This window comes from Flavobacterium sp. ZT3R18 (genome assembly GCF_007097385.1).
Classification (GTDB): Bacteria; Bacteroidota; Bacteroidia; order Flavobacteriales; family Flavobacteriaceae; genus Flavobacterium.
This window is the reverse complement of sequence record NZ_VJZS01000002.1, coordinates 327,849-385,519: the sequence shown is the minus strand read 5'-3', so window position 1 is coordinate 385,519 and position 57,671 is coordinate 327,849. Positions and strand designations below refer to the sequence as shown.

The window sequence follows — 57,671 nt, the reverse complement described above, 5'->3', positions numbered from 1 at the left end:
AAGGCGAATCCCTAAATTTGGGTTTTGCTAAATATCCATATACTTGACGTTTTGCATGCTTGATTCTGGTAAAATTGTGTTTTTTTAGTGCTGAGCCAACTTTTTGAGCAATTAATTTATGCCCCATAACCTGTAGTTCTGTTACAATTTCCGATGGCGTCCTGAAATCTGAAAGATTGTCACTGGTCGAATAGTATTTTAAAACAAATTCATTCTCTACTGATTGTATGGTAAAACGTTCATTTCTCAATTCATTGACTTTTATTTCTTCCTGAGTTAAATCTGATTTAAAGTCTTTTTGGTATTTAAAAATATGATAAGCTTGTGACCAAAAATCATCTATATTAAATTCTTTACTATAGGAAAAGTCAATCTTCTCAATGACGCTAAAAATAATCCACCTTACAGAACCTGTATCATCACATAAAAATTCCGCACGATTTGTTGACGCTAAAAATGAACAAGTCCGATAGAGTAAAGTTGATTTATCTGCATATGGTAAACGCTCATTAATAGAAACTTGACTTATAAGTGCTTTAATAGCATTGATATCATATTTTCCCATTACATCTAATTCCTCAATATTAATAATCAAAGACTTAGCCAACTTGATGCGTTCATCCCTTCCTATTCCTAAATGTGTATATAAATATTTTTCAAGTTGGGTTGGACATAGAAAATTTAAAAAATATGATTTACCAAAACTCTGACCTCCTTCTAAAACCAATACATGTTTATTTATAGCCTCCTTCAGAAATACCGTTTTAACAGCACGAACTGCCCATTTAAGAAGATGAAGGCGAAACAATTCGTTATCATCGGTATTTACATAGCCGGCGTACCTTTTGACATGATCTTTACCGTTCCAAGGTGGTAAGCTTTTAAAATATTCTATCAGCGGATTGATACGTTCCACAAAATGCGACTTTAAGTATGTTTTAAAAACTTGGGGACTAACATTTAATTTTTCTCTATGAAGATGTATCAACAGAGAGGATTCGTTAAAATCGATTTTACATGCTGAGTTTGCATCAAAAATTTCATACTCCAATGCAATCTCATTAAACTTGATTTTAAAATACTTAGATAATTCTTCCTGAATTTTGTCATACACAGAATCCTTGCGTGATGACACATCATATACGCTTATTTCTTCCATAGATAATTTGATAAATGAGCATAATGCCTATATTAGCACATACTCTTTTGAGTTACATAAAAAAAATCTAAGCGATCAAAATTCGATTTTTGAACGCTTATTTTTTTAACTGTTTGGAAAATTTAGACAAAACTTCTTCATCTGAATAGACTTTGTGCTTTCTAATCCATTCAACTATCTCAACTCGATCGAAGAATAAAGCTCCGTTGGTTGGCTTGTTATGAGGGATTAATTTTTTAGCAGATAATTTGTGAATCGTACTATCTGAAAAGCCTGTATAGTTCATCAGATCTTTAATGGTAAAAATCTCTTTTTGGAACTGATTACCTTTTGTAATCATCATTTTAATTTCATTTAACTGTTCAATAATTTTTTGTGGGTTCATAATTTATGTTTTAGAATTATGAGGCTAAACTACTGGAATGAAACTAGATGAAACGTGGAATTGCGACTTGGTCGCATAATAATTCAGGGGATTTACATTTTTTGAACACTTTCGTATATCTTTTTTTGAAAAAGGGTAACGGTTATTCTATTTTTATCGGATAATGATTTTTCATTTACAAGAATATATTTCCCTGCTTTCTTATATTGTAGCAGAGAAGCTATACTTTTTTTAGGAATTACACTGTTTGGATCTAATTTTATCAAGAAAGGAATCATAAATTCATTGATAAAACCGTGTGTTTCCTGAGCGCTTATTTCTAATTTAAAAAAATAATTGTTCTTAACTTTTTTTAAGCAATTAGCAATCAAACTTTGAAAGTCAATTAATAATGTGTCATCGTTAAATAGTTCAATCTTTTTAAATTCAACATAATAGTAATTTATTGCCTCTCTATTAGCCTCAATTAAATCAGCTACTTTTTTCTCAGATATATTGTTTGAAGACTTTGATGTATTTTGGAACTGAGATAAATTACTATTTGACTTTTCTCTATTATATCGATTAAAAATATTATCACCTTTTAAAAAATACGTGGATGATACTGTAAGTAAAAATGAATAAATAATTCCTAAAATTAGAAGTATTAAATGGAATAAAATAAAATTACCATTGTATAACTGATAAGCACTGAGAATAACTACCGAAATAGATAATAGCGGGGCGAAAATAAGTGAAACCTTCCTAGAGGTTATTATAGAATTTATCTTTTGTATTTGTTGATGAAGAAAGAAAAAAATTTTTTCAATTATCTTTGCCATATCGCTAATTATTTTTACTTGAAAAGTAAAAATACTAAAAAAACACAGCTAATTGAAACAGAATGAAAAGTTTACTATCTTTGTGAGAACAGCAATTTGTTATACATATATTGTACTGATGAAAACAAAAAAGCCTCTACATTGCTGTAAAGGCTTGATTTTACTAGTGGTCCCACCTGGGCTCGAACCAGGGACCACCTGATTATGAGTCAGGTGCTCTAACCAGCTGAGCTATAGGACCGGTTTAGAAGTTGCAATATTACTACTATTTTTTAATTGTTACAAGTGTTTTTAGAGTAGATTTTGAAATTATTTATGAATTAAGTGCGAACTATTTTAAAAACAACTGATTATGAATTGACTAAAACCTGTTTTTTTTTATTTTATTTCTTGACATAATTCAATTAATACCCCATTCGTACCTTTCGGATGTAAAAAAGCGACTAACTTATTATCGGCTCCTCTTTTTGGGGTTTCGTTTAGAACTATAAAACCTTCTGACTTGAGTCGCTCAATTTCGGAAAGGATGTCTTCTACGTCAAAAGCGATGTGGTGGATTCCTTCCCCTTTTTTTTCTAAGAACTTGGCTATTGGACTTTCGGGATTGGTGGCTTCGAGGAGTTCAATTTTGTTAGGACCATTCATAAAAAAGGCGGTTTTCACCCCTTCGCTGGCGACTTCTTCTTGTTTGTAGGCTGGTGCACCAAAGAGTTTTTCGAAAAGTAAATTGGATACTTCAAGGTTTTTGACTGCGATTCCGATGTGTTCTATTTTTCTCATGGTGTTGTTATGCTGTTGGTGTTTTTTTTTCTTTCTTTTTCTAAAATATTTCCAAAAAAGAACTACTGTCTCTCTTTAGCCCTGATGGAAGGGAAAATCCTTTTTATTTTTTTTTCAAAAATAAAAAGATTGGAATGACAGCAGGAACTTTGCCTCCTGAAAAAGCCTAATTTTCTGCTCCTAAATCATAAAACAAATATAAAAAACTTTATGAGTTTATGACTTTGTAAGGTGGTCTCTTAAAAAAATAGTATTTTTGCACTATGGAAACAAATAGACAGAAAAAAATAGGCGGTGTGATCCAAAAAGATTTGGTTGACATTCTGCAAGGTGAAGTGAGAAAAAATGGAATTACGAATTTGATAATTTCAGTATCCAAGGTTGTTGTAACTACAGATTTATCTGTGGCTACTGTGCATTTAAGTATTTTTCCTCAGGAGAAAGCGAAGGAAACGTTGTTGGCAATCAAGACGAATTCGACTTTGATTAAGCATGATTTATCACAAAGAGTACGTTTGCAATTGCGTAAAGTGCCAAATTTGGTTTTCTTTATTGATGATTCTTTGGATTATATCGAGAAAATTGACAATGCTTTGAAAAACCAGGAAAATCCGATAGAAAATAGAGATTTGTTGGAAAAACGCAGACATAATTAATTGAATTTTCCTCTTTACATAGCCAAGCGGTATATTTTTAGCAAAAGTAAAAATAATGCTATCAATATTATTAACCGTATTGCCAGTATGGGGATTATTGTGGGAGCAATGGCATTGTTTGTCGTGCTCTCGGTTTTTACGGGGTTGAAGGAATTTAGTCTTTCGTTTACGAATGATATTGACCCCGATCTTAAAATAAGCAGTACGCTTGGAAAATCTTTTTTTATTGTACCAAAACAGGAAAAAGAGATTAAACAAATTGAAGGTGTTTCATCTTATTCGAAGATTGTTGAAGAACGGGTGTTGTTTACTTTTAATGGAAAACAAGAGGTTACTTATCTGAAAGGCGTTGATGCTACTTTTAACACCGTTAGCGATTTTAATAAAAAATTGTACAATGGGCAATGGCTGAAACCCAGTACCTACCAAGTGGTGGTGGGATACGGTATTGCTCAAAAGTTCTCGATGGGATTGCTTGATTACAATAATGCATTTGAGGTTTTTGTTCCAAAACCGGGAAAGGGTGCTATTGAAAATCCTGCTCAGGCGTTTAATTCGACGGATGTTTTTCCGGTAGGGATTTATGCGATCAGCGAAGATTTGGACTCTAAATATGTGTTTGCCGATTTGGGTTTGGCACAAGAATTATTGGAATATAAAACCAATCAAATTTCTGGTCTTGAAATCAAATTAAAAAAAGGGGCTGATGAAAGTGTTATTATCGGTAAACTTCAATCGATTTTTAAGAATAAAATTGCCGTAAAAAACAAGGAGCAGTTGAACGAGGCTTTGTATAAAATGCTAAACACCGAGAATATTGCGGTGTATTTGATATTTACATTGGTAATTATTGTGGCACTTTTTAACTTGATTGGTGCGCTTATCATGATGATTTTGGATAAAAAAGGAAACCTAAAAACTCTTTTTAATCTGGGAACCGAAATTAAAGATTTGAGAAATATATTCTTGCTTCAAGGTACTTTATTGAGCGTTTTTGGAGGGATTATCGGCTTGTTGTTGGGGATTGGATTCGTATTGTTGCAACAACAGTATCAATTGATTATGATAACTCCTACGCTGGCTTATCCGGTGGTTTTCACGCTGGAAAATGTACTCATTGTTATGGCAACGATTATTACGCTTGGTTTTATTGCTTCGCTGATTGCAAGTAGTAGAGTGAGTAAGAAGCTTTTGAATTAAGATTTTCGATTTTCGATTGTTGATTAACGATTTTTGATTGAAGATTGCTTCTCTAGTTCGTCTTTTAGTCTTGAATGACGATTTTTGATTAAAAAATAAAGCACGAATTAGCTTGTTGTAAAATATGTGAAATCTTGTTAGGAATATCTTCTTTTGAGTGCCAAAATGCTAAGATAGAAACCTCGTTATTTTCCCAAATATAATACAAACCATAAGGAAATTTATCCAACCAAAACATTCTGACTTTAGAATAACGGCATTGAAAACTTTCGGGGTTTTTTGCAATAGTTTTGAATCCCATTCGGATTTCTTTTTCTATTCGTTTTGCGAGAATGATGTTTTTTGAAGCATAATAGGAAATTACGTTTTCGATTTCAACCGCTGCATTTGTTTTTAAAGTGAGTTTGTTATAACTCATATTTAGACTTTAAGGAATCTAAAAATTCAAATGCATCTACTCCCGATTTAGGATTTTCTTGATGTTCAAATAATCGTTTATCGAGTTCTTTTTTTTGGTTTTCTGATAAAGGAATGGGTTCAATTTCGTGCAACACAAAATTCTTCACTTTCTGAATGATAGAAGCGTCATTGATGTTTTGAAGTAAATCAATTAAAAAAGATTTTTCGGTTTGAACACTCATGATAAAGATTGTTTACAACAAATATAATGAAAATTAGAAAACAATAATTGGAGTTCTTTATTTTTTAAACAACCTCATATCCAGCATAAGCCTCTTCGATCTCATTCAGAACAGCAAATAATTCTTCTGGACGATCTAGGGTTACTAGTTTTTGTTTGAATGGCTTAAAAGAATGAATTCCTTTGAAATAATTAGTGTAATGTGGTCTCGTTTCAACAATACCGAGTCTTTCTCCTTTCCATTCCATGGCCCAAGTGAGGTGATTTCTCACGGCTTCGACTCTGTCGGCAACGGTTGGTTTTGCTAAATGTTCGCCTGTTTTGAAGTAATGTTTGATTTCGTTAAAAATCCATGGATAACCAATGGCGGCACGACCAATCATAATTCCGTCGATACCATATTCATTTTTATATTGTAATGCTTTTTCGGGAGAATCAATATCTCCGTTACCAAAAATAGGCATTGTGATTCTAGGGTTGTTTTTGACACGGGCAATATGTGACCAGTCGGAATGGCCTTTGTACATCTGGGCACGAGTTCTGGCGTGAATGCTCAAAGCGGCTACTCCAATATCTTGCAAACGCTCGGCTACTTCATCTATGTTTATGGAATTGTCGTCCCAACCCAAACGGGTTTTGACAGTGACGGGTAAATGCGTGCTGTCGATAACGGCCTGAGTCAAACGAATCATCAAATCAACATCTTTGAGAACTCCCGCTCCTGCTCCTTTGCAAACGACTTTTTTGACAGGACAACCAAAATTGATGTCTATTAAATCCGGGTTTACGGTAGAAACTATCTTTGAGGAAAGTGCCATTGCTTCTTCGTCTCCGCCAAAAATCTGGATTCCAACGGGTCTTTCGTAATCGAAAATGTCCAATTTCATTCTGCTTTTGATGGCATCACGAATTAAACCTTCGGAAGAAATAAATTCGGAGTACATTAAATCGGCACCGTGTGTTTTGCACAATCTGCGAAATGGAGGGTCACTCACATCTTCCATAGGTGCTAACAGTAGGGGGAATTCGGGTAATATAATGTTGCCAATCTTGATCATCGTCCTTAATTTTTTGCAAAATTACAACTTTTAGATGAATAGATAATAGATGGATAGATAATAGACTGATAGATAAAAGATAAAAGAAGGTTAAATAAACCCATTAGTTTAGGATTTTGAGACTTTGAAACTCCTGAATTTAAACTATATTTGCAGATTAATTGTCGCATTGACGGTTTGCGTGAGGGATAGTAGTGGAAAGCCCACAGTAAAGTGTAGCGATAGCGGAACTTTGCGAGGACTTGTAGCGGATAGCCCGACCCTTGTGGTCACGCCCATACTTCGGCTATGGCTCAGCAGGAAATAAATTTGATATTAGTAGAACATGAAACATATTAGGAATTTTTGCATTATTGCACATATTGATCACGGAAAAAGCACATTGGCAGACCGATTATTGGGAGCAACTCAGACGGTAACAGCCCGTGAAGAAAAGGCTCAATTGCTGGACAATATGGACTTGGAACGTGAACGTGGTATTACGATTAAAAGTCACGCCATACAAATGGAGTACACTTATAAAGGACAAGAATACATCTTGAACTTGATTGATACTCCGGGTCACGTAGATTTCTCTTATGAAGTTTCTCGTTCTATTGCTGCTTGCGAAGGCGCGCTTTTGATTGTAGATGCTGCACAAAGCATACAAGCACAAACGATTTCTAATTTGTATTTGGCTCTAGAAAATGACTTGGAAATCATTCCAGTTTTGAATAAAGTAGATTTACCAAGTGCCAATCCAGAGGAAGTTAGTGACGATATTATTGATTTACTGGGTTGTAAATTGGAGGATATTATTCACGCTTCGGGTAAAACTGGTTTTGGTGTAGAAAATATATTGGCGGCGATTGTCGAAAAAATTCCACCTCCATCTGGAAATATTGATGAGCCGTTACAAGCATTGATTTTTGATTCACATTACAATCCGTTTCGTGGAATTGAAGTTATTTTCCGTGTAAAAAACGGACAGATCAAAAAAGGGCAAAAGATTAAGTTCATGGCGACTGGTAATGAATATTTTGCTGATGAAATTGGTACTTTGAAATTAAATCAAGTTCCGAAACAAGTAATTTCGGCAGGAGATGTTGGGTATTTGATTTCGGGTATAAAGGAAGCCAAAGAAGTAAAAGTAGGAGATACGTTGACGGATGCCAAAACACCTACAACGAATATAATTACTGGTTTTGAAGATGTGAAACCAATGGTTTTTGCTGGAATTTACCCAGTAGATACCGAAGATTATGAGGAGTTGAGGAACTCTATGGAAAAATTGCAGCTGAATGATGCTTCGTTGGTATTTTTACCGGAAAGTTCGGCAGCATTAGGATTTGGTTTCCGTTGTGGATTCTTAGGAATGTTGCACATGGAAATTATCCAAGAGCGTTTGGAGCGTGAATTTAACATGACAGTTATTACTACGGTTCCCAACGTTTCGTATTTGGCTTATACCAAAAAAGATCCTACAACACCACTTGTAGTAAATAACCCTTCGGACTTGCCTGAGCCTTCTCGTTTAGACCATGTTGAAGAGCCTTTTATAAAAGCAACAATCATTACAAAAGCCGATTATGTTGGAAATGTAATGAGTTTGTGTATCGAAAAACGTGGTTTGATTACCAATCAGACGTATTTGACTACGGAACGCGTTGAGTTGACTTTTGATATGCCGTTGGCAGAGATTGTATTTGATTTTTACGACCGTTTGAAAACAGTTTCTAAAGGATATGCTTCATTTGACTATACGCCAATTGGAATGAGAACTTCTAATTTGGTTAAAGTAGATATCTTATTGAATGCTACAATCGTAGATGCTTTGTCTTCTTTGATGCATGCTGATAACGCTTATTCGATTGGTAAAAAGATGTGTGAGAAACTGAAAGAGTTGATTCCACGTCAACAATTTGATATTCCTGTTCAAGCGGCCATTGGTGTAAAGGTAATCTCTCGCGAAACGATTAAAGCCTTACGTAAAGATGTAACTGCCAAATGTTATGGTGGGGATATTTCCCGTAAACGTAAATTACTTGAAAAACAGAAAAAAGGTAAAAAACGTATGAGATTGGTTGGGAATGTTGAAATTCCGCAAGAAGCGTTTATGGCGGTTCTTAAATTGAATGATTAGATTTTTTTTAGAATAAAGAAAATAGAGAATAGAATATAGAGGAAACCTGATGATGTAAAAATTATCAGGTTTTTTTGTTAGCTACAATTGGTTTTTTACTAACTTTGTTTTTATGGAAACTATAAAATTAAACATCAATCTTAGTGTCAATCAATTGATTGAAGCGGTCAAACAATTGTCTCCAAAAGACCGATTAAAAATCAATGATGCTATTTGGAATGACAATGTTGAGATTCCTATTGAGCATCAAAAAATAGTATTAGAGAGAATGGCAAAAGCTAAAGCAAATCCCGAAAGACTTTTAGATTGGGATGAAGTTTCTAAAACCCTTTAAGACTTGCGCTTTCAATTAAAAATAGATGTTGACGCTTTAAATGACATTCAAGAAACTTTTGAGTGGTATGAGATGCAATTGAAAGGTTTGGGCTTACGTTTTAAAACCCAAACGAAAAAGCAAATCAATTCTTTAAAGAAAAACCCATATTTGTTTGCTATCAAATATAATGAAGTCAGATGTCGTAAGATTGAAAAATTTCCTTTCCTAATTCATTATACAATTGAAGAGGAGCTAAACATAATAACTGTTTTCGCCGTTTTTCATACTTCAAGAAGCCCAGAAATTTGGAAAAAACGAACTAAATAACTCCATTCTTATACGGTTAGAAGTATCGATTTTTTTGTGTTTTCCTTTTTTAAAACTTAGAGCCGTTACGTCTCTGAATTTAAACATCTACAAAAACACTATCTTTGAAAGAAAAGTTTCCCTATTATGCATGATGAATCCCCAAAGCGTTTTGACCGAATCGTAGCAATTCTCATTCAATTGCAATCCAAAAAAATAGTAAAAGCACAGGAATTAGCAGATCGTTTTGAAGTCAGTTTACGAACCATTTATCGTGATATCCGCACCTTAGAAGCTTCGGGAGTTCCTATTTACAGTGAGGCAGGAGTTGGTTATGCCATAATGGATGGTTACCGATTACCGCCTGTAATGTTTACCCGAGAAGAAGCCAGTAGTTTTATTGCTGCTGAAAAATTGATGCAAAAATTCACGGATACAACTCTTGGGAATCACTATGCCTCGGCTATGTATAAATTAAAAGCTGTGCTTCGAAGCGATGATAAAGATTGGGTTTCAAGCATAGAATCGAGCGTTTTAATGCAATCTTCGGAGAAGCTTTTTAATGATAAATCCCCAAATACCTTAGCTACTCTTTTTGAAAGTATCGCCGAAAAAACACAAGTTATTCTTTCGTATGAGGCTTTTGATTCAGACGGAATTACGGTGCGACATATTGAGCCTGTTGGTGTTTTTCATGATAATAACAATTGGTATATGCAAGGGTATTGTCATTTGCGTAAAGATTATAGACAATTCCGAGCAGATCGTGTTCACGGAATCAAAAAAACGGAAATCCCTTTTACATTAGAACATGATTCACTAGAAACTTTTTTGAATAAAAACAAAAACGTTTCAACTACCAAAGTCCGCATTCTTGTTGAGAAAAAAATAGCAAAATATCTCGCATACGAAAGGAAATATCATGGATTCATTTCCGAAAAAGAAGTTGGCGACCAAATCGAAATGACCTTTATGTCTCGTGATATCGAAGAAGGTTTTTCGCGTTGGTATATGATGTTTGGCGATTATGCCACCATACTGGAACCGGAAAGATTGAAAACAAGAATTCTGGAATTACTGGAAATAAATAAACAACGCCTTTTGTAAAAAAAGCTCCTAAAATGAAAATCATCTTAGAAGCTTTAATAATTTTATCTTTCCCAGAATAAAGGAGGCTCAATCCCTAATGCTCGTAAATAAACATAGCCTTGACCACGGTGATGCACTTCATTATCAATAAAATATAAAATATTTTGAACAATCGGGAATTCATATTGCCCAAAAAGATTAAAGGTTTCATTAAAATCTACTATCGTTAATTTCTCCCAATTCTGATTAATCTCATCTGTAGCTTCATCCCATTTTTCAAGATATTGCGCTTTAAAAATTAACTTTTCGGTTCCTTCCGCATAAGGTTGACTATCTCGATTTACAATGGCTTTTAAAGCGGGTGCTGCAATGGCTAAAAGTTCATCTGCTAATTTTGAAAATGGACGCATCCCTGCAATAGAAAATTCAAAAAAATCTTTTTCAGGAAAAGCTGCAATCACACGACGTGTTAATGCACGATGTCCTTGCCAATGTTTTAATAAATCTTCTGGAGTAATAACTTGTGCTGCTAATGTTTTCATAATTTTAAAGGTTTGATTTTTTACTTCTCCAAAATTAAGTACGGTCGGTGACAACAGTTTGTCAGCAGCAAAATTATTTTTTCAAACTATTTTATTTATCCTTCAACCATTCAAACAATCGTTGAGCATCGGCCCCTTTAAACAATTGTGTCCCTTCATTCATTGTGGCGGCAGATCCGCAGGCAACGCCCCAACGAATGACTTCTTTCAGACTTTTGTTTTGCGAAAGCGCCCAAACCATACCGCCCACCATACTGTCACCGGCACCAACGGTACTTTTCTTGGCTACATTAGGAGCAGGTACAAACTCATAATTATCTTTGGTTACCAAAACAGCTCCTTGGGGGCCAAGGGAAACCACAACAATTTCGGCTGAGCCTTTGGTAATGATTTGTTTGGCAGCTTCATTGACTTCTTCCATTTCTAATCGTTTAACACCAATTAATTTGGCCAGTTCTCCAACGTTTGGCTTGATGAGATAAACACCAGTTTCCAATACTTTTTTCAAGGCTTCACCAGAGGTGTCCACTATTAGTTTTGCGCCAGATTGTTTGGCAATTTCGGCTATTTTTCGATAAAAATTGGCTGATAAACCTTCGTTCAGACTGCCACTGGCTACCATAAATTTTGGTTTTAAGTTGGCTACGGAATTGAGAATTACTTGCTCTTCTTCAGCAGTAATTTCTCCTCCGGTAAATCCAAAACGATATTGCGAATTGGTGTTGTCATCTACCGCAACAAAACTTTCTCTAGTCCAAGTTTGGACAGGAATGGCTTGAAAGACGATGGATTCTTTGGCAACCAATTCTTCCAGCATTTTTCCGGTTGGCCCTCCAGAAGTAAATACCGCCAACGAAGTACCACCCAAACGCGAAATGGCTTTAGAAACATTGATCCCGCCACCTCCAGCATCAAAGCGCGGTTCATCACATCGAATTTTTTGTTCGGCAACCAAACCCATAAAATGGGCGCTTTTGTCTAAAGCAGGATTAACTGTGAGGGTAACAATATCGTATGTGTTCATTTTATTATGTTTGAGAAATTAAAGATGCAAAAAAATAATTGCAATCATAAAATAACCGTCTTAAAATCTCTCCAATTTTAAATTTATAAAGCAAATCAACTTCGTACCTTTGCACCCTTGGCAAAAGCCTATAAGCAATAAACAAACAAAATGATTGAAGATAAAACTCCACAACGTACCAGCATAGCGCAATTAGGCGAATTTGGTTTAATAGACCATTTAACAAAAAACTTCGAAATCATCCAGCCTTCGACATTAAAAGGAATTGGGGATGACGCGGCTGTATTGGATTTCAAAGAAAAGAAAGTAGTCGTTTCGACTGATTTATTGATAGAAGGGGTGCATTTTGATTTGGCTTACATGCCTTTGAAGCATTTGGGGTACAAAGCCGTCGTGGTCAATGTATCTGATATTTGCGCGATGAATGCTAAAGCAACTCAAATTACAGTTTCTATAGCGGTATCGAATCGTTTTCCATTAGAAGCCCTAGAAGAGCTGTATGAAGGAATTGCTCACGCAGCCCATGAGTACAAAGTAGATGTAATTGGTGGCGATACAACCTCTTCCCAAAAAGGCTTAATCATTAGCATTACTGTTCTTGGTGAAGCTGATGAAAATGAAATTGTCTATAGAAACGGTGCAAAAGAAACCGATTTATTGGTCGTTACTGGAGATATTGGAGCTGCTTATATGGGATTGCAAGTACTCGAGAGAGAAAAACAAGTTTTTAAAGTGAACCCAAACTCGCAACCTGATTTGGATGCCTATACGTATTTGATTGAACGTCAATTGAAACCAGAAGCCCGTAAAGATGTGCGTACTTTGTTGCATGCCTTAGAAATAAAACCCACATCAATGATTGATATTTCGGATGGTTTGTCTTCGGAAATTATGCATTTATGCAAACAATCAGGCGTAGGTTGTAATTTGTATGAAGATAAATTACCCATCGATCCACAATTTATCAATGTTTGCGAAGAATTTAATATTGACAGTACAACAGTAGCCATCAACGGAGGAGAGGACTACGAATTACTTTTTACCATTGCGATGAGTGATTTTGATAAAATAAAAGGAAATCCAAATTTCAGTATTATTGGGCACATGACTCAAGAAAGTGAAGGGATTCATCTAGTTACTCGTGCCAATACTAAAATTGCCTTAAAAGCAAGAGGTTGGGATGCTATAAAAGAATAGATTCTTTACAAATTAAAAATAACCCAACTTTTCTTTATGGGAGAGTGGTTTCCACAAAAAAACCTGTCTTGAATCAACAAGACAGGCTTTTACAATTGAAACCCACATCAAAAAAGGTTTTTCTTCCGAAGAGATGAAAAAGTGTCCTGATAATTATCGGGATGACAACCAAAATTCAAACACTTTTCCGGAAGAAAGAGACAATAATTATGCTCCTATTTTCTTAGCAATATCAGCAGGAACACCACCTTTATTAACCATTAAAGAAGTCGTTTTGTATTTTACAAAATTCTTACTCACATACAAATATCCTTTATAATCATTTGTAGCTCCCCAAGAATTTTTTACAATATAATATTCTTTACCCATTTGGTCTTTGGCAATCCCAACAATATGCATAGCATGATCGTCTGTTGTTTGGTAATTATCAAATGCTTTTTGACGCAATTCTTCGGTTATTTCCAACTCTTGTTTTGGACCGTTGAACATATTTTCTTTTTCTTCGGCGTTCATGTCATCAAACTTTTTTGTCGGAACATAAGCTACTCCATTTTTCCAACTAAAGCTCTTCTCACTCACATCCGATGCCCAAGCAACCGTATATCCGTTTTTTAATGCATTATCGATGATCGTTGTCATATCATTCATTTTTACATTATAAACCAAATCAAAAGCCCAGTTATCAGGAACCATCATCATGGTTTTCTCATAATACGGTGCATTTGAATACGAAGCAAATTCAACATATTCATCAGGATTAATTCCTACCACTTCTTTGGCAAAAGTTTTAGGAGTATAGCTTTTTCCTTTGTACATGAAATTTTCAGGTACTTGACCCAAATAAGAATCAATAACCGCAGCGTATGCTTTTTCCCAATTTGGCGTTAGCTCTCCATTTGGATTCTTTACAATCGCAGCCAACATCGCTTCAGTCAAAGCTGCCATTTCTCCAAACTTGTTTTTAGATGTACCATAATTCAATCCAGTGTACACTTCCTGAGGAACAGCTCCGTATTTTTTGTACATATTAGTAACATCATGCAATTCTCCACCATCACCAAGTGTTACGGCACCATGCATACGTACATAATTTTTTCCTTTTTCTACATAAGCGTTTCTAGCCGAAAAGACTTGAGATAATTCAACTGGTTGTTTTCCCATTCTAACCATTTCAGATTCTAAAAAAGAATTGGTAGAATAACTCCAACAAGTTCCTGAAGACCCTTGATTTTTTACAGGAGTATTAGCCAGATTGATTACATCTGTAAACTTAAAACTTTCGGCACTTTTTTCACTAGCGTTTACTTTTAATGAATTGACTAATCCGTCTTGGGCTGTCATTGTATTTACACCAACAAAAAGAGTTGTTGCAATAAAAAGTGATTTAATTGGAAATTTATACATTTTTTAAAATATTTGTGTTTTTTACAATAAGTAACAAAAACCCGCTTTTGTTACATCATGATTGCTGAATTATTAATAAATTGAGGTTTTACAACGTTTCTTTCAACCATTTGTAAAATTCTTTTTGCCAAACTTGTGCGTTTTGCGGTTTTAATACCCAGTGATTCTCTTCTGGAAAATACAAAAATCTACTTTTTATTCCACGAAGTTGAGCTGCTTGAAAAGCCTCTTGAGATTGACCAATACATACTCTAAAATCATTTCCTCCTTGTATAATCAAAATTGGAGTGTTCCAATTTTGCACATAGTTTATAGGATTGAAAGTCGTATATGTTTTTTGGGCAGCAGCATTATCTTTCTCCCAATAAGCGCCACCAAAATCCCAATTATTAAAGAAAACTTCTTCGGTGGTTCCAAACATACTTTGAGTATTGAACACCCCATCATGTGCAATGAATGATTTAAATCTATTATTATGAATACCTGCCAAATAAAACACAGAATATCCACCATAACTAGCCCCAACACAACCTAAACGGGATGCATCTACATATTTTTCTTTTGCCACATCGTCAATAGCCGAAAGGTAGTCGTTCATCACTTGTCCTCCCCAATCTTTACTGATTTGCTCATTCCACGCTACACCATGACCTTGCATTCCGCGACGGTTTGGTGCTACTATAACATAACCGTTTGCCGCCATTAATGAAAAATTCCAACGGAAAGAATACGATTGAGTCAAAGGAGATTGTGGTCCACCTTGACAAAATAAAAGGGTTGGGTATTTTTTGGTTGCATCAAAATTAGGAGGTAATATTACCCAAACCAGCATTTTTTTGCCATCGGTTGTCGTTACATAACGTCTCTCTGTTTTGCTTAATGTTAATGTAGCATACGTTGTCGTATTCACATTAGACAATTGCTTCCAGGTGTTTTTCTTTAAATTATAAGAAAAAATCTCGGCAGCATGATTCATATCGGTTCTGGTAACAATCAAGTCATCTCCAGAAAAACCTACCAAATCATGTACGTCAAAATCACCGTCTGTAATCTGTCTTACAGTAACCGCAATTCTTGTCAAACCTGGAAAGTTAACCTCAAAAAGTTGCACTGTTCCGTCAATTGGTGCTGTAAAATATATCTTTTTCCCGTCATTACTCCATTTGAAACTACTTACCGTTCCATCCCAATTGGCAGTAAGGTTCATTTTCATGCCTTTGAAACTAACAATCAAGTCATTTTTGTCTGCCTCATACCCATCGCGTTTCATTTGCAACCAAGTCAAATTTCCTGAAGGCGAAAACTGAGGCGCAGTATCATATCCTAGATTCCCTTCGGTTCTATTGATCGTTTTTCCTGTTTCAAGATTGTATTCGTAAATGTTGGTATCTGTAGAAATAGCATATTGGGTTCCTGCTTTTTTCTTGCACACATACAGAATGCTTTTACTGTCTGGAGACCAAATATAATCTTCGTCTCCTCCAAAAGGTTTTTGCGGACTGTCGAAGTTTTCTCCTTTTAGAATATCGATTCCAGCGGCACCTTCTTTATTTTCTTTATAAAAAACGTGGTTGAATTTCCCTTCGTTCCAAGTATCCCAATGGCGATAATCTAAACCATCGTAAATTTGAACATTCGATTTTTCTAAATTAGGGTAATAATCTTTCCCTAATACTTTGGCCTCTTTTACTTCTTCGTTATAAACAATAAATTTTCCATCAGCGGAAATATTTTTATCTGTAAGTAAATCTTTGGCATCTTTAATTTCTAGTGCATTTCCGCCATTAACCGGAATTGAATAGAATTTTGAATCGGATTTATTCTCTTCAACAGAAGGTGTAGCGACTTTGTAAACGATAGTTGCACCATCCTTGGATATTCCTAAAGGGGTAACTCGTCCTAACTTCCACAGTAATTCTGGGGTCATTACGTTTTGGGCAGTTGCGATCAAACTTATCATTGTTAACATTAAAAAGAGTGTTTTTCTCATAATTATATACTATTTATATTCCAATTTCAAATGTACTACTATAATTCGCAAAAAAATAAATCGCAGTACATAAAATTATCTGGCTGTATTATAAAATAAACAGCATTTAATTTTAACCATATAAGAAATATAAGATCCTTTAAGCTGGATGAAAAAGCAATAACTTATCTGTTCTTATATTTATTACATGGTAAACCTTTTCATCACGATCCATAGGCTTCAGGAGTCGGTAGTTTTTTTAATATCCGTTTAAAAGGAATATAAGTTAAAATACTGTCTATTATAGAATTAAGTGAAATATCTTAATAATAGATACTCTAATTAAAATATGTCAAAATGAGAAAGTCAAAAAACTAAAAACTCTTTTAAAAGTTGTACCACTATCAGTGTGATAAAAAAACACAACACCAATACAATTGCGCCAATAATCATCAATTTTTTAAAAAAAGAGGACTCAATTTTTTTAAATTCTAAATTCAAATCCGTAATTGTACTAAACTTAGCACACGATTGAACCCTCAATAAATATTGGTTCCATCCGCCGTCCTCAAATACTTGGCGCCCAAAATTAGTCAAATCACAACGAAATCCTTGACTTGGCTCTAGCTTCACTAGCCCTTTATTATTCAATATTTGAGAAAACTCTTTAGTGTTTTTAAGATTATACCCAAACTCATCCTTGAAATTGATTCGCATCATAAATTGTGATTGAGATGTATAGAGCAATTTTAAATTCACTTCTATAAGTTCATCTATATTTTTAAACATAACTAAATAATTTAATGTGATTTTTACAGAATCAATCTCTTTTTTCCTTCTTCTTCAAAAATAAAAAATCAATACATCTCTTTAAAACACCAATAACACGGAACAATTATAATGCCAAAGCCGCTGTTTTTTAAAAAATTAACACAATTTAGACTAGAAATAAAATTTAAAAAAATCTTATTGATATTTCTTACTTACATGTGTCTCAAAAGAACTGATTCTTATAAATTTTCTCATATTATAAAAGGTAATAGTTGTGAACTGAAATAATTATTTAATTTTATAAAAAAAATATAGTCAAATGCAACTTAGTTATTGGGAATTAAAAAATTGGTTTACCCAAGTAGACTTCACTATTGTGGGTAGTGGAATTGTGGGCTTACATACTGGGTTACGCTTACGCGAAAAATACCCAGACAGTAAAATATTGATTTTAGAAAAAGGAATGTTACCACAGGGAGCCAGTACCAAAAACGCTGGTTTTGCTTGCTTTGGAAGCCTTTCTGAAATCATTGATGATTTAAAATCACATACCGAGGAAGAAGTCATTCAGCTCATCCAAAAAAGATGGAACGGTTTACAATTGTTGAGAAAACGGCTTGGAGATACCACGATGGATTTTAAACCTTATGGTGGTTATGAGTTGTTTTTAAAGGAAAATGAAAGTAGTTATACTGAATGTTTAAATAAATTGCCTTTTGTAAATGAAATCTTAAAACCACTTTTTAAAGCAGATGTATTTGCCAAAGAAGTAGATCGTTTTGGTTTTGGAGGCATTCACGAATATTTAATTTTCAATCCATTTGAAGCTCAAATTGACACTGGAAATATGATGCAAGCCTTATTAAAACAAGCCATTGCACAAGATATTTTAATCCTGAATCAACAAACCGTTACTTCCTTTTTAGATAACGAAAATGGTGTTGAAGTAGCATTGGGGGATTTTAGTTTTACTACCAAAAAATTATTGTTTGCCACCAATGGTTTTGCCAATGAACTAACCAAAGGTGCCGTAAAACCAGCAAGAGCCCAGGTTCTAATCACAAAACCCATTCCTAATTTAGATATAAAAGGAACCTTCCATTTAGACAAAGGCTATTATTATTTTAGAAATATTGGGGATCGTATATTGCTAGGAGGCGGTAGAAATTTAGATTTGGAAACAGAAACGACAACCGAATTTGGTCAAACAGAAATTATACAAAAAAGATTGGAGGACTTACTAAAAGAAGTAATTTTACCCAATCATGATGTCAAAATCGACCATCGATGGAGTGGGATTATGGGTATTGGCAACAGCAAAAAACCAATTGTAACGCAACTGTCTGAGAACGTTTACTGTGGCGTTCGACTAGGTGGAATGGGCGTAGCAATAGGCAGTTTAATAGGAACAGAATTAGCAGATTTAGTATAAAATGGCAACCAAAATAACACCAAAAAAGACAACAAAAAAACCAGTCAAAAAAGACTCAAAAAGCTTTATGACCAAAGTAAAATGGTTTCTGCTAAAAGCCCTGATGTGGTTTTTTGGAATTTCAATATTTTTTGTAGTGCTTTTTAAATTCGTACCCGTTCCATTTACTCCTTTAATGGTAATGCGCTATTTTGAAAACAAAACTGCCGGGAAAGAAAATTATTATAGCCATAATTGGGAACCTATCGAAAAGATTTCCGTGAATTTGCAAAAAGCAGTGATTGCCAGTGAAGACGGAACTTTCTTAACCCACAATGGTTTTGACTTTATCGCCATGCAAAAAGCCTATAAAAGCAACGAAAGAGGCCGGAAAATAAAAGGAGGAAGTACCATATCCCAACAAACCGCCAAAAATGTTTTTCTTTGGCAAGGCCGAAGCTACGTTCGCAAAGGGCTGGAAGCTTATTTTACGGTTTTAATAGAACTTATTTGGGGCAAAGAACGCATCATGGAAGTTTACCTCAACAGTATCGAAATGGGCGACGGTGTTTACGGAGCTTATGCCGCTACAGAACATTGGTATCGAAAAGATGCATCAAGCCTAACTATGGTTCAAGCCGCTGGAATTGCCGCTATTTTACCCAATCCCAGAAAATATAAAGCTACGAGTTCCTCATCCTATATCAACAATAGGAAAACGAAAATTGTTCGGATTATGAGGCATATCGGAAAGATTGAATATTAAAACAAAACCCCAATAACGATTTGCTATTGGGGTTTGTTTTTTCGAGAAATTTTTCTTTAAAATTTAAAAGCTACTCCGAGAATAAAATTGGTTCCCAGATTGGGTATTCCAGCAGTTGCCAATCGAGACAAATGAGGAATATAGGTTTTGTTTAGTAAATTATTTCCATTCAAGTTAACGTCAAAAGCGGTTTTACCAAGCTTTACTTTACCTCCAAACCCCAAATTTAACAAGGTATAATCATTCGATGAAATATCAAATCCGCTTACTTTATCTTGACTAAAAGTCGTAGAAACATTCAAAGTAGCAAATCCTTCCTCAAGCCATTTACCAATTACAAAATCTGTTTTTATGGTATTATTCCAATTGTTGGCTGGAATTTGAGGCAAATATCCACCATCTTGCAGTTTTCCTGTAACGGTTTCAAAACTAGTTTCAAAATGCAACCAATCTAAAGGATGTGGATGAAAATGCAAAGCAACTTCACCTCCATACAAATTGGCATTGTTCTGAATATAATCATACACTTTAAACCCATCAATTTCTGCACCAGTTGGCGAAGCATAAATATAATCGTTAATATGATTGTAAAAAGCACTCACACTAAACTCAAAATGACTGACTTTATATTCTAAATCCAAATCGGTTTGCAAATTTTGTTCGGTGTTTAGATTAGGATTCCCCACTTCATACCGAAAAGTACCTTCGTGAACCCCATTGGATGACAACTCCGCCAAAGTTGGCGCTTTAAAACCTGTTGCTGCATTCAATCGAAAAGTCAAGTCCTTGGCAAAATTGGTTTTGTATCCCAATGAAGCGTTGAAACTGTCATACGTTTTATCGAGTGCTTCAAAATACCCTTCTTCTCCAACAACTCCATGCTCCTCAGAAATTAAATGTCTGTAATCAAAGCGAAAACCTGCTTGCAATGAATTCACGCCCCAATTATAAATTCCTGTACCAAAAACCCCAAAATCATTCGTTTTTGCATTTGGAATTAAAAATTCTTCGGCTAGATTTTTATTTTCCTGGGACATTCCTTGAACCCCAACGATCGTCTCAACTTTGCCTAAGGTTGGCAAATAGTATTTAATATTATAATCGAAGGTATTCAAAATCATATGCAAAACCGCAACATCACTATCTTCAAACTCAGAACGGTCATTACGGATATACCCTAAATTCACATCCAGTTTTGAATCTTTAAAAAACAAGGTATTATTCAAAGAGAGTAAATTATTGAAAACGCCTTGTTTGGGAAAGCTAGTTTTTTTGGTTGTGGTTTGGTCTGCAATACCCTCTTCTGGAATTCCCAAATCTAAATTATTGTAATTGTATCTCAAAACACTCGCAAACTTGGCATTGCTATACCCGATTCCTGCTTTGAAATCCATTTCTTGAAAACGCGTATTGGTAACACGATCTCCGTCTGGACCCGAGGGCGAAGACCGAATTGGCGAAGCAATTTTATAATCGGATTGGGTGTTGTATGCACCACGTATCAAATATTTCCAATTATCTGTAGATGTTCTCAAGCCAAAAGAGGTACTACTTCCAAGAGTATTCGAAAATAATCGTTGTCCAAAATCCCCTTGAAAAGTATTCGCCAAAGCAAATTTTTCTGGATTAAAAAACAAAACTCCTCCCAATGCATCAGAGCCATAAAGCAAAGAAGCAGGTCCTTTTATTACCTCAACACTCTCTACACCCGCATCGTTTAACCCCAAGCCGTGTTCGTCTCCAAACTGCTGATTCTCTAGCCGAATCCCTTGCGTGTATACCAAAACTCGGTTTCCGCTTAATCCTCGAATTACCGGTTTTCCTATTGAAGTTCCCGTAGAAACTTGAGAAACACCAGGAATGGTGGCCAGTCCCTCAATCAAGGTAGCACTCCCTTTTTCCTGCATCGATTTGACACTTTCACGATCTACTTTCATCACGTTTTGGGATTGTAATTTTGAAAATGGAGTCGATACTATAACCTCATCCATTTGAAAAGCCGTTTCATTTAAAACTATATCTAATGTTTGAGTATCTTGAACTTTAGCAATTGTTTTGTTTTGAGTTGCAAATCCTACATAAGAAAAAGTCAGGCTTACATTTCCATTTGGGAGTTGTCCCAAAGTGTAATTCCCGTTTTCATCAGTGGTAGTTGTTTTATGCAACTCCGATGCATAGACCGAAACTTCTTTTAATGGATTATTTTTAGAATCCGTTATTTTCCCGGATATCGAATTTTGCGCTTGTAAAAAAGTGGTAAGCCCTAGCAATAGAGCCAATATATATGATTTCATTTCTATAATTGTATTGTCCCTAATCAAAGTCAGTTATAAAAAAGTGACTTATGATTGGAATATTTTTGTGAATAATAGCGCTCACGACAAAATCTTTCTGAAAAAAGAAGTTGCCAGCAAATAAGCTTAATTTAAAAACGAAATAACCCTCCCGATAGCTATCGGGATAAATGGGTTATTTAAATACAATTTGGGGGACCACGATGGGAATACAAACTACCCGAAAACGAAAAAACAGTTTCTAAGTTTGCAAAGAAATAGGGGATTTTCCAATTCCCAGCATAGAATGCGTAGGAACACTTTATTGGAGTTATAAAACTGCTAAACCCAAATTCGCAAACATAACAATGGTCAAAATTGTGATGCTGATGCGTAAACTCTGAGCTAGAATTATAGGTGTGATGACATTCTTTTTGAGAAAATTTTTCTTGTAAATGGCTAATACTATCAACCGATTGAAACACTATTGAGAACAATACTGCGACAACCAAAGAAAGATTAAGTATGAGCTGTTTTCTTTTCATCACCGCAAAGGTAACAAAAAGAGCAAGGGTTAAAACAAATTGGTTTTTAAAATCACCCTTAAATTAATTTAATTAAAAAATTCATTCTATCTTTGATTAAAATAAGTCATATTGATTCTTGTTTTTTTTTTAGTAAAAGGATTCTAAACAAAAAATTTACAATTATGCCTTCTGCAACAGTTTCAAAAATCAACCAAAAAATTAAATCCCTCCCTGCAGATCTTTTGCAAGAAGTAGATCAATATATCGATTTTCTAAAATACAGAAATGATCAATCCGATTGGTCAAAATCAATTGCCGAAAATCAGTTTTTACTTATTGAAAAAGGGAAAAAAGATATTGAAGAAGGAAGAATTTACACTCACAAAGAAGCGAAACAAAAAATAGCCGACTATATTAAAAGCAAAACACAATAATGGAAATTGTGTGGTCAAAAACTTCGCTTGAAACCTTTTTTAAAGTTGTTGATTATCTTTTCGAACATTGGACTTTAACAGAAATAGAAAGCTTTGAAAAAAACGTAGATGACTTATTAGAAAAAATAAGCGTTAACATTGAATTATGTCCGCAATCTAAAATATTTGGATATCGAAAATGTATCATTGACAATCAAAATGCTCTTGTCTATTCCATTATAAACAATAAAATTTCCCTAGTTACTTTTATAGATACTAGAAGCCAATCTATTTATTAAACAGAAAAAACTACAACCGTTTAAAGTTGTAGTTTCTGTTTAATTATCTAAAAAATGGATTAAACCAATTTTGCTGCAATCAAATATTCAGCGATTTGAATCGTGTTGGTTGCTGCTCCTTTTCTTAAATTATCAGCAACAATCCACATATTCAAAGTGTTTGCTTGGCTTTCGTCACGACGAATTCGACCTACAAAAACGTCATTTTTCCCTTCTGCATATCTTGGCATTGGATACGTAAAAGTGTCTAAATTATCTTGTACTACTATCCCATCGGTATGGTGCAAAATGTTTCTAACTTCGGCAACATCAAAATCATTGGTAAATTCTACGTTTACCGCTTCACTATGTCCACCTACAACCGGCACACGTACAGCAGTTGCTGTTACGGCAATAGTTTTATCCCCTAATATTTTTTGAGTTTCACGAACCAATTTCATTTCTTCTTTGGTATATCCATTGTCTTCAAAACTATCACATTGAGGAATACAGTTTCTGTTAATTTTGTATTTGTAAACCATGTCTCCTTCAACACCAGCACATTCATTTTCGAATTGTTGAACTGCTTTTACACCAGTTCCTGTAATAGATTGGTATGTCGAAACAATTACACGCTTGATGTTGTATTTTTTATGCAAAGGTGCCAAAGTCAATACCATTTGAATGGTAGAGCAGTTTGGATTTGCAATGATTTTATCTGTTGCGGTCAATTCTCCAGCATTGATTTCTGGAACAATTAATTTCTTGGTTGGATCCATTCTCCAAGCCGAAGAATTATCAATAACGGTAGTTCCTGCAGCTGCAAATTTGGGTGCCCATTCTAATGAAGTCTCTCCTCCAGCAGAGAACAAAGCAATATCCGCTTTCATATCAACTGCCGTTTGCATTCCCACCACTTTATATTTTTTCCCTTGAAAATCAATCTCTTTCCCTACTGATTTCTCAGAAGCAACAGGAATTAATTCGGTTACAGGAAAATTTCTTTCTGCCAATACTTTCAACATTATTTCGCCAACCATTCCGGTAGCACCTACAACTGCTATTCTCATCGTATATATTTTATAATTACTTCGTCCGTTCGCCTTTCAGGCTCGGGTGAATATTTATTTTGAAATACAAAAGTATGTAATATTCAAAACATAACAAGCGTCTTTACAAAAAATAACAAATTGTTATAATTATAACAATTCTGTTTTAAGAATAGGTAACAATAAAGCATTAATTCATTTTTTTTTAGTGCAATCAAAACGGTGACCATAATTATGAATATTAAAAAACAGATAGAAAAACATATAAACCACTGCAATTCAAACAAGTTGTGTTAATTTTAGTATTATTTTTAGTATTAATATTGTTTTATTAATACTAACTTTACAAAGAATGACAGCCAAACAATTAATTTCGTTAACTAACCGACTAATCACATGAAAAAAATCACCTTCTTGTTATTGCTATTTTTTATAGTAATAACTATTAACGCCCAAACTACATTAGTAACCCCAGGTTCCTCTTGGAAATATTTAACTAATGGATCTAACCAAGGTACCGCTTGGAGAAGCACCACATTTAGCGATACAACTTGGCCATCGGGCTTAGCTCAATTAGGCTACGGAGACGGAGATGAAGCCACTGTACTCAGTTACGGAACGAGTTCAAGCAAAAAATATATTACCACTTATTTTAGAAAAACATTCAATTTAGCAGACCCTACAATTTACTCCAATTACACATTAAATGTAAAAAGAGATGATGGAGTTGTTGTTTATATTAATGGAGTTGAAGTATATAGAAACAACATGCCAACAGGATCAATTGCCTACAATACCTTGGCTTCAAGTGCTTGTAGTGATGACGGAAGTGTTTTTTTGGCTACTACATTAACCCCAACACAAACAGGATTTATAGCTGGAAATAATACTATTGCTGTTGAAATTCATCAAAATGCACTTAACAGTTCGGATATTAGTTTCGACTTTTCACTTACAGGAAATACAACTACTGTCGCATCGGCTATAAAGCAAATACGATGGGGAAGTACAAGTAATCCTCTCGAAGGATTGACGATTACATGGAGAAATGTTGGAACAGCAGACAAAATAAAATGGGGATATACCAATACTTATGAACAAGGCACCTTTTCCGCAATAGTAAGAAATGGCTATGCTGATAAGTTTTTTAAATATACTTTCCCTACCGTAACTCCAGATACCACAATATACTATAGACTTTTTGACGCTACAACAGCTGTGTGGACAGTTGAAAAAACCTATCAAACTGCGCCGGCTTTAAACACAACTGCATTCTCCTTTCTAGCCATTGGAGATAGCCGTTCTGGAATGAGTATTTGGAATCAGGTTGCTGCATTAGCAAATACAAAAACACCCGATTTTACAATTTTTAATGGCGATATTGTTAACAATGGGGGATCAACCGCAGATTGGGACAGTTGGTTTACCAACGGAAATACTTTTATAGAAAATAATTTAGTGTATCATTCTATGGGAAATCATGACGCGTCAAGTGTACCTACCTATCAAAATGTTTTTGAACTACCAAAATCTACTCCCACTAACGGTACAAATCTTTATTATTCTTTTACCTACGGTGATGCCTTATTTATTTCTCTTAATTCCGAGGACCCTTCAAATACTACTCAGTACAACTGGCTGGTGAGTACATTGCAAGCCAATGCAGGCAAAAAATGGAAAATCATCTTTTTCCACAAACCTTTTTTTACTATCGGAAACCATGCAGGAGAAATGAATTCATACTATAACACTTGGTGGAAAGCATTTGATGATTATGGTGTAGATCTAATCGTAAACGGTCATGACCATATGTATGAGCGTACAAAACCAATGAATCGTAATGTCAGTACTACAGCTCCAGTAGCACAATACGGAAGTGAAGCAACACAAGGACGCTGCCAAATAGTTTGTGGTGGTGCCGGTGCCCCATTATACACAGGAAATGCAACTTGGTTTGTTGAAAAATACAAAAGCACGTATAACTTTTGCAAATTTGACGTGACTTCAAATTCCATTTGCAATACAACATTTGACAATAATGGAAATACAATCGATTCCTTTTGTCTCACCAAAAACACATCAGTAGCCAAATCTAGTGTTCAAAATTTCAATACTATCAAAATTATACCAAATCCGGTTACAAACCGTTTTGCATTAGAATATAATTCCCCTGAAATTGGTGAAGCTACTATCAAAATTGTAGACATGAGCGGAAATGTGGTTATCGACAAAAAAGCCAACAAAGACACCATTGATTTCAAATTCGAAGAAGACATGTCTAAATTTTCTAAAGGAATCTACATCCTTGAAATAACCGTGGGAAATCAAAAAGATTCTTCGTTACTCAATCTAAAATAATTTTTCAATTAAACATCAAACCACTAATATTAAAAATATTAGTGGTTTTTTAACTACATATAATGAAAGAAATCACTCAAAATATAGCCTTTTTAAAACTAAATATAATCAAAAACCCCTTAGAAATTATAGCCCGGATAGGCGTTTTTGGCACTTTTTTAGGTCACGGGATTCTTGCGATTGGAGTAAATCCTAAATGGATTCCGCTCCTTACATCAGTAGGTTTCACAACCCAACAGTCCATATTTCTAATGCCCATTATAGGGATAATGGACATTCTAGTTGCAATAACTACACTCTTGTATCCAGTTCGCCAAATACTAATCTGGGCAAGTATTTGGGCTTTTTTAACGGCACTAAGCCGTCCTTTTTCAGGAGAACCTTTTCTAGAATTTGTAGAACGAGCTGCCAATTGGTGTTTACCTTTGGTATTATTAATGTTCCAATATAGTCCTGCAAAAAAGCCACTGAATATCAGTTAAAAAAAATTCCTCAACAATTGAGGCGTTTTTTTTAACTTTATTTCTTCAATAAATCTCTAATTTCTGTAAGCAATTCTTCCTGGGTTGGTCCTGCAGCTGCAACCACCACTTCTTCTTTCTTTTTGGTCTTTTCATAGGCTTTTAATACCATAAAAATACAGAACCCAATAATTACAAAATCAAAAACGGTTTGAATAAAAGCCCCATAGTTTATGGCAATTTCTGCAATTGCGGGTGCTTTCTCTGCCCCATTTTCCATAACAGCAGGAATACCGTCTTGAAGAATAATTTTTAGATTTTTAAAATCAACTTTTCCTAATAGCAATCCTATTGGTGGCATCAAAACATCATTGGTAAATGAGGTTACTATTTTTCCAAAAGCACCTCCAACGATTACGGCTGTTGCCAAATTTACTATCTCCCCTTTCATCAAAAAGGCCTTAAAATCATTTAGAAATCCCATAGTCTGTAGTTTTAATTTGATTACTACGAATATAATTAATTTTTCATCATATTTTAGTGAATAGCAATTAGTCCTTAGTGATTAGCTTCGTTTCGCAAATAAATTATTCCCTATAAAAAACCCTTTTTACCCGTTGCGAAATGCTAGTAAGGATTTCATAAGGAATGGTATGCAATTTTTCGGCCATGTAATTGACCGTTGGGCTTTCGCCAAAAATTACTACGGCATCCCCTTCTTTACACTCTATCTCGGTCACATCAACCATTAGCATATCCATACAAACACTTCCAAGAATGGCTGCTTTTTTATTCTTTATCGTTACAAATCCTACGCCGTTCCCCCAGCTTCTTGCAATTCCATCGGCATAACCAATAGGAATCGTAGCAATCTTCATGGCTTGATTAGCCACAAATCGTCTGCCGTAGCCCACGCTTTCACTAGAATCTATGGTTCTAATTTGGGAGATAATCGATTTTAAAGTCCCTACATTTTCCAACTGCTTTTGCTCTTCTGAGTCGTTTGAAACTCCATAAAGACCAATTCCAAGCCGAACCATATCGTATTGCGCTTCTGGAAAATTACTTATCCCTGAGGTATTCAAAATATGTCGGATTGGGTTTATTTGCAGTTCAGCTATTAATCTAGAGGATAGTTTTTCGAATAAATCAATTTGATAGCGTACAAAATCTTCGTGTTGCAGATCATCACTGGTGGCCAAATGAGACAAAACACTTTTTACTTTAACCGTTTGGTTTCCTTTTAAGGTTGCAATCAAATCTTCAATTGTATTGACCTCAAAACCCAAACGATGCATTCCGGTATCCACCTTTATATGTATCGGAAAGTCTTTTAATTTCTTTTGTTCTGCAATTTTCAAGAAAGCAACAAGCCCTTTCAAACTATAAATTTCGGGTTCCAGTTGATGTTGAATTATAGCCGAGAAACTGGTGTTTTCTGGGTTCAAAACCATAATGGGTAATTTAATCCCTGCTGTTTTCAACGAGATTCCTTCATCGGCGAAAGCCACACCCAAATAATCTGCTTTGTGATGCTCTAATAGTTTGGCAATTTCAAAACCTCCATTTCCGTAACCAAATGCCTTTACCATAACCATCATTTTGGTGGTTGGCTTGAGTTTTGATTTAAAGAAATTAAAATTATGACTAATCGCATTCAAATTAATTTCAAGAACCGTTTCGTGTGTTTTCTCCTCTAATGAAGCTACAATTTCTTCAAATTCAAAGGATCTCGCTCCTTTGATTAGAATGGTTTCATTTTCGAAATTTAATCGGTCTATATTTAGTACAAATTCATTGGTATCTTTGAAAATAATGCAATTCGAAAGCTTGTTTTTCAATGCTGGAATTGTTTCTCCTATTCCTATAACACGGTTTATATTGTTAGAAACAATCAACTCGGCCACTTTAGAATACAACACGTCATTAGTCAAACCACTCTGAAAAATATCCGAAAGTATCACGGTTTTATTTTGATGTTGTTTTTGACTTTCAAGAAAATCCAAAGCAATTTTTAAAGATTGAAAATCGGAGCTATAGCTATCGTCAATAATACTGCAATTATTGATTCCGTTTTTAACTTTCAATCGCATTTCTACAGGATACAATAATTCGATTCGGTTTTGAATGGTTGTTGCATCCAATTCTAAATACAACAATAACGCTAGACAAGAAATCGCATTCTCTATTGAAGCATCGTCCAGAAATGGGATTGTCAGTGTAAAAACATTTCCTTTATAATGGTAGTGAATGGTAGTGTTTTCGTCTGTGCTCTCTTTTTGAAAAACAAAAACAGTAGCGGTAGAATCCACAAAAGACCAAGAAAAAAGCCCCCTAGCCCCTACTTCGACAAGCTCTGCCTCCGAGAAAGGGGGAATATCCCCGCTAAAATTAGACAAACAGTTATCTACTAATTCATTTTTTTTATAAATCAGCACTTCCGAATGGTTGAAAAGCTGTACTTTCTCTTTAATTTTTTCTTCTAGATTCTCAAAACCTTCATCGTGGGCAGAACCTATATTGGTCAAGATTCCAATAGTGGGTAGGATGATTTTTTCCAGTTTCTCCATTTCAGAAATGGTAGAAATTCCAGCTTCAAAAATACCAAGATTATGATGTTCATTGATCCCAAGCACCGATAGCGGAACCCCAACCTGAGAATTGTAACTTTTGGGACTTCGGATAATATTATAATCTGGGCTCAAAAGAAAGTTGAGCCATTCCTTGACTATTGTTTTACCGTTACTCCCCGTTAAACCAATTATAGGAAAAGTAAAAAGACTGCGGTAATAAGCGGCAATTTGCTGTAAACCATTAAGTGTATTTTCAACAATTAGAAAATTAGCTTTCCCTTCAAGACCTTCCGGAATATGGGTAACCACAAAATTGCGAACACCTTTTGTAATTAAATCTTTCAGGTATAAATGGGCATCAGTATTGCGCCCAACTAATGCGAAAAAAAGGGTTTGTGGCCCATTTTGCAAAGAGCGGCTGTCTATAGAAATATTTTCAATTATGGTATCGCCTGAGTTTCCTAAATATTCGGCATTCAGGATAGAAGTAATTTTATATAGGGGTAAATTCATCTTAAAGAAGATTTAAAAATTGTAAAACACATTATTTTGTTCTTTTAATTTTTAAAGGTTCTTGGCAGCAATCAAAGATATCGACAATTTCGACTAGATTTTTTTCTAAATCCACATAAAAAATTATCTTATAGTTATCATAAAAAAAAAAACGAAAATCTTCTTTTCTATCTACCAACAGCTCTTCTATTTTTCCTACAAATGAAAGCTTCTCAAGTAAAAAGACTTCTTTTGAAATTTCTTCTACTATATTTTTGGCCGTTTTTAAATTGGATTTGCCTTTATAGTATAAAAATATTTCTCGCAATTCATTTCGGGAATATGCTGTCCAATTTAATTTTAGTTCCATTTTTGAATCTCTTTCAATAACTCATTTGCTTCAATAACTCGACCGTTTTTCGAGTCGTCCATTGATTGGTCGATTCTGTTTTCAAACTCTTCCGTTGTCATCGGGCGAAACTCTTTGTCTGTGTAGTTTTTCTTTTCTTTTTTCAGAAAATTTTCTAGACGAGCTACAATTTCTTCGTTCTGAATAGAAAGAAATTCTTGAACAAACGATATTTTTCTGGTTTGTAAATCCATTGCAGTTAATTTTACATCAAAGTTATAAAAAATCGAATTGGAATAGTGTTTGTTTTAGTATTTTATTGAAATCAAAAATTCCGTAGGAGTCATTACCGAGATTTCGGAGTTTTTAAAATCTCTCAAATCTCTTGTCATAATAATAACACAGACTGAAATTTCTTAACAAAAAACTACATATATTTGTATGAAAACTTACTTAAATAAACTATGAAGCAAAACAAACATTATTTTTTAATCCTTCTCATAACTAGTTTCCCATTTATTAGAAGTTATTCGCAGGAAAGCATTTTGACTTCGGGTGGAACAGCAACAGGATCTGGAGGCACTTCCAGTTATTCTGTTGGAGCAATATTCGTTGGTACGCAAACCGGAACAAATGGTTCTGTCTCACAAGGCACTCAACAACCATTTGAAATTTCTACTCTTGGCAGTGATGAATTTACCCAAATTAATCTGGAAATGTCTGTTTACCCCAACCCAACTGTTGACAGGCTCAATCTTTTGGTAAGCAACACCGAATGGAGTAATTTGACGTATCAACTTTTTGACATCAGTGGAAAGATTGCTTCCGAAAATCAAAAAATAACAGCTTCCGAAACTCCTGTTTCCATGCAAAGCTTCAGCCAAGGAATTTATTTTCTGATGGTAAAAGACAATACGAAAACGGTAAAAACTTTCAAAATCATTAAAAAATAACACTTTTAAAATTTAAAAATAATATGAAGAATATTACTCTCATTGCACTATTACTATGCTCTTTTACAATACTTTTTGCACAAGCGCCACAAAAAATGAGTTACCAATCGGTGATACGAAAAGCAGATGGTAGTCTAGTTTCTAACACTTCCGTAAAAATTAAAGTGAGTATTTTGCAAGGCTCTGCAACTGGGACAGCATCGTATGTAGAAACCCAAACCGCAACCACAAACCCAAACGGATTGGTTACTTTAGAAATTGGTGGAGGAACTCCCGTTACAGGAACTTTTTCTAGTATCAATTGGGGCTCTGGGACTTATTTCATAAAAACAGAAACCGATATTACGGGAGGTACAAACTACACCATTAGTGGTGTAAGCCAATTACTAAGCGTACCTTATGCTTTGTATGCTGGGAGTACACAAAACAAAGGAAAAACATCTATTGTACTAACTGGAAATATTACCAATGAACAAGCGGCTGCGCAAATAGCGGCTGAACTTGGTCCTTATACCGAAAATGTTTATATTCAAAATACGACTGGATTAACGGCTGTGGATTTGAGTATGTGTACCAATTTAGTAAATTTAGGTATAGACTACAATACAAATCTATCTTCAATAAATTTAAATGGTCTTACTTCAATGTATAAAACAGCTAGTGTTTCTTACAACAATACATTAACAAACCTTTCGTTTCCAAAACTAACTACAACAACTAATAGTGATCGTATTAGCATTAGGCATAATCCTGCCATAACTTCAATATCATTCCCCGCTTTAATCAATTCTGTAACTTATTTATCTATTCAATATAATGATGCTTTAACTACCGTTTCACTCCCTGTTTTGACTACAGCCAATGACTTATACTTAGCAGATAATCCTCAAATAACTACTATTAATTTTCCTAGTTTAACACAAATAACATCCACCATTCAAATTAATTTTTGTGCCAAACTTACATCTATTGGAATTCCTTCTTTACAAAGTGGTAATTCCTTCCGTATCTATAATAATGCATTACCAAGTTCACAAATCAATATGATATTGAACAAAATGCTTACAGTAACTCCAACATCGGGAAAATATATAGGCCTAACTGGTCAAAACCCACCCGCTCCACCAACAGGACAAGGAATTACAGACAAAGCGACTTTGATTAGTACTGGAAATAGTGTTACAACCGATTAATTTTTCAACTCTTAAATCTATGCCATCCCCCTTTTTAATCGGATTAAAAAGGGGTTTGTTTTTTTTAGTAACTTTGTCAAAAAAGGAACAGTTATGATAACGGATATTAATTTATTGGATTTAGAGAAAAGATATTCCTATGCCGATTATTTGACTTGGCAGTTTCAGGAAAAACTGGAATTAATAAAAGGAAAAATTTTTAAGATGAGTCCTGCACCAAGTACCACTCATCAAAGAATATCAAGAAAATTGACGGGTGTTATGATTTCCGCTTTCAAAAATCATTCCTGTGAATTATTTATTGCTCCGTTTGATGTTCGATTACTGGATAAAAAAAATTCGACATTAGATAAAGAAATATACACTGTAGTACAACCCGATTTGTGTGTCATTTGCGATGATGCCAAAATAGATGAACGAGGCGCTATTGGTGCTCCTGATTTAGTGATTGAAATTCTATCTCCCGGAAATTCAAATAAAGAAATGAAGTATAAATTTGATTTATACGAAGAAGCAGGAGTTTTAGAATATTGGATCGTAAACCCTGCCGACAAAACTGTTTTTATCTATGTTCTCAAAGAAAATCAGTTTATAGGAATGCACCCTTTGATTGAAGAAGACAGCATGCAAAGCAAATTATTCCCCGAATTAGATTTTAAATTAGAATCTATTTTTAATTAAAAAAACGAACCCTTTCAAATGTTTAAATTGTGAAAGGGTTTGTTTTTTTATTTTCCTTGATCCTTCTTCATCGCGTGATAATAGGCCGCACGGCTCAAAGGTTCGTATTCCTCCGTTTCCCCTAGCATTACCAGCTTGTCATTATCGGCTTTTCTAAAACTAAAATGAGCAAGATTTCCTGTGCGAGTACATACGGCATGCACTTTGGTCACATACTCCGCGGTAGCCATAAGAGCAGGCATGGGGCCAAAAGGATTTCCTTTAAAATCCATATCCAAACCGGCTACAATTACTCGAATTCCCTGATTGGCAAGGTCGTTGCAAACCGTCACGATTTCGTCATCAAAAAACTGGGCTTCATCAATCCCTACCACATCACAACCTTGTGCCAAAATAGAAATATTAGCTGCAGCCGGAACAGGTGTAGATCGAATTTCATTGCTGTCATGCGAAACAACCATTTCGTCATGATAGCGGGTATCAATGGCGGGTTTGAATATTTCTACTTTTTGCTTGGCAAATTGAGCTCGTTTTAATCTACGGATGAGTTCTTCGGTTTTACCCGAAAACATGGAGCCACAAATGACCTCAATCCACCCAAATTGTTCTTTATGATTTACTGTATTTTCGAGAAACATTTTGTATTTTTCTACCTTAAAAAATGAATAGTTTTTATTACTTTGTAACGGTAATAAATCGACTGGGTAAAGAACTGTTTTTACCTCGTTTCAAAAGTAGATAATTTTTATCAAAACGAACATTCGGGAGGATTTATTTCAAAAATAAAATACCGTCAGAAAGAGTCTCCCATAAACCAAATACAAGTAACGAAAATTTAATAAAAGCCTTATTCATTATAATTTCAAAAGTCATGAAAAAAAGATTGGAAGCCGATTTAATCAGCATTGCTCATAGAATATTACAGCTAAAAAATAAATCCGACATCAACCAATTGTACTTAGAAACGCAGAAGTTATATGAAAAACTAGCCGTTTTACGATTTGTTGAAGAACATTTTGGAGAACCAAAACCTACTATTGGTCAAGCTGAAATAGTGAAAAAAATGAAAGAATTTTTCGAAAACAATACCATGCCGGAATTCCAAAGAAGTTTCGGAAATGAAAAAATCGTTGCGGAGGAAATTATTACAGAAGAAACTTTAGCAGCGGAAATCATTGAAGACAAAATCCCTACAGAAGAAACTTTAGAAACTGAAATCATTGAAAACCAAACAATAATCGACGAAGAAGTTGACGCTGTATTGGAAGAAGTTGATGAAATCGAATCGAAAGAAGAGCATGTAATAGCCGAGGAGGAACCAATTGAATCAAATACCATTGAATCTCAACCTGCCTTCGAATTAGATGAAGTCGAACCCGTTACAAACGAGGAAGAACCGATTGAAGAGATAACTCCGAATACAGCAGAAACCGAAATTAATCCCTTCGCTGAACAAATTGAGGAGATAAAAACCGAAGCTCCAAAGAAAACCGAAGCGGTGCAAATTTCGTTCGAAGATCTTTTGGGCGGTCATTATACAGAACCCCACTTTGTAAAAAGATCTCAGCTAGAACAAACCTCAGAAAATAAGATAGTTGACAAAACTCCATCGGCATTTAATTTTCAACCAGAACCAATGTCAAACGGCAATCATGTCGTTCTGGAAAAAGAAGAGTCAAAAGCCATAACGTTAAATGATAAATTGGCAAAGGGAATTACAATAGGTTTAAATGATCGAATCGCCTTTGTGAAACATCTTTTTGACGGAGACAGCGAAGATTACAATCGTGTGCTAAGCCAGTTAATCACTTTTAATACTTTTCAAGAAACCAAAACTTTTATTGATGAAATGGTAAAGCCTGATTACAACAATTGGGAAGGAAAAGAAGATTTCGAACATCGTTTTATGGAAATTATCGAAAAGAAGTTCTTGTCGTTTTAAGAATCGACATCGTATTGCATTACCCTTTTATATTCCACCAAACACACTCTTTAAGCAGCAAAAATGTCAAAATTATATATAGTCCCTACTCCTATTGGCAACCTCGAAGACATGACTTTTCGTGCCATTAGAATTCTTAAAGAAGTAGATTTAATTCTAGCCGAAGACACTAGAACGAGCGGAAAATTGCTCAAACATTTCGAAATTGGCACACATATGTACAGTCATCACATGCACAACGAGCACAAAACAATTGAGAATCTAATTTCAAGATTGAAAGCCGGAGAAACGATAGCCTTAATATCGGATGCAGGAACGCCTGCCATTTCAGACCCTGGTTTTTTGTTGACCCGTGCCTGTATCGAAAACGGAATAACCGTAGAATGTTTACCCGGAGCAACGGCTTTTGTCCCTGCTTTAGTCAATAGCGGATTACCCAATGACAAATTTATTTTTGAAGGCTTCTTGCCCGAAAAAAAAGGAAGACAAACCCGCTATCTGGAACTTGCCGAGGAAACCCGCACCATGATTTTATATGTTTCCCCACATAAATTAGTTAAAACTTTAGCCGAATTTATTACCTATTTTGGCGAAGACCGTACCATTTGTGTTTGTAGAGAATTATCAAAACTACACGAAGAAAACGTACGAGGCACCACTCGTGAAGTCCTAACCCATTTTGAAAAAATAGCCCCTCGTGGCGAAATTGTGGTGGTGGTTGCAGGAAAACCAATTGTAAAGGAACCCAAGAAAAGTAAATTTCAAAAAGACGAATAAACACATCAATATGACTATCAATACCTTTTTAGAAAAACTAAAAGAAACCCCAACATCTGTAACATTTGCAGAAGCGATTGCTACAATAGAAGAAAACTACACTTTTACACCAACAGCCTTTCAAAACGGAGAACAACATAATGCCGCTGGAGAAAACTCAGGTTCTTGCAAATTATTCGCTTTTGCGCTATTGCAAAAGTTATCCGTTGCCGAAACTTTAGCCTGTTTTGGAGCCTTTTATTTTGAAGAAGTTTTGGGAGATCCCAACGGAACCAATCATCAAAACATTCGCAACTTTATGAAAACAGCTTGGGATGGAATTCAATTTGAAGGAGAAGCATTAGAACTTAAATAACTAATTTATATTGTAACTTTTTTGATTCATCATCTGTTATTAATCGCAATAATGAATCAAAAAAGTTACATTGTATACAAAATAATTTGCTTGTCAATTTGCTCTATTTGAGTGTTTTCAATGCCCGATTTTATAGCATAGTCCCCCCAATTGGAAAGCACTTCAGTACACAACTCAATAATTGGTTTTGGTTTCTTAAGGTTTATATTTTTGGCTACAGCCAAAAGGTCTTCCAGCATAATATTTTCTCTTTTCCCATTGACACTCATCTGATGGGCTTTTAACCAGAAATTATCAGGATTGTAAGCATACGTAACATCATAAGCGGGCGACAATTGCCACTCTCCATTGGGAAACATTAAAAAAGAAATATTTTTGGTGTGATCGTCTTGGTTCCTAGACATCACATTAAAAACCATTCGTCTGTACAATTCTTCCATATCCGAATACGGCAATTTCATTTGGCGCATCACTTGAAAAGCCTGCTCATACGAATACGCACGAGGCATATTATAATCAAAATGCGCTATTCCGCACAACGTTTGCATGTGGATTTTTTGATTGTTCTGCCTGTCAAAACGCTTGGTCATAAAATGCGAACGACTGTTTTCGGACATCAATTTACTCTCAGACATTGTGATTCCAGCATCAATAGCCATCAGGTAATACGCATATTCAATATTCCCGTAGCCTTTGGGATCTCCCAACTGATGATTGGTAACCCCGTCAAATTTAATCAACCAATAATCAAAACCTTCCAATCCATCAACCTGCCCCGAACGCACATCTCCCGTAATTTTATTGTAGGCAATAATCGCTTTGGCCCTTGCTCCTCCCGCCGAACTTCCCACTTGCAATATATCCGAAAAACCTTTTTCGGAATCCATATCAGAATGGAAATCACTGCGAGTACCCAAAACTTCCTTGGCAAATTTTACCAATTCCTGAATTTCAATAGGATTGGATTTTTCAACCGTACCATTACTGGCGGGTTCAAACTCTAAAGCGCCCATCCCACGTTTACCAATATAACAAAGACGATCCACCGGATTAAAATCATTACTACTTTTACCTTGTTGCGCCAGCCACGCATCTATAATTTGATTACCAAATTTATCTGGCAAACTGTCTGACAATAACCCCGGCAATCCCTTAAAAGTATCTAGATTTAACAAGGGGAATGAAAAAACTTTCTTGCCTCTTTGAGCATCGGCAACGGACATCATTATAGGAGAAAGATCAAGTCCTAATTTAAAAAACTGTTTGTCATATTCAAAAACACCATAATTTCTTTGTTGATCCCAAAGAACAACCCCAACTTTATGGTTCCAAATTTTCACATCGGCAACTGCAATCATAGCTACTATTCTTTAGGATCTGAATTTCGAGGGGTTGGCGAAGCTTTTTTACGGAGCTTTTTTTGCGCTTCCATAACCATCATCGGACTAATTTCTGGTTCTTCGTTCAGGTAATTTAGTAGCTCTAATTTTTCTAAAGCACGAAGCAACTGTATCAATGTCATCAAATTGATTGCTTTTCCGGTTTCCATCCTGCTAATCGTGATTCTATTGACTCCCGATTTCTCGGAAAGTTCCTCTTGCGAGATATTCTTATTCAAACGCATTTGTTTAATGCTTTTGCAAAGGGTTTCTACAATAGCATTATCGGTCAATGCATACCAGTTTTTATAGTAGCTTCTTTGTTCCATTATGTCTGTATTTAGGATATATTGAAACATATATGTTACAAATGTACGGCTTTTTTTAATGTTTAAAATATTTTTCTCCATAAATTAAAAATCAATTACCCTACTGTTTTCATTAAAAAAAATTAAATTCGTATTCTAAAGACTCTCGCTAGAATGCGACGCTCTTTTTTACATCCAATTTATCAAACTCCTTTAAAAAATGCGTTGGACTCTAAAGCCAAAACCCGCTGAAGAAAAAATAAAGCACTTAGCTCAAGTTTTGAATGTAGAAGAATTCATCGCTACTTTATTAATACAAAGAGGCATTGAAACTTTTGAAGAAGCCAAACAATTTTTTCGACCAAGTTTAGACGATTTACACGATCCTTATTTGATGAAGGATATGGACAAAGCGGTAGAACGCATCGAAAAAGCGATTGCCAATCAGGAAAACATCCTCGTATTTGGCGATTATGATGTAGACGGAACCACAGCAGTATCTCTAGTTTCGTCTTATTTAAGAACCTATTACCCCAACGTTGCCACTTATATTCCAGATCGCTACGCCGAAGGTTATGGAGTTTCTTATAAAGGAATTGACTTTGCCGATGACAACGGTTTTTCACTCATCATAGCCCTAGATTGCGGGATTAAATCTATCGATCATGTCGCTTACGCAAAAGAGCGAAACATTGACTTCATCATTTGTGACCACCACAGGCCCGGAGCATTTTTGCCCGAAGCCATTGCTGTTCTGGATCCAAAGCGAGAAGATTGCGAATATCCTTATGACGAATTGTGTGGCTGTGGCGTAGGTTTTAAACTCATTCAAGCACTCGGAGCCAATAGAAACCAAACCATAGAAGATTTAGTATTATACTTGGATTTGGTAGCCACGGCAATTGCTGCGGATATCGTTCCCATGACGGGCGAAAACCGAGTATTGGCTTATTTTGGATTGCAGGTTATTAATGCAGAACCAAGACCGGGAATCAAAGCATTAGTGCATCAAGTAAAAAAGAAAACGCTCGACATTACCGATGTTGTATTTATAATTGCCCCCCGTATCAATGCTGCAGGTCGCATCAAACATGGTAATCATGCAGTAGAATTATTGACCGAATTTAATTTTGAACAAGCCCAACAATTCGCTTCCGAAATTGAGCAATACAACTCTGATCGAAAAGATCTGGACAAACAAATTACCAAAGAAGCGCTCCTACAAATAACCGAAAATCAAGAAGAAAAAAACTTTACGTCGGTGGTTTTTCAAGAAGATTGGCACAAAGGAGTCATTGGAATTGTAGCTTCTCGATTGATTGAAACCTATTACCGTCCTACGTTGGTCTTTACAAAAAGTGGAGATAAATATGCCGCTTCAGCACGTTCCGTAAAAGGATTCGATGTGTACAACGCACTCGAAGCTTGTTCCCATCATTTAGAACAATTTGGAGGTCACATGTATGCTGCTGGTATGACTTTAAAGGAAGAGAACTATCAAAATTTTAAAAATGCTTTTGAAAAAACAGTACAGGAAACCATCCAACCCGATCAACTAACTCCGGAAATCACGATTGATTCCGAAATTGATTTTGACGACATTTCACCAAAATTAATTCGGATTCTAAAACAATTCGAACCTTTTGGCCCCTTAAATATGACTCCTGTTTTTTTAACCAAAAAAATAAGAGACACCGGCTACGCCAAAACACTAGGTTCTGAGGATGAGCATTTAAAGCTATTTGTAAAGCAAAATGATTCAGATGGATTAACAGCAATCGGTTTTGGATTAGGGAACAAAAAAGATTTAACGGGCAATCAAAAAGAATTTGATGCCGTATATTGCATCGATGAAAATGAGTGGAATGATAAAGTGAGCATTCAATTACGATTAAAAGATATTAAATAATAGCAGTTACTATGAAGAAAAATGACCCCTACGCAGCCCTGAGATTTAAAGAATTCAATACCTTTTTGCTTATTCGATTTTCCATGGTTTTTGCCTGGTCCATGCAGTTTATCATCATCGAATGGGAAGTTTATAGAGTAACAAAAAGCGCTTTATCCTTAGGAATTATTGGTTTAATGGAAATCATTCCAGCCATCGCTATGTCACTATTTGCGGGACACATTGTCGATCAAAACGAAAAAAAAGGTCTTTTATCAAAATGCATTTTGGGATTCTCTGTAATTAGTTTGGGATTATTCTTGATCACTTGGCCAAAAGTAAACACTGGTTTGCCAACAACTACTATTCTATACACCATTTATTCCTTAGTGTTTTTCGGAGGGATTGTTCGTTCGTTTTTAGGACCTACCGTTTTCTCCCTTTTGGCATTAATAGTTCCCAAAAAAGCGTATTCAAACGCGGCTACTTGGAGTAGTTCCGTTTGGCAAGTAGGCTCTGTAGTAGGGCCAGCCGTAGCCGGTTTCTCCATTCTTTTAATCGGAGTGCATTGGTCCATGAGTTTGGTTCTTGCGTGTTCCCTTTTTGCTTTAATACTACTAACCCAAATTGGAAAAAAGCCTATTTTAAACCCAAAAATTGGCGAACCTGTTATGGAAAGTTTGAAAGAAGGAGTCAAATTTGTATACAACAATAAATCTATTTTAAGCGCTTTAACCCTTGACATGGCAGCTGTTTTATTTGGAGGAGCAGTAGCACTATTACCCATTTTTGCGTTGGATATTTTAAAAGTAGGCCCGCAAGGATTTGGATTTTTAAGAGCCGCTCCTGCAGTTGGTGCCATTTTGACCATGTTTTTTACAGCATACGTTCCTTTGAATAAAAATGCCGGAATGAAACTACTGGCAGCCATTTTCTTATTTGGGGTATGCATCATTATATTTGGACTTTCAACCGTATTTTGGATTTCACTTTTGGCCTTATTTTTCAGTGGAGTTGTTGATGGCGTTTCGATGGTTATTCGACAAACTATTTTGCAACTTAAAACTCCCGATCACATGCGAGGTCGCGTAGCCTCGGTAAATTCTATATTTGTGGGTTCATCCAATGAGTTGGGTGCTTTTGAAAGTGGATTAACCGCAAAACTGATGGGAACCGTTACCGCAGTAGTATTTGGCGGAAGCATGACACTTATCATTGTACTTTTCACGGGACTTATCTCCCCCGAATTTAGAAAACTAGATTTACAAAAAGATTTGGAAGATCATGAAAAACACGAGTAATACCTTTTATCGGTATAAACAAATCCAATCATTTAGGCTTTTTTTAAACGTAGGAGAAATATAAGATTCATTTAAGTTAGACTATTTTGAATTCACAAATAGTCTAACTTAAATGTTTTTGACTTTCTGTTACTTGTTTGCAGTATTGCTTGGAATCGATTACTAAATAAGATATCCCGTTACTACTTCTTGACAATATTCCAAACGCTTATTTTTGTTCGGGTTTGAAAACCTAATTTTTCATACAGCTTGATTGCTCCAACATTAGACTCAGCTACATGCAAGAATGGGGTTTTATTTTGTTCGAGAATAGCATTAACAACATGAGTGACTAATTGTTTTGCATATCCTTTTCCGGTATGCTCCGGATGCGTAATCACTGCACTTACCTCAGTGAATTGATCCATTTGCATTCTTTCTCCTGTTACGGCAACAAGTTGATTGTTTTTGTAGATTCCATAATAATTACCCAATGAGGCGGTCTTCTTTTTGAAATAATCTGGATACACAATTTTAACCAATCCTAATAAATCGTCTAAATGCTCCTCTCCTAATTTCACAATCTGATCTTCGATAGTAGCCTCTATTTTGGAGCGAATAATCATTTGCAAACAGATTAATTCATTACTCAGTTTTAGGTTATCGGGAATATTTGGTTTTTGTCCTATAATGAAAAAGCTGTTAGTTAGTTTAGCATATTCAGAAAGGGAGTCTTTTATATTGTCAAGCGCAATAAAACCCCCGAAAGGACAATAATCGGGATGATAAAACTTTATAGATCCACAATCAATTCCAAAGTTTTTATGCGTTTCGGATACGGAATACCAAACGGGATTGTCTAATTTATTTTCACCTGTTGCCATGTTTATTATATTTAAAAAATACAGAAAATGAGTGTAGTAAAACCGTGGAATTTATCCAAACTTTTTAACCTCGAATGTTTCACCATCAAAAACCCCATAGGTAAAATAACTGATCCAATCGCCCAGATTGACATATTCTGAATTTTCTCCTACCGATTTTACCATTGGCAAATGACGGTGGCCAAAAACAAAATAATTATAATGTTTGGATTCTAATTTTCGTTTGGCATAAAGGATGAGCCATTCGTTTTCATCACCCAAAAATTTCACGTCTTCGTCACCCGAAATCAATTTATTTTTGACCGAAAGGTATTGTGCCAATTTGACTCCAATATCAGGATGAAGCCATCTAAAAAGCCACTTAGAAAACGGATTGGTAAATACTTTTTTCATGCGTTTGTACCCTAAATCTCCGGGTCCTTTACCATCACCATGACCAATTAAAAAAGTCTTATCGCCAAAAGTAAATTCTTTGTTATCATGATAAACAGGAATGTTTAACTCGGTTTCAAAATAATCGGACATCCATAAATCATGGTTACCCACAAAGAAATATACAGGAATACCGCTGTCTCGAATTTCGGCTAGCTTGCCTAGAATCCGAACAAACCCTTTTGGAACAACGGTTTTATATTCGAACCAAAAATCAAATAAATCGCCTAAAAGAAATATAGCTTCTGCATCATCTTTTACCGCATCAAGCCAAGCCACAAACTTTTGTTCTCTAGGAAAACTAAGTTCCGGAGTTGGCGCACCAAAATGCTGATCGGAGGCGAAGTAGATTTTTTTATTATTGGGTAATTGCATGAAGCTAAAGTATAGATTGTTGATTGTCGCTTGCAAACCATTCGGCAAATGAAGATTCTGTTTCTTGCAGTTTCAAAGAAAAAAGCTGAATGTTTTGAGGCAATCTACGGATGATTCGTTGAGAAAAATCGACTACCATATTTTCACTTGTTGGCTGATAATCTACTAAAATCACATGATGCCCGCGGTTTTTCAATTCATTTGCCAACTCAATATGTGGTGTCGTTTCATTAAAAACGGTAGCATGATCAAATTGATCTACAATCTCTTCTTTTACAATCTTTTTTAGATCCGAAAAATCAATGACCATACCAAATTTCACATTGTTACGATCCGTAATTGGTGTTCCGATAACGGTTACCGATAATTTATAACTATGACCATGCACATTTTTACATTTCCCATCATACCCGTATAAGGCGTGACCGGTTTCGAAACTAAATTGTTTGGTAATTCTAATATTGCTCATCGAAGATCTATTTTGGGTGCAAATTTAATGAATTAGCTTGAGAAATGGTCAGTAAATGTGGGGCAAACGTTTTTGTCTTGTTATTACGCAAAGATTCCCGAAGTACTCGCAGCCATTCACAAAGATTTTTATAACTGTCCATAACTTATCTCAAAGCTCCTATTTTAACTAAATAGAATTTACAAGAAAAAAAGCGTGTGTGTTTTTTAACCATATAAGAAATATAAGTTCATAGAAGCAAACTTAAATGAACTTATATTTCTTATATGGTTAATTTTAAGATGGAAAATAAATTTCTTGTTCCCGTGAAGCCCTAGCCCTGATGGAAACGGCATCCTTTTTATGAGGCTCCCGATAGCTATCGGGATTCTCGCCTCATAAAAAGATATAGTGTACAGCAGGAAATAGCTCCTCCCTTCGGCTTAGCTCAGGGTGCCAAATAAAATTAAAAACATTTCGATTACAGTAAATATAATTGTTATTTTGTAGAATCAAATTTTAGCGCATTATGTTGAAAAACAATTTTAAATATATTTCTCTTTTACTACTGGTTCTTTGTGTGAGTTGTGCCAAAAGAGGTACGATTACAGGCGGTTTGAAAGACACTATTGCCCCGACATTAAAATCCAGTTTCCCAGAAAATTATTCTGTTAAATTTCAAGGCAATAAAATCAAACTTGTTTTTGACGAAAATATCAAGCTTAAAAATCTAAACAAGCAATTGATTATTTCGCCTCCGATGAAGAATGAACCGTTAATCATTCCGACGACTCCAACAAAAACACTAACCATTACCTTAAAAGATACTTTGCGTCCCAACACAACTTATAGCTTGAATTTTGGACAAAGTATAGCCGATAATAACGAAGGAAATCCATTTAATCAATTCAAATATGTGTTTTCTACGGGAGATTATATTGATTCTTTGGCACTGGGCGGTAGAGTAAAAGATGCGTATGATAAAGAAGTTGCTTCTTTTGTTTCGATTATGCTGTATGAAGCGAATGAAAAATTTAACGATTCTACCATTTACAAAGAAAGCCCTCGATACATTACCAATACTTTGGATAGCTTGAAAACGTTTCGATTGGAGAATTTAAAAGCGGGGAATTATTATTTGATTGCTTTGAAAGACAACAGTGGAAATAATAAATTTAATCCCAAATCAGACCGAATTGCATTTAACAAACAAATCGTAACCATTCCAAACGACACGGTTTTTGAATTGGAATTATTCAAAGAAGCATTGCCTTTTAAAGCATTCAAACCTACTCAAGCCTCTGGAAACAGAGTTTTACTTGGCTATGAGGGTAAAATCAGAAAAAATGAAAAACCAAAAATCATTTTAAAGAACAAAAACCAAATTCTACCTATCGTTGTTACCAAATTTGCCAAAAAAGATTCTTTACAGGTTTGGTTTAGACCCTTGAAAGCAGATTCTCTTTCTTTAAATATTGAGAAAGATAAATATAAAAAAGATTTTTCTTTTAAAATCAAAAATCAAAAAAATGACACTTTGAGCCTAAAAGCCATTCAGAGTGGTATATTGAATTTTAGAGAGCGATTCACTTTAGAATCCAATACTCCTTTGGTATCTTTTGACAATTCGAAAATGAAATTAATCAATAAGGATTCGGTTGCAGTTCCCTTCACTACAGCTTACGATGATTACACCAAAGAATTATTCATTGATTTTAAAATAGAAGAAGCTCAAAAATACAGTTTGAAATTTTTACCAGGTGCTGTTACTGATTTTTTCGAAAAAAAGAATGACACCTTGACTTTTACTACCAGTACAAAAAACAATGCAGATTACGGAAATCTAACCGTGAGTCTGAAAAACGTGGATCGTTTTCCTGTACTTGTAGAATTGACCAATGAAAAAGGAGATATAATTTCGGCAAGCGAATATACAGAAAGTAAAACGGAAATTGAATTTAATCTTCTAGAACCAAGTTTATATACACTTCGGGCGATTTATGACGATAATAAAAACAAAGAATGGGACACAGGAATTTATCTTGAAAGAAAGCAAGCTGAAGAAGTCGTTTATTTTTCCAAAGCAGTAGATGTCCGAATCAATTGGGATGTCAACCAAGCTTTTGATCTAAGCATTCCTTATACTCCAGAACCCAAAAAGAAAAAAGAGAAAGAAAAACCGAAATCAAAAGGGTCATTTTAATACAAAAGGATCTCGATCATTTAAGAAATTGAACTTCTTTCTAGCGAGAAGCAATTCGGCTTTATTAAGTTCGACTATAAAAACCCCTTTATTCTCTATTGGTTCCAAAATGTAATCTCCCAAGAAATTGACCACTTGGGTGTGTCCATTGTATTGGTACCCGTTATCATCTTCGCCTATTCTATTGACGCCAATGGTATAACTCATGTTTTCTATGGCACGGGCTTTGAGTAAGGCATCCCAAGCGTTTATCCTTATTTTTGGCCAACTGGCCACATAAATCAATACATCATATTCTTCGGCATTTCTAGCAAAAACAGGAAAACGCAAATCATAACAAACTAGCGGACAAATTTTCCAACCCAGATATTCAACGATTATTTTTTTGTTGCCACCCGTATAGATTTTATCTTCTCCAGCAAGAGTAAACAAATGTTTCTTATCGTAAAACTGAACTTCGCCTGAGGGGAAAACAAAAACCAATCGGTTGTAGAAATTTCCATTCTCAGTGACTACTAAACTTCCCGTTATGGCGCTATTTTTGGCTTTCGCCAAAAGTGCAAGCCAAGTTAGGGTTTCGCCATGCATCGTTTCCGCAACATGATTTGGCTTCATCGTAAAACCTGTGGTAAACATTTCGGGTAGCACTATTAAATCAACAGCATAAGTAATGGCATTGATTTTTTTTTCGAATGCATTTCTGTTTTTTTCTGGATTTTCCCAAAACAACGGCGATTGGATAAGTGCGATTTTCATTCTGACAAATTTGCTGTTTCACAAAGATACACAAAGATAAAAAGAGATTCACAAAGGTTTTATACAAACAAAAAACGCCCCAATTTCTCGGGACGTTTTTGATATAAAATATATTGAATTACTATTTAAAACTTGCAGATAAATACTCTCTGTTCATACGAGCAATATTCTCTAAAGAAATTCCTTTTGGACATTCTATTTCACAAGCTCCAGTATTGGTACAGTTACCAAAACCTTCTTCGTCCATTTGACGCACCATGTTTAACACACGGTCTGTAGCTTCAATTCTTCCTTGTGGCAACAACGCATATTGCGATACTTTTGCACCAACAAATAACATAGCCGAACCATTTTTACAAGTCGCTACACAAGCTCCACAACCAATACAAGCCGCTGCTTCAAAAGCTTTGTCAGCGTCTTGTTTGTTAATTGGAGTTGCATTGGCATCGATAGTGTTTCCAGAAGTATTCACCGAAACGAAACCTCCAGCTTGTTGAATTCTATCAAAAGCTGTTCTGTCTACCACTAAATCTTTAATCACAGGAAAAGCAACAGAACGCCAAGGTTCTACAACAATTGTGTCACCGTCATTAAACATTCTCATGTGCAATTGACAAGTCGTGATTCCCGTATCTGGACCGTGTGCACGACCATTGATATACAAAGAACACATACCACAAATTCCTTCACGACAATCGTGGTCAAATGCAATAGGTTCTTTTCTTTCGTTTACTAATTGCTCGTTCAATTGGTCTAACATTTCCAGAAATGAACTGGCTGTAGAAACATCATTTAATTTGTATGATTCCATTTTTCCCTTTTCTTTGGAGTTTTTTTGACGCCAAATCTGTAGGGTTATATTTATATTTTTTGCTGCGCTCATAATTTTTATTTTTAAAGTGATTAGCTTTTAGTGATTGGTTATTAGCCTTGTAATTTTGCAGAAAAAGCATTTATCATTTTGCTTTCCTCTTCAATTAAAAAATTTATTCTTTCAAAAGAACTAATGTCTGTAATGAAATCAAGTTCTTTTGCGATAAGCAATTGTGTTTCTAATTCGTATAAAGAACCCCTAGAAATACTCAAAAAATGATTCAATGATTTATCTCCATTTCTTCCATATCCTTCTGCAATATTTGACGGAATAGAAACTGCTGCTCTTTTTACTTGACTTGTCAAAGCATACATTTCTTCTGAAGGAAATTGTTTAGCAATTTTATAAGTTAAAATCACAATTTGAATTCCCTTTTGCCAAATTAATAAGTCTTTATAAGATTTCATATTACTCATTTATTTTGCCATTCACTAATTACTAATCGCTAATTACTATTTATAGTTTCTAGCTGCGATTTTAATAAACTCGTATTTCAATTCTTCTTTGTGAAGTTCCGATTTTGTAACGTCGTATCCTTTGTTTTCCCAAGCTCCTACAAACGAAAAGTTTTCGTCATCACGAAGCGTTTCTCCTTCAGAATCTTGGTATTCTTCACGGAAGTGACCTCCACAAGATTCTTTACGTTGCAAAGCATCCATAGCCATTAATTGTCCTAATTCGATGAAATCGGCAACACGAAGTGCTTTTTCCAATTCAGGATTCAATTCATCTGAAGTTCCAGGAACATAAACTTCTTTGTAGAACTCTTCTTTCAAAGCAGCAATTTCCGAAATGGCTTCAATTAATCCTTTTTCATTACGACCCATCCCAACTTTATTCCACATAATATTTCCTAAAAGTTTGTGGAAGTGATCCACTGTTTTAGATCCATTATTAGACAAAAATTTGTTGATTTGCTCTTTTACATTATTTTCAGCAGCTACGAATTCTGGCAAATCAGTAGAGATTTTTCCAGTACGAATATCACCTGATAAATAATCAGAAACCGTGTAAGGCAATACGAAATAACCGTCAGCCAAACCTTGCATCAAAGCCGAAGCTCCTAAACGGTTCGCTCCATGGTCAGAGAAGTTAGCTTCTCCCGCAACGAAACAACCTGGAATAGTAGATTGTAAGTTATAATCAACCCAAACACCACCCATTGTATAGTGAACTGCAGGATAAATTTTCATTGGAGTTTCATAAGGATTCTCATCCGTTATTTTTTGGTACATCGTAAACAAGTTACCGTATTTTTCCTCCAACCATTTTTTTCCTAAGGTAAGAATTTCTTCTTGCGAAGGATTATGATTTCCTTTGGCGTAAGCTGTTTGTTTTCCTTTAGATTGAATCTCTGTAGAGAAATCCAAATAAACTCCTTCATTGGTATCATTAGCTTCAATTCCGTGACCTGCGTCACAAACCTCTTTTCCTGCTCTTGAAGCCACATCACGAGGCACTAAGTTACCAAATGCTGGGTATTTTCTTTCTAAGTAGTAATCTCTATCTTCTTCTGCAATTTGTGTAGGCTTCAATTTACCTGCACGAATCGCTTCTGAATCTTCTTTTTTCTTTGGAACCCAAATACGTCCAGAGTTTCTTAACGACTCTGACATCAACGTCAATTTAGATTGATTGGTTCCGTGAACTGGTATACAAGTTGGGTGAATTTGTACATAACAAGGATTTGCGAACAAAGCTCCTTGTTTGTGAATTTTCCAACCAGCAGTTACATTCGATCCCATTGCATTGGTAGATAGGAAATAAACATTTCCGTATCCTCCTGTTGCAATAATTACAGCGTGAGCAGAGTGTCTTTCTAATTCTCCAGTAATCAAGTTACGAGCAATGATTCCACGAGCTTTTCCATCAACCTTTACCAATTCCAACATTTCGTGTCGGTTGTACATCTCGATTTTTCCTAACCCGATTTGTCTTGATAAGGAAGAATAAGCTCCTAATAGCAACTGTTGCCCTGTTTGTCCAGCAGCGTAAAAAGTACGTTGTACTTGTGTACCACCAAAAGAACGGTTATCCAACATTCCACCGTAATCGCGGGCAAAAGGAACTCCCTGAGCCACACATTGGTCGATGATGTTTCCAGAAACTTCAGCTAAACGGTGTACGTTTGCCTCACGTGCTCTGTAATCCCCACCTTTAATTGTATCATAAAACAAACGGAAAGTACTATCTCCGTCATTTTGATAATTTTTTGCTGCATTGATTCCTCCTTGTGCTGCAATGGAGTGCGCGCGACGTGGAGAATCTTGGTAACAAAAAGCTTTTACATTATAACCCATTTCGGCAAAAGACGCTGCTGCCGAAGCACCCGCTAATCCTGTCCCTACAACGATAATATCTATTTTTGGTCGGTTGTTTGGTGCAACTAACTTTAAGTGGTCTTTATAATCAGTCCATTTTTGTGAAATGTGACCTTCTGGTATTTTAGAATCTAACTTCATTATAGATTGATATTAATTATTAAAGTGATGAAATAATGCAATGAAAATAAATCCAAAAGGAACTATAATTGCAAAAGCATAACATATTTTATGCAATGACTTTCCGATTTTGCTGTCAAATCCTACTGATTGCAAAGAGGATGTGAAACCATGCCAAAGGTGTAATGCCAATAATACGAAAGCTACAGAGTACAATCCTGTGCGAACTGGGCTTTCAAATTTAGCAATTAATTCACCGTAATATCTAGTTGGATCTATTGCGTTAACCTCTACATATTTATGCATTATTTCGTGCAACCAGAAATCATACATATGCAATCCTAAAAAAGCCAATACCACCAACCCTGAAATAATCATGTTTCTAGATGCCCATGATGCATTTGATGCACCATCGTACTTTGCATAAGCAATAGGCCTAGCATTTCTATTTTTCAACTCCAATACAAATCCCATAACGAAGTGAAAAACAACTCCTGCAATCAAGATAGGTTGCATTACAAATTGGATTAGCGGATTATAACCCATAAAATGTGACATCGCATTATACGTATCAGCACTAAAAACTGATATGAAATTAACAAAAAAGTGTAGCGATAGAAACATAATCAAAAAAAGTCCTGAAAGCGCCATAGCTACTTTTTTAGCTATAGACGACTTCAATATTGCAGATTTTGCCATAATAGTATAAATGTTTTATTTTTTTTAAAAGTCCAACAAAATTAGGTTAATTAGGAAAGAATCACAACGATTTAGCGCTCTTTGGTATGTTATTTATAATCATTTTAAAGTGCTTGCCCGAGAAATCATCAAGTATTCTAAAACCAATCACTAACACTGTAACAACCAGAAAGTTACTTCAATAAAACTTTAAAAAAATAAAAACAACACTTTATGAATTACATAAAAAAATCAAAATAAAAGACGGAATAATTATTCATTATTCAATTTTATAAATAATTACTTTACAAATAAACAAAAACACAAAAAACAGGAATTTTGTGGTACTAAAAAAATTGCCATTCAATGACGGAGTTTTAATTTTGCCTATTAAAAAATTGAAAATGAAAATCGGAATTGACGCTATAGCTTTTGATGTTGCCAAAATACATTTACCCATAAAAACTTTGGCTTTAGCCAGAAATATTGAACCCGAAAAACTAGAAAAAGGCTTAGGGCTAATCAAGATGACTTTGCCCGATATTCACCAAGATGCCGTCGTATTTGGTGCCAATGCCTTGACAAAATTAATACAGGACAACAACATCAAATTAGACGAAATTGCCCGAATATATGTTGGAACCGAAAGCGCCATCGACAACTCAAAACCCATAAGTTCGTTCTTGATTTCCTTAATGGAACAAAAATTCGGAGAGGATTCTTTATCGGAGTGTGATGTGGTCGATTTTACTTTTGCCTGTATCGGAGGTGTTGATGCACTACAAAACTGTCTTGATTTTGTTCAACTCAATCCTACCAAAAAAGCAATAGTTGTTACCACCGACTTTGCCAAATACGACTTAAATTCTACTGGCGAATACACACAGGGAGCTGGAGCATTGGTGATGTTAGTTGCTGCGAATCCAAGAATTATTGCTTTCGAAAATCATTGGGGTATAAGCACAAAAGGAGTTTTTGATTTCTTTAAACCCTACAGAACACTTTCAAAACAAGAAATCACAGGAAATACAAATAACGAATCTTGGTTTGATAATTTAGAAAGCGAAATTAAAATCCACAAAGACCAACCCGTATTTGACGGTCAATATTCGAACCAATGTTATATGGATCGAACCAAGGCGGCTTATTTTTCATTCAAAAAATTAAAAAACACTCCAGAGACTGTTTATAATTCTTGGAAAAGCATCGTAATGCATTTGCCTTATGCTTTTCAAGGACGAAGAATGCTTTCTGAAATTTACGCCTTGGATGCTTCAACTGCAATTCTTTCTGGCGAAGAAAACGCATCGGAATACCAAAACAAATTAAAAGAAATCAATAAGTCCGAAGAATACAAAACATTTGTTGCCGAAAAATTACAACCCGCAGAATTGGCTTCTTCTTTAATCGGAAACTTATACACAGGTTCTATTTTCATGGGATTACTTTCAACTTTGGCTCATTTCTATGATACCAAAAAGGAAATTACAACCGAAAAGTTTGGGTTTCTAGCTTATGGAAGTGGTTCTAAATCTAAAGTTTTCGAAGGCACGATTCAACCCGAATGGAAATCGGCTCTAGCCAATGTCAACCTTTTTGAAACATTAGAAAATAGTTTTGAAATTGATTTTGAGACTTATGAAAAATTGCATAAAAAAGAACAAAAACAAAGTATCCAAAAACCTAAAAACGAGTGGATTTTGGATCGAATAGAAACAGAAATTCCTAATTTAATTGGAGCTCGTTACTACAAATGGGTTGATTAACACTGTTTTAAAAATAAAAAAGACACAAATTTCACAGATTCACACAGATTGATTTGTGTTAATTTGTGAAATCTGTGTCGAAATTTTTCCTAAGACCCATAATCTCAACTATATTTAGCCATATATTTTTGAACTGTCGCGTCAGTCTTTTCATTTCTAAGTTTTTGATTCAAATGAATCGGAGGCGAGGCTCTTTCTAAACAATTTTGTACGGAACAGGTTTCACAAGTAACACCAACTAATTGTTTTTTTACAGAATCCCCCTCGATAAACTTAAATTTTTTCTTGATAGAAGGCGTAATCAAAATCCCAACCGAAATACTTCTCAAGCAATTCTTCTTGAAAGGATCAGGCGTTGCCGAAGAAAAAACGAGATACTCATTATTACTGTTTTCATAACGCGAAATCTGAGCATCAAAAAAATGTTCTTTTTTCTGTTTTATTGATTCTACAATCGTCTTTATAGACACCCATCTTCTGCAATAATGCTCATTCATTTCATTGGCATGAGGCTCTTGTTGATTCGTAATGTGCAATTCTTTTTTTATTTGATATGTATCTGAACCTATTTCATGAGAAAGTCGTAGAAAAAAGAGGTTTTTTATCTGAAAATCTTTCGGTAAAATATTTGTCAGTCTCTGATAGAATGATTCGGGAGAAACATTGAATTTACCCATCAATTGAACCATTTCTTGAGGCTTGGGATTACTATTTGATAAAAATACATTTAATTCGTCTATCAAATGTTGTCTTGGCAACAATAATGCACCAGCAAAATAGGAGGCATAAAAATTATTGAGAACCTGATCAAAGTTGTCAAATTTTATCCAACTAAAAGTATAAAGTCTTTCTTTGATTTCAAGAAAATTATACGCTATTTCTTTGGCCAAAATAAATGCTTTTTGAGAATCATCAATACCAACAGAGAGCAACAATGTTTTACTTTTTGGCACAAAAATAGACCTCAAATCTCCTAGCTCTTCTTGCTCAGAAAAAACAATTTCCTTAATACTATACCCATATTCTTCAATCAATATCGCCGACAATTCATCAATAGAAATAGTAGCATGCCCGTCAATATGAAATGCTTTGCAAAACAACAACACTTTTTCCTCAAGATCTTCAAAGTAATTATTATGTGCTTCTTGATAGGAACGCAAAGCTGCTAGAAAAAAACTTTCTCTAGTTAGATTATAATGTTGTGCGATTTCAATAATAGTACTTATAAAGGCATTGACTTTGGCAGGAGCATTGGCGATAATATCAATTAAATCAGCTTCTTGAATTCCAAAAAGATCCAACGGAATCTCCTTCAAAATTCCCGATTTTAATATTTCTCCAATCGGAGCGAGATTATTGTCGAGTTTTAGAGACACCATATTGTCATAACTGACATCTAATTTCTCCGCCAAAAGAATGATTTTATCCGTCTTCGGATATTTTTTTCCTTTTTCTATTTCGTTCAAATAGGATTTAGAGAGCTCCGTTATTTTGGCTAAGCCAAATAATGACAAATCTTTATTTGTTCGGGCCTGCTTGAGTTTAAGCCCGAAAATTAGCTTGATATATTCCTTTTCTACGTTCATAAAATCAAAGATAAACTAAAAAAATAAAAACCGCAAAAAAATATTTTTTCATTTTTAGCGTACGTTCGCTTGTTTTATAAAAAACTTTTTGTACTATTGTAAAAGAAAAACGCACTAACCATGATGAACCAAACCGAAACCACCGAAAAAAACTTCCAAATAACAAATGGAATGACTCAGCAGTATCCCGAAATATTGACGGATGAAGCCATCGAATTCTTAACTGAATTGCATCAAAAATTTAATAGCCGAAGACTTTCGTTATTAGAAGACCGCAAAAAACAACAGGTCCTTTTTGATGCGGGCGCACTACCTAGCTTCCCTCTTGAAACCAGAAACATCAGAGAAAGCAATTGGAGAGCCGCAACAACACCTAAAGATTTATTAGACAGAAGAGTCGAAATCACAGGTCCGGTGGATCGAAAAATGGTCATCAACGCACTTAACTCTGGTGCCAATACCTTTATGGCCGATTTTGAAGACAGCACTTCCCCAACTTGGAGCAATTTGATGGAAGGCCAACAAAATCTTAAAGACGCCGTAAACAAAACCATAACCCTTGAAGACACCGTAAAAAACAAAAAATACGAGCTAAAAGAAAAAACAGCTGTTTTAATTGTAAGACCTCGTGGCTTGCATTTGAATGAGAAAAACATTCTTATTGACGATCAACAAGCATCGGGTTCTTTAATAGATTTTGGATTGTATGCTTTTCACAATCACGAGCAATTATCCAAAAACGGAACCGCTCCTTACTTTTATTTGCCAAAATTGGAGCACTATCTTGAAGCAAGATGGTGGAATGAAGTTTTCGAATTTGCTCAAGAATATCTAGGAGAACAAAACGGGACTTTCAAAGCAACCGTATTGATCGAAACGATTACCGCTAGTTTCCAATTGGACGAAATCATTTTCGAATTAAGAGATCATATCGTAGGATTGAACTGCGGCCGATGGGATTACATTTTTTCTTATATCAAAAAATTGAGAAAAAACAAAAACTACATCGTTCCAAACCGTGATCAAGTAACCATGACTTCTCCGTTTATGAGTGCCTATTCGCAATTGGTAATTCAAAGATGCCACAAACGAAATATTCATGCAATAGGCGGAATGGCAGCGCAAATTCCGATCAAGAATAACGAAGAAGCCAATAACATTGCTTTTGATAAAGTAGTAACCGATAAACAAAGAGAAGTACAAAACGGACACGACGGTACTTGGGTAGCACATCCAGATTTGGTTCCCTTGGCAAAATCAGTTTTTGACAAACACATGCCAACAGCCAATCAAATTCATGTAAAAAGAGAAGATGTAAATGTAACAGCCGAAGATTTACTGGCCGTTCCTGAAGGAACTATTACTGAAGAAGGGGTTCGAAAAAACATTAGCATTTCTGTTTTATACATCGCTTCTTGGCTTAACGGACAAGGTGCAGCAGCTTTACACCATTTGATGGAAGACGCCGCAACTGCCGAAATATCTAGGTCTCAATTGTGGCAATGGCTTCAAAACGAAGTGATTTTAGACACTAAGAAAACGCTAACCGAAGATTATTACCATCGCTTAGCCATGGAAGAATTTGAAAAAATTAAAAAAATAGTCGGAGACGAAAACCACGAAAAACAAAATTATCATTTGGCAGAACAATTGCTAGACACTTTAGTGGTTAACGACAATTTTATAGAATTCTTAACCCTAATCGGTTATAAACACCTGTAACAAATTCAATGGCAATGTCAATGGCAATGTCAATTTCAATTTCAATTATCAAATAAAAAAACCAACAAAAAAATAACCAACACAATCTATTTAATTTAAAACACCATGAAAACCACCGAAACAAGAATTCAAGAATTAGTTACAGACTGGATCACAAACCCAAGATGGAAAGGTATCGAACGTCCTTACACCGCCGAAGAAGTGGTAAAATTACAAGGGTCTTACCAAATTGAACATAGCGTTGCCAAAATTGGAGCCAATAAATTATGGGACAGACTTAATTCTCAAGATTTCGTTGCTGGATTGGGCGCACTTACCGGAAACCAAGCCATTCAAGAAGTAGAGGCTGGGCTTGAAGCCATTTACCTAAGCGGTTGGCAAGTAGCCGCCGATGCGAATGTGGCGGGCGAAATGTATCCTGACCAATCTTTATACCCTGCCAACAGCGTTCCGTTGGTAGTAAAAAGAATCAATAACGCACTTTTACGTGCCGATCAAATACAAGTGGTTAATGGAACCGCAGACAAAAAAGATTATTTAGTACCTATCGTTGCCGATGCTGAAGCTGGTTTTGGAGGAAATCTAAATGCTTTTGAGTTGATGAAAGCCATGATCGAATCAGGAGCTGCGGGAGTTCACTTTGAAGACCAATTGAGTTCTGCCAAAAAATGCGGACATCTAGGTGGTAAAGTTTTGGTTCCTACGCAAGAAGCCATCAATAAATTAATCGCTGCCCGTTTGGCTGCCGATGTTATGGGAACGCCAACGTTGGTAGTTGCTAGAACAGATGCCGATGCTGCCAATTTATTGACCAGCGATATCGACCCACGAGATACTAAATTCATCACAGGAGAGAAAACTGCCGAAGGTTTCTTCTATGTAAACTGTGGTATCGAACAAGGAATTGATCGCGGTTTGAGCTACGCGCCTTACGCTGATTTGATTTGGATGGAAACCAGCAATCCCGACTTAAAATATGCCAAACAATTTGCTGATGCTATTCACAAAGAATTCCCTGGAAAAATGTTAGCGTACAACTGCTCTCCTTCTTTCAACTGGGCTGCCAAATTATCCGTAGCCGAAATGGAAACGTTCAGAGAAGACTTGGCCGCAATGGGTTACAAATTCCAATTCATCACATTGGCTGGATTCCACGCCTTGAACACAAGCATGTTCGAACTGTCAAAAGCCTACAAAGAAAGAGGTATGGCAGGTTATTCTGAATTGCAAGAAAGAGAATTCGCATTACAAAAACACGGTTTCAAAGCCGTAAAACACCAAGGTTTTGTTGGAACTTCTTATTTTGATGCCGTACAAAATACCGTTACCACAGGGAAATCTTCTACAACAGCCATGAAAGATTCTACCGAAGTAGCTCAATTTTAATTTTTAAATACCACTTTAAAAGCACGGAGAAACCCTCATTTCTTCGTGCTTTTTTTTGTTAGCAGATACTCCAAAAACAATTACAGGAAAATTATTTGGGCGTGACCCCATAAAGAAAAGGGCCTACTCATAATACCGCTCATTCGGCCCTTTCCTTTACGCGGTCGGGCTATCACGAGCGCTATGGCGCCTTGCTCTATCCCTCACGCAAGTCGTAAAACAAGAACTTTAATACAAACCATCAACTTTATTTTTTTAAACAAACACACATTAAAATCTTAAAAAAAAACAACACAAATACTAATTTCATTTTTAAACTTAGTATTTTTGATGATTCAATATCAAAATCATTCTAAAATGAAATTGCCATAATATAAAGACCCAAAATCCAAAAAAAAGGCAATACCATATTCCATTAAAAAACTAATATTAAATTCGTATGAAATATCATCAAATAGACCGCGACCTTTTTATAAAAAATCGCGCAAAATTTACGGCTCAAATGAAGCCAAATAGTGTAGCCGTTTTCAATTCAAATGATATTTACCCTGTTTCTGCAGATAGCACATTGCCATTTGCACAACATCGTGATATTTTTTATTTATCGGGAGTAGATCAAGAGGAAAGTATCTTATTGCTTTTTCCGGATGCCCCTTACGAAAATCAAAGAGAAATAGTATTCCTAAAAGAAACTAGTGAGCATATTGCCATTTGGGAAGGCGAAAAACTGACCAAAGAGCGCGCTTTTGAAGTTTCGGGAATTAAAAGCGTGTATTGGTTACACGATTTCGAAAAAGTCTTAAACGAAATGATGACCTACTCGGACATCATGTACATCAACACCAACGAACATTACCGTGCTTCCATCGAAACCGAAACCCGCGAGGCTCGTTTCATCAAATGGTGGAAAGCCAAATATCCTGCACATCAAGTTGCCAAAAGCAACCCGATACTACAACGCATCCGTTCTGTTAA

Annotated in this window: 56 protein-coding genes and 1 tRNA gene (2 of these 57 cut by a window edge); 26 read left to right on the top strand and 31 right to left on the bottom strand. The window is 35.3% G+C overall.

Annotated elements, in window-relative coordinates; genetic code table 11:
• From FNW52_RS04285 to mce, 5 genes are all read right to left on the bottom strand, one after another.
• Positions 1 to 1,159: the 5' portion of a VapE domain-containing protein gene (locus FNW52_RS04285; protein ID WP_143376225.1), read on the bottom strand. It extends 20 nt beyond the left edge of the window; only the first 1,159 of its 1,179 coding nucleotides appear in the window; its start codon is at positions 1,157 to 1,159; the stop codon falls past the left edge of the window.
• Positions 1,160 to 1,256: 97 nt separating this feature from the next.
• Positions 1,257 to 1,544, bottom strand: a complete 288-nt coding sequence (locus FNW52_RS04280; RefSeq protein ID WP_143376224.1) for an AlpA family transcriptional regulator — start codon at positions 1,542 to 1,544, stop codon at positions 1,257 to 1,259.
• A gap of 92 nt (positions 1,545 to 1,636) precedes the next feature.
• Positions 1,637 to 2,365: a hypothetical protein gene (locus FNW52_RS04275; protein ID WP_143376223.1), complete on the bottom strand. Its 729-nt coding sequence runs from the start codon at positions 2,363 to 2,365 to the stop codon at positions 1,637 to 1,639.
• Positions 2,366 to 2,532: 167 nt separating this feature from the next.
• A tRNA-Ile gene (locus FNW52_RS04270) sits at positions 2,533 to 2,606 on the bottom strand.
• 137 nt (positions 2,607 to 2,743) lie between these two features.
• The gene (gene mce / locus FNW52_RS04265) at positions 2,744 to 3,145 is read right to left on the bottom strand and encodes a methylmalonyl-CoA epimerase (RefSeq protein ID WP_143376222.1); all 402 of its coding nucleotides are present in this window, start codon (positions 3,143 to 3,145) and stop codon (positions 2,744 to 2,746) included.
• A gap of 263 nt (positions 3,146 to 3,408) precedes the next feature.
• Here mce and rbfA point away from each other — a divergent pair, with 263 nt between their 5' ends.
• Entirely contained in the window at positions 3,409 to 3,801 is a 393-nt protein-coding gene (rbfA, locus tag FNW52_RS04260) for a 30S ribosome-binding factor RbfA (protein ID WP_143376221.1), read from the top strand.
• Entirely contained in the window at positions 3,802 to 5,001 is a 1,200-nt protein-coding gene (locus FNW52_RS04255; RefSeq protein WP_143376220.1) for an FtsX-like permease family protein, read from the top strand. It begins immediately after the preceding gene.
• An 88-nt stretch (positions 5,002 to 5,089) separates the two neighbouring features.
• Here FNW52_RS04255 and FNW52_RS04250 read toward each other — a convergent pair whose 3' ends face one another.
• The 3 genes from FNW52_RS04250 to dusB all read right to left on the bottom strand — a co-directional run bounded on the left by FNW52_RS04250 (position 5,090) and on the right by dusB (position 6,699).
• Complete coding sequence (locus FNW52_RS04250; protein WP_143376219.1) at positions 5,090 to 5,419, bottom strand: type II toxin-antitoxin system RelE/ParE family toxin; 330 nt, start codon at positions 5,417 to 5,419, stop codon at positions 5,090 to 5,092.
• Entirely contained in the window at positions 5,409 to 5,642 is a 234-nt protein-coding gene (locus tag FNW52_RS04245) for a hypothetical protein (protein WP_143376218.1), read from the bottom strand. Before FNW52_RS04245 ends, FNW52_RS04250 begins: the two co-directional genes overlap by 11 nt.
• 64 nt (positions 5,643 to 5,706) lie before the next feature.
• Positions 5,707 to 6,699: a tRNA dihydrouridine synthase DusB gene (gene dusB, locus FNW52_RS04240; RefSeq protein WP_143376217.1), complete on the bottom strand. Its 993-nt coding sequence runs from the start codon at positions 6,697 to 6,699 to the stop codon at positions 5,707 to 5,709.
• A gap of 325 nt (positions 6,700 to 7,024) precedes the next feature.
• On the opposite strand from dusB, the gene lepA reads away from it, so the two are divergent.
• The 4 genes from lepA to FNW52_RS04220 all read left to right on the top strand — a co-directional run bounded on the left by lepA (position 7,025) and on the right by FNW52_RS04220 (position 10,550).
• On the top strand, positions 7,025 to 8,821 hold the full coding sequence (lepA, locus tag FNW52_RS04235; protein ID WP_143376216.1) for a translation elongation factor 4: 1,797 nt from the start codon (positions 7,025 to 7,027) through the stop codon (positions 8,819 to 8,821).
• A gap of 112 nt (positions 8,822 to 8,933) precedes the next feature.
• Positions 8,934 to 9,155, top strand: a complete 222-nt coding sequence (locus FNW52_RS04230; RefSeq protein WP_143376215.1) for an addiction module protein — start codon at positions 8,934 to 8,936, stop codon at positions 9,153 to 9,155.
• Between the two features lie 3 nt (positions 9,156 to 9,158).
• Complete coding sequence (locus FNW52_RS04225) at positions 9,159 to 9,464, top strand: type II toxin-antitoxin system RelE/ParE family toxin (protein WP_143376214.1); 306 nt, start codon at positions 9,159 to 9,161, stop codon at positions 9,462 to 9,464.
• A 126-nt stretch (positions 9,465 to 9,590) separates the two neighbouring features.
• Positions 9,591 to 10,550: a YafY family protein gene (locus FNW52_RS04220; RefSeq protein ID WP_143376213.1), complete on the top strand. Its 960-nt coding sequence runs from the start codon at positions 9,591 to 9,593 to the stop codon at positions 10,548 to 10,550.
• Positions 10,551 to 10,594: 44 nt separating this feature from the next.
• Here FNW52_RS04220 and FNW52_RS04215 read toward each other — a convergent pair whose 3' ends face one another.
• Positions 10,595 to 11,074 (bottom strand): DinB family protein, encoded by a 480-nt coding sequence (locus tag FNW52_RS04215; RefSeq protein WP_143376212.1) that lies wholly within the window; start codon positions 11,072 to 11,074, stop codon positions 10,595 to 10,597.
• 91 nt (positions 11,075 to 11,165) lie between these two features.
• Complete coding sequence (locus FNW52_RS04210) at positions 11,166 to 12,098, bottom strand: 1-phosphofructokinase family hexose kinase (protein ID WP_143376211.1); 933 nt, start codon at positions 12,096 to 12,098, stop codon at positions 11,166 to 11,168.
• 150 nt (positions 12,099 to 12,248) lie between these two features.
• Here FNW52_RS04210 and thiL point away from each other — a divergent pair, with 150 nt between their 5' ends.
• Positions 12,249 to 13,295, top strand: coding sequence for a thiamine-phosphate kinase (gene thiL / locus FNW52_RS04205; protein ID WP_143376210.1), 1,047 nt, complete (start codon positions 12,249 to 12,251; stop codon positions 13,293 to 13,295).
• Between the two features lie 207 nt (positions 13,296 to 13,502).
• Here the strand turns inward: thiL and FNW52_RS04200 are convergent, their stop codons facing one another.
• The 3 genes from FNW52_RS04200 to FNW52_RS04190 all read right to left on the bottom strand — a co-directional run bounded on the left by FNW52_RS04200 (position 13,503) and on the right by FNW52_RS04190 (position 17,457).
• Positions 13,503 to 14,699 (bottom strand): aminopeptidase C, encoded by a 1,197-nt coding sequence (locus FNW52_RS04200; protein ID WP_143376209.1) that lies wholly within the window; start codon positions 14,697 to 14,699, stop codon positions 13,503 to 13,505.
• Positions 14,700 to 14,787: 88 nt separating this feature from the next.
• On the bottom strand, positions 14,788 to 16,689 hold the full coding sequence (locus FNW52_RS04195; RefSeq protein WP_143376208.1) for a S9 family peptidase: 1,902 nt from the start codon (positions 16,687 to 16,689) through the stop codon (positions 14,788 to 14,790).
• A gap of 345 nt (positions 16,690 to 17,034) precedes the next feature.
• Positions 17,035 to 17,457, bottom strand: a complete 423-nt coding sequence (locus FNW52_RS04190) for a hypothetical protein (protein ID WP_143376207.1) — start codon at positions 17,455 to 17,457, stop codon at positions 17,035 to 17,037.
• Between the two features lie 301 nt (positions 17,458 to 17,758).
• Between FNW52_RS04190 and FNW52_RS04185 the strand changes: the two genes are divergently transcribed.
• Both FNW52_RS04185 and mtgA read left to right on the top strand, forming a co-directional pair.
• A complete protein-coding gene (locus tag FNW52_RS04185; RefSeq protein ID WP_143376206.1) occupies positions 17,759 to 18,871 on the top strand; it encodes an FAD-binding oxidoreductase in 1,113 nt (370 codons plus the stop codon).
• A 1-nt stretch (position 18,872) separates the two neighbouring features.
• Positions 18,873 to 19,616 carry a monofunctional biosynthetic peptidoglycan transglycosylase gene (gene mtgA, locus FNW52_RS04180; protein WP_143376205.1) on the top strand — a complete coding sequence of 248 codons (744 nt, stop codon included), beginning with the start codon at positions 18,873 to 18,875 and terminating at the stop codon, positions 19,614 to 19,616.
• A gap of 56 nt (positions 19,617 to 19,672) precedes the next feature.
• Here mtgA and FNW52_RS04175 read toward each other — a convergent pair whose 3' ends face one another.
• Positions 19,673 to 21,910, bottom strand: coding sequence for a TonB-dependent receptor (locus FNW52_RS04175; RefSeq protein ID WP_143376204.1), 2,238 nt, complete (start codon positions 21,908 to 21,910; stop codon positions 19,673 to 19,675).
• 688 nt (positions 21,911 to 22,598) lie between these two features.
• On the opposite strand from FNW52_RS04175, the gene FNW52_RS04165 reads away from it, so the two are divergent.
• On the top strand, positions 22,599 to 22,850 hold the full coding sequence (locus FNW52_RS04165) for a DUF2281 domain-containing protein (RefSeq protein ID WP_143376202.1): 252 nt from the start codon (positions 22,599 to 22,601) through the stop codon (positions 22,848 to 22,850).
• A complete protein-coding gene (locus FNW52_RS04160; RefSeq protein ID WP_143376201.1) occupies positions 22,850 to 23,128 on the top strand; it encodes a type II toxin-antitoxin system RelE/ParE family toxin in 279 nt (92 codons plus the stop codon). Before FNW52_RS04165 ends, FNW52_RS04160 begins: the two co-directional genes overlap by 1 nt.
• 59 nt (positions 23,129 to 23,187) lie before the next feature.
• Here FNW52_RS04160 and FNW52_RS04155 read toward each other — a convergent pair whose 3' ends face one another.
• Positions 23,188 to 24,177: an aspartate-semialdehyde dehydrogenase gene (locus FNW52_RS04155; protein WP_143376200.1), complete on the bottom strand. Its 990-nt coding sequence runs from the start codon at positions 24,175 to 24,177 to the stop codon at positions 23,188 to 23,190.
• Between the two features lie 375 nt (positions 24,178 to 24,552).
• Here FNW52_RS04155 and FNW52_RS04150 point away from each other — a divergent pair, with 375 nt between their 5' ends.
• Positions 24,553 to 26,514, top strand: coding sequence for a metallophosphoesterase (locus FNW52_RS04150; RefSeq protein ID WP_143376199.1), 1,962 nt, complete (start codon positions 24,553 to 24,555; stop codon positions 26,512 to 26,514).
• A 62-nt stretch (positions 26,515 to 26,576) separates the two neighbouring features.
• Positions 26,577 to 26,996 carry a DoxX-like family protein gene (locus tag FNW52_RS04145; protein WP_143376198.1) on the top strand — a complete coding sequence of 140 codons (420 nt, stop codon included), beginning with the start codon at positions 26,577 to 26,579 and terminating at the stop codon, positions 26,994 to 26,996.
• A gap of 37 nt (positions 26,997 to 27,033) precedes the next feature.
• Here FNW52_RS04145 and mscL read toward each other — a convergent pair whose 3' ends face one another.
• The 4 genes from mscL to FNW52_RS04125 all read right to left on the bottom strand — a co-directional run bounded on the left by mscL (position 27,034) and on the right by FNW52_RS04125 (position 30,643).
• Entirely contained in the window at positions 27,034 to 27,459 is a 426-nt protein-coding gene (gene mscL / locus FNW52_RS04140) for a large-conductance mechanosensitive channel protein MscL (protein ID WP_143376197.1), read from the bottom strand.
• A gap of 103 nt (positions 27,460 to 27,562) precedes the next feature.
• Positions 27,563 to 30,061 (bottom strand): bifunctional UDP-N-acetylmuramoyl-tripeptide:D-alanyl-D-alanine ligase/alanine racemase, encoded by a 2,499-nt coding sequence (locus FNW52_RS04135; RefSeq protein ID WP_143376196.1) that lies wholly within the window; start codon positions 30,059 to 30,061, stop codon positions 27,563 to 27,565.
• Between the two features lie 31 nt (positions 30,062 to 30,092).
• Positions 30,093 to 30,410, bottom strand: a complete 318-nt coding sequence (locus FNW52_RS04130; RefSeq protein WP_143376195.1) for a type II toxin-antitoxin system RelE/ParE family toxin — start codon at positions 30,408 to 30,410, stop codon at positions 30,093 to 30,095.
• The gene (locus FNW52_RS04125; protein WP_143376194.1) at positions 30,401 to 30,643 is read right to left on the bottom strand and encodes a hypothetical protein; all 243 of its coding nucleotides are present in this window, start codon (positions 30,641 to 30,643) and stop codon (positions 30,401 to 30,403) included. The genes FNW52_RS04130 and FNW52_RS04125 overlap by 10 nt, the downstream gene beginning before the upstream one ends.
• A 210-nt stretch (positions 30,644 to 30,853) precedes the next feature.
• Between FNW52_RS04125 and FNW52_RS04120 the strand changes: the two genes are divergently transcribed.
• The 3 genes from FNW52_RS04120 (at position 30,854) to FNW52_RS04110 (ending at position 33,216) form a co-directional block, all read left to right on the top strand.
• Complete coding sequence (locus FNW52_RS04120; RefSeq protein WP_143376193.1) at positions 30,854 to 31,342, top strand: T9SS type A sorting domain-containing protein; 489 nt, start codon at positions 30,854 to 30,856, stop codon at positions 31,340 to 31,342.
• 23 nt (positions 31,343 to 31,365) lie between these two features.
• On the top strand, positions 31,366 to 32,535 hold the full coding sequence (locus FNW52_RS04115) for a hypothetical protein (RefSeq protein WP_143376192.1): 1,170 nt from the start codon (positions 31,366 to 31,368) through the stop codon (positions 32,533 to 32,535).
• A gap of 93 nt (positions 32,536 to 32,628) precedes the next feature.
• The gene (locus FNW52_RS04110) at positions 32,629 to 33,216 is read left to right on the top strand and encodes a Uma2 family endonuclease (RefSeq protein WP_143376191.1); all 588 of its coding nucleotides are present in this window, start codon (positions 32,629 to 32,631) and stop codon (positions 33,214 to 33,216) included.
• 47 nt (positions 33,217 to 33,263) lie between these two features.
• On the opposite strand, the gene FNW52_RS04105 is transcribed toward FNW52_RS04110, so the two are convergent.
• Positions 33,264 to 33,854, bottom strand: a complete 591-nt coding sequence (locus tag FNW52_RS04105; protein WP_143376190.1) for a thymidine kinase — start codon at positions 33,852 to 33,854, stop codon at positions 33,264 to 33,266.
• Positions 33,855 to 34,087: 233 nt separating this feature from the next.
• Between FNW52_RS04105 and FNW52_RS04100 the strand changes: the two genes are divergently transcribed.
• From FNW52_RS04100 to FNW52_RS04090, 3 genes are all read left to right on the top strand, one after another.
• Positions 34,088 to 35,158 (top strand): hypothetical protein, encoded by a 1,071-nt coding sequence (locus FNW52_RS04100; protein ID WP_143376189.1) that lies wholly within the window; start codon positions 34,088 to 34,090, stop codon positions 35,156 to 35,158.
• A gap of 63 nt (positions 35,159 to 35,221) precedes the next feature.
• Entirely contained in the window at positions 35,222 to 35,935 is a 714-nt protein-coding gene (gene rsmI / locus FNW52_RS04095; protein WP_143376188.1) for a 16S rRNA (cytidine(1402)-2'-O)-methyltransferase, read from the top strand.
• Positions 35,936 to 35,945: 10 nt separating this feature from the next.
• Positions 35,946 to 36,290, top strand: coding sequence for a HopJ type III effector protein (locus FNW52_RS04090; protein ID WP_143376187.1), 345 nt, complete (start codon positions 35,946 to 35,948; stop codon positions 36,288 to 36,290).
• A gap of 65 nt (positions 36,291 to 36,355) precedes the next feature.
• Here the strand turns inward: FNW52_RS04090 and FNW52_RS04085 are convergent, their stop codons facing one another.
• Complete coding sequence (locus tag FNW52_RS04085; protein ID WP_143376186.1) at positions 36,356 to 37,648, bottom strand: type II toxin-antitoxin system HipA family toxin; 1,293 nt, start codon at positions 37,646 to 37,648, stop codon at positions 36,356 to 36,358.
• 5 nt (positions 37,649 to 37,653) lie between these two features.
• Positions 37,654 to 37,998, bottom strand: coding sequence for a helix-turn-helix domain-containing protein (locus tag FNW52_RS04080; RefSeq protein ID WP_185965915.1), 345 nt, complete (start codon positions 37,996 to 37,998; stop codon positions 37,654 to 37,656).
• A gap of 199 nt (positions 37,999 to 38,197) precedes the next feature.
• Here FNW52_RS04080 and recJ point away from each other — a divergent pair, with 199 nt between their 5' ends.
• A complete protein-coding gene (recJ, locus tag FNW52_RS04075; RefSeq protein ID WP_143376184.1) occupies positions 38,198 to 39,886 on the top strand; it encodes a single-stranded-DNA-specific exonuclease RecJ in 1,689 nt (562 codons plus the stop codon).
• Between the two features lie 11 nt (positions 39,887 to 39,897).
• Positions 39,898 to 41,166, top strand: a complete 1,269-nt coding sequence (locus FNW52_RS04070) for an MFS transporter (protein WP_143376183.1) — start codon at positions 39,898 to 39,900, stop codon at positions 41,164 to 41,166.
• A gap of 182 nt (positions 41,167 to 41,348) precedes the next feature.
• Here FNW52_RS04070 and FNW52_RS04065 read toward each other — a convergent pair whose 3' ends face one another.
• From FNW52_RS04065 to FNW52_RS04055, 3 genes are read right to left on the bottom strand one after another with little or no spacing between them, the layout of a single operon-like run.
• Positions 41,349 to 42,029 (bottom strand): GNAT family N-acetyltransferase, encoded by a 681-nt coding sequence (locus tag FNW52_RS04065; protein ID WP_143376182.1) that lies wholly within the window; start codon positions 42,027 to 42,029, stop codon positions 41,349 to 41,351.
• Positions 42,030 to 42,080: 51 nt separating this feature from the next.
• Positions 42,081 to 42,836: a UDP-2,3-diacylglucosamine diphosphatase gene (locus FNW52_RS04060; RefSeq protein ID WP_143376181.1), complete on the bottom strand. Its 756-nt coding sequence runs from the start codon at positions 42,834 to 42,836 to the stop codon at positions 42,081 to 42,083.
• Between the two features lie 4 nt (positions 42,837 to 42,840).
• On the bottom strand, positions 42,841 to 43,305 hold the full coding sequence (locus FNW52_RS04055) for a 6-carboxytetrahydropterin synthase (RefSeq protein WP_143376180.1): 465 nt from the start codon (positions 43,303 to 43,305) through the stop codon (positions 42,841 to 42,843).
• A 508-nt stretch (positions 43,306 to 43,813) separates the two neighbouring features.
• Here FNW52_RS04055 and FNW52_RS04050 point away from each other — a divergent pair.
• Entirely contained in the window at positions 43,814 to 45,487 is a 1,674-nt protein-coding gene (locus FNW52_RS04050) for an Ig-like domain-containing protein (protein WP_143376179.1), read from the top strand.
• Here FNW52_RS04050 and FNW52_RS04045 read toward each other — a convergent pair.
• The 5 genes from FNW52_RS04045 to FNW52_RS04025 all read right to left on the bottom strand — a co-directional run bounded on the left by FNW52_RS04045 (position 45,479) and on the right by FNW52_RS04025 (position 50,257).
• Positions 45,479 to 46,243, bottom strand: a complete 765-nt coding sequence (locus FNW52_RS04045) for a nitrilase family protein (RefSeq protein ID WP_143376178.1) — start codon at positions 46,241 to 46,243, stop codon at positions 45,479 to 45,481. The two genes, FNW52_RS04050 and FNW52_RS04045, sit on opposite strands and share 9 nt — an antisense overlap.
• A 121-nt stretch (positions 46,244 to 46,364) precedes the next feature.
• The gene (locus tag FNW52_RS04040; protein ID WP_143376177.1) at positions 46,365 to 47,126 is read right to left on the bottom strand and encodes a succinate dehydrogenase/fumarate reductase iron-sulfur subunit; all 762 of its coding nucleotides are present in this window, start codon (positions 47,124 to 47,126) and stop codon (positions 46,365 to 46,367) included.
• A 41-nt stretch (positions 47,127 to 47,167) separates the two neighbouring features.
• A complete protein-coding gene (locus FNW52_RS20945; RefSeq protein ID WP_255515477.1) occupies positions 47,168 to 47,524 on the bottom strand; it encodes a four helix bundle protein in 357 nt (118 codons plus the stop codon).
• 45 nt (positions 47,525 to 47,569) lie between these two features.
• Complete coding sequence (locus FNW52_RS04030; RefSeq protein WP_143376175.1) at positions 47,570 to 49,579, bottom strand: fumarate reductase/succinate dehydrogenase flavoprotein subunit; 2,010 nt, start codon at positions 49,577 to 49,579, stop codon at positions 47,570 to 47,572.
• Positions 49,580 to 49,591: 12 nt separating this feature from the next.
• On the bottom strand, positions 49,592 to 50,257 hold the full coding sequence (locus FNW52_RS04025) for a succinate dehydrogenase cytochrome b subunit (protein ID WP_143376174.1): 666 nt from the start codon (positions 50,255 to 50,257) through the stop codon (positions 49,592 to 49,594).
• Positions 50,258 to 50,640: 383 nt separating this feature from the next.
• Between FNW52_RS04025 and FNW52_RS04020 the strand changes: the two genes are divergently transcribed.
• Positions 50,641 to 52,002, top strand: coding sequence for a hydroxymethylglutaryl-CoA synthase family protein (locus FNW52_RS04020; protein WP_143376173.1), 1,362 nt, complete (start codon positions 50,641 to 50,643; stop codon positions 52,000 to 52,002).
• Positions 52,003 to 52,106: 104 nt separating this feature from the next.
• Here FNW52_RS04020 and FNW52_RS04015 read toward each other — a convergent pair whose 3' ends face one another.
• Positions 52,107 to 53,588, bottom strand: a complete 1,482-nt coding sequence (locus tag FNW52_RS04015; RefSeq protein ID WP_143376172.1) for a helix-turn-helix domain-containing protein — start codon at positions 53,586 to 53,588, stop codon at positions 52,107 to 52,109.
• Positions 53,589 to 53,708: 120 nt separating this feature from the next.
• Here FNW52_RS04015 and aceB point away from each other — a divergent pair, with 120 nt between their 5' ends.
• From aceB to FNW52_RS04000, 3 genes are all read left to right on the top strand, one after another.
• A complete protein-coding gene (aceB, locus tag FNW52_RS04010) occupies positions 53,709 to 55,310 on the top strand; it encodes a malate synthase A (protein WP_143376171.1) in 1,602 nt (533 codons plus the stop codon).
• Between the two features lie 105 nt (positions 55,311 to 55,415).
• The gene (gene aceA / locus FNW52_RS04005; RefSeq protein WP_143376170.1) at positions 55,416 to 56,696 is read left to right on the top strand and encodes an isocitrate lyase; all 1,281 of its coding nucleotides are present in this window, start codon (positions 55,416 to 55,418) and stop codon (positions 56,694 to 56,696) included.
• A 439-nt stretch (positions 56,697 to 57,135) separates the two neighbouring features.
• Positions 57,136 to 57,671 carry the beginning of an aminopeptidase P family protein gene (locus tag FNW52_RS04000; RefSeq protein ID WP_143376169.1) on the top strand. It continues 757 nt past the right edge of the window, so the window shows 536 of its 1,293 coding nt (coding positions 1–536); it begins with the start codon at positions 57,136 to 57,138; its stop codon lies off the right edge, out of view.

Excerpts from the sequence above, each read along its gene's own strand:
- FNW52_RS04280 (WP_143376224.1), bottom strand. The coding sequence starts at position 1,544 with ATGAACCCACAAAAAATTATTGAACAGTTAAATGAAATTAAAATGATG.
- FNW52_RS04275 (WP_143376223.1), bottom strand. The coding sequence starts at position 2,365 with ATGGCAAAGATAATTGAAAAAATTTTTTTCTTTCTTCATCAACAAATA.
- mce (WP_143376222.1), bottom strand. The coding sequence starts at position 3,145 with ATGAGAAAAATAGAACACATCGGAATCGCAGTCAAAAACCTTGAAGTA.
- rbfA (WP_143376221.1), top strand. The coding sequence starts at position 3,409 with ATGGAAACAAATAGACAGAAAAAAATAGGCGGTGTGATCCAAAAAGAT.
- FNW52_RS04250 (WP_143376219.1), bottom strand. The coding sequence starts at position 5,419 with ATGAGTTATAACAAACTCACTTTAAAAACAAATGCAGCGGTTGAAATC.
- FNW52_RS04245 (WP_143376218.1), bottom strand. The coding sequence starts at position 5,642 with ATGAGTGTTCAAACCGAAAAATCTTTTTTAATTGATTTACTTCAAAAC.
- dusB (WP_143376217.1), bottom strand. The coding sequence starts at position 6,699 with ATGATCAAGATTGGCAACATTATATTACCCGAATTCCCCCTACTGTTA.
- lepA (WP_143376216.1), top strand. The coding sequence starts at position 7,025 with ATGAAACATATTAGGAATTTTTGCATTATTGCACATATTGATCACGGA.
- FNW52_RS04230 (WP_143376215.1), top strand. The coding sequence starts at position 8,934 with ATGGAAACTATAAAATTAAACATCAATCTTAGTGTCAATCAATTGATT.
- FNW52_RS04220 (WP_143376213.1), top strand. The coding sequence starts at position 9,591 with ATGCATGATGAATCCCCAAAGCGTTTTGACCGAATCGTAGCAATTCTC.
- FNW52_RS04215 (WP_143376212.1), bottom strand. The coding sequence starts at position 11,074 with ATGAAAACATTAGCAGCACAAGTTATTACTCCAGAAGATTTATTAAAA.
- FNW52_RS04210 (WP_143376211.1), bottom strand. The coding sequence starts at position 12,098 with ATGAACACATACGATATTGTTACCCTCACAGTTAATCCTGCTTTAGAC.
- thiL (WP_143376210.1), top strand. The coding sequence starts at position 12,249 with ATGATTGAAGATAAAACTCCACAACGTACCAGCATAGCGCAATTAGGC.
- FNW52_RS04200 (WP_143376209.1), bottom strand. The coding sequence starts at position 14,699 with ATGTATAAATTTCCAATTAAATCACTTTTTATTGCAACAACTCTTTTT.
- FNW52_RS04195 (WP_143376208.1), bottom strand. The coding sequence starts at position 16,689 with ATGAGAAAAACACTCTTTTTAATGTTAACAATGATAAGTTTGATCGCA.
- FNW52_RS04190 (WP_143376207.1), bottom strand. The coding sequence starts at position 17,457 with ATGTTTAAAAATATAGATGAACTTATAGAAGTGAATTTAAAATTGCTC.
- FNW52_RS04185 (WP_143376206.1), top strand. The coding sequence starts at position 17,759 with ATGCAACTTAGTTATTGGGAATTAAAAAATTGGTTTACCCAAGTAGAC.
- mtgA (WP_143376205.1), top strand. The coding sequence starts at position 18,873 with ATGGCAACCAAAATAACACCAAAAAAGACAACAAAAAAACCAGTCAAA.
- FNW52_RS04175 (WP_143376204.1), bottom strand. The coding sequence starts at position 21,910 with ATGAAATCATATATATTGGCTCTATTGCTAGGGCTTACCACTTTTTTA.
- FNW52_RS04165 (WP_143376202.1), top strand. The coding sequence starts at position 22,599 with ATGCCTTCTGCAACAGTTTCAAAAATCAACCAAAAAATTAAATCCCTC.
- FNW52_RS04160 (WP_143376201.1), top strand. The coding sequence starts at position 22,850 with ATGGAAATTGTGTGGTCAAAAACTTCGCTTGAAACCTTTTTTAAAGTT.
- FNW52_RS04155 (WP_143376200.1), bottom strand. The coding sequence starts at position 24,177 with ATGAGAATAGCAGTTGTAGGTGCTACCGGAATGGTTGGCGAAATAATG.
- FNW52_RS04150 (WP_143376199.1), top strand. The coding sequence starts at position 24,553 with ATGAAAAAAATCACCTTCTTGTTATTGCTATTTTTTATAGTAATAACT.
- FNW52_RS04145 (WP_143376198.1), top strand. The coding sequence starts at position 26,577 with ATGAAAGAAATCACTCAAAATATAGCCTTTTTAAAACTAAATATAATC.
- mscL (WP_143376197.1), bottom strand. The coding sequence starts at position 27,459 with ATGGGATTTCTAAATGATTTTAAGGCCTTTTTGATGAAAGGGGAGATA.
- FNW52_RS04135 (WP_143376196.1), bottom strand. The coding sequence starts at position 30,061 with ATGAATTTACCCCTATATAAAATTACTTCTATCCTGAATGCCGAATAT.
- FNW52_RS04130 (WP_143376195.1), bottom strand. The coding sequence starts at position 30,410 with ATGGAACTAAAATTAAATTGGACAGCATATTCCCGAAATGAATTGCGA.
- FNW52_RS04125 (WP_143376194.1), bottom strand. The coding sequence starts at position 30,643 with ATGGATTTACAAACCAGAAAAATATCGTTTGTTCAAGAATTTCTTTCT.
- FNW52_RS04120 (WP_143376193.1), top strand. The coding sequence starts at position 30,854 with ATGAAGCAAAACAAACATTATTTTTTAATCCTTCTCATAACTAGTTTC.
- FNW52_RS04115 (WP_143376192.1), top strand. The coding sequence starts at position 31,366 with ATGAAGAATATTACTCTCATTGCACTATTACTATGCTCTTTTACAATA.
- FNW52_RS04110 (WP_143376191.1), top strand. The coding sequence starts at position 32,629 with ATGATAACGGATATTAATTTATTGGATTTAGAGAAAAGATATTCCTAT.
- FNW52_RS04105 (WP_143376190.1), bottom strand. The coding sequence starts at position 33,854 with ATGTTTCTCGAAAATACAGTAAATCATAAAGAACAATTTGGGTGGATT.
- FNW52_RS04100 (WP_143376189.1), top strand. The coding sequence starts at position 34,088 with ATGAAAAAAAGATTGGAAGCCGATTTAATCAGCATTGCTCATAGAATA.
- rsmI (WP_143376188.1), top strand. The coding sequence starts at position 35,222 with ATGTCAAAATTATATATAGTCCCTACTCCTATTGGCAACCTCGAAGAC.
- FNW52_RS04090 (WP_143376187.1), top strand. The coding sequence starts at position 35,946 with ATGACTATCAATACCTTTTTAGAAAAACTAAAAGAAACCCCAACATCT.
- FNW52_RS04085 (WP_143376186.1), bottom strand. The coding sequence starts at position 37,648 with ATGATTGCAGTTGCCGATGTGAAAATTTGGAACCATAAAGTTGGGGTT.
- FNW52_RS04080 (WP_185965915.1), bottom strand. The coding sequence starts at position 37,998 with ATGGAACAAAGAAGCTACTATAAAAACTGGTATGCATTGACCGATAAT.
- recJ (WP_143376184.1), top strand. The coding sequence starts at position 38,198 with ATGCGTTGGACTCTAAAGCCAAAACCCGCTGAAGAAAAAATAAAGCAC.
- FNW52_RS04070 (WP_143376183.1), top strand. The coding sequence starts at position 39,898 with ATGAAGAAAAATGACCCCTACGCAGCCCTGAGATTTAAAGAATTCAAT.
- FNW52_RS04065 (WP_143376182.1), bottom strand. The coding sequence starts at position 42,029 with ATGGCAACAGGTGAAAATAAATTAGACAATCCCGTTTGGTATTCCGTA.
- FNW52_RS04060 (WP_143376181.1), bottom strand. The coding sequence starts at position 42,836 with ATGCAATTACCCAATAATAAAAAAATCTACTTCGCCTCCGATCAGCAT.
- FNW52_RS04055 (WP_143376180.1), bottom strand. The coding sequence starts at position 43,305 with ATGAGCAATATTAGAATTACCAAACAATTTAGTTTCGAAACCGGTCAC.
- FNW52_RS04050 (WP_143376179.1), top strand. The coding sequence starts at position 43,814 with ATGTTGAAAAACAATTTTAAATATATTTCTCTTTTACTACTGGTTCTT.
- FNW52_RS04045 (WP_143376178.1), bottom strand. The coding sequence starts at position 46,243 with ATGAAAATCGCACTTATCCAATCGCCGTTGTTTTGGGAAAATCCAGAA.
- FNW52_RS04040 (WP_143376177.1), bottom strand. The coding sequence starts at position 47,126 with ATGAGCGCAGCAAAAAATATAAATATAACCCTACAGATTTGGCGTCAA.
- FNW52_RS20945 (WP_255515477.1), bottom strand. The coding sequence starts at position 47,524 with ATGAAATCTTATAAAGACTTATTAATTTGGCAAAAGGGAATTCAAATT.
- FNW52_RS04030 (WP_143376175.1), bottom strand. The coding sequence starts at position 49,579 with ATGAAGTTAGATTCTAAAATACCAGAAGGTCACATTTCACAAAAATGG.
- FNW52_RS04025 (WP_143376174.1), bottom strand. The coding sequence starts at position 50,257 with ATGGCAAAATCTGCAATATTGAAGTCGTCTATAGCTAAAAAAGTAGCT.
- FNW52_RS04020 (WP_143376173.1), top strand. The coding sequence starts at position 50,641 with ATGAAAATCGGAATTGACGCTATAGCTTTTGATGTTGCCAAAATACAT.
- FNW52_RS04015 (WP_143376172.1), bottom strand. The coding sequence starts at position 53,588 with ATGAACGTAGAAAAGGAATATATCAAGCTAATTTTCGGGCTTAAACTC.
- aceB (WP_143376171.1), top strand. The coding sequence starts at position 53,709 with ATGATGAACCAAACCGAAACCACCGAAAAAAACTTCCAAATAACAAAT.
- aceA (WP_143376170.1), top strand. The coding sequence starts at position 55,416 with ATGAAAACCACCGAAACAAGAATTCAAGAATTAGTTACAGACTGGATC.